The sequence below is a fragment of the Microcystis sp. LE19-131.1A genome, assembly GCF_027532015.1.
Lineage (GTDB): Bacteria > Cyanobacteriota > Cyanobacteriia > Cyanobacteriales > Microcystaceae > Microcystis > Microcystis ichthyoblabe_A.
The window spans coordinates 1-57,671 of sequence record NZ_JAPZSS010000034.1 but is presented as its reverse complement, the minus strand read 5'-3'; the positions used below and the strand labels follow the sequence as shown (position 1 = coordinate 57,671).

56 protein-coding genes are annotated in these 57,671 nt (G+C 41.7%); 35 read left to right on the top strand and 21 right to left on the bottom strand.

Annotation, left to right across the window (positions count from 1 at the left end):
• The first annotated feature begins 133 nt into the window (after positions 1-133).
• The 9 genes from O9323_RS03210 to O9323_RS03170 all read left to right on the top strand — a co-directional run bounded on the left by O9323_RS03210 (position 134) and on the right by O9323_RS03170 (position 8,405).
• Entirely contained in the window at positions 134-358 is a 225-nt protein-coding gene (locus O9323_RS03210) for a Calvin cycle protein CP12 (protein WP_002751352.1), read from the top strand.
• A gap of 175 nt (positions 359-533) precedes the next feature.
• Positions 534-1,127, top strand: coding sequence for a DUF3177 family protein (locus O9323_RS03205; protein ID WP_002740183.1), 594 nt, complete (start codon positions 534-536; stop codon positions 1,125-1,127).
• A 32-nt stretch (positions 1,128-1,159) separates the two neighbouring features.
• Positions 1,160-1,444 (top strand): DUF7734 family protein, encoded by a 285-nt coding sequence (locus tag O9323_RS03200; RefSeq protein ID WP_002743915.1) that lies wholly within the window; start codon positions 1,160-1,162, stop codon positions 1,442-1,444.
• Between the two features lie 229 nt (positions 1,445-1,673).
• On the top strand, positions 1,674-2,684 hold the full coding sequence (egtD, locus tag O9323_RS03195; RefSeq protein WP_002739524.1) for an L-histidine N(alpha)-methyltransferase: 1,011 nt from the start codon (positions 1,674-1,676) through the stop codon (positions 2,682-2,684).
• A 40-nt stretch (positions 2,685-2,724) separates the two neighbouring features.
• Complete coding sequence (gene ovoA, locus O9323_RS03190; protein WP_288124678.1) at positions 2,725-4,080, top strand: 5-histidylcysteine sulfoxide synthase; 1,356 nt, start codon at positions 2,725-2,727, stop codon at positions 4,078-4,080.
• A 231-nt stretch (positions 4,081-4,311) separates the two neighbouring features.
• Positions 4,312-4,746: a VOC family protein gene (locus O9323_RS03185; RefSeq protein ID WP_002740177.1), complete on the top strand. Its 435-nt coding sequence runs from the start codon at positions 4,312-4,314 to the stop codon at positions 4,744-4,746.
• A gap of 135 nt (positions 4,747-4,881) precedes the next feature.
• Positions 4,882-6,660: a S8 family peptidase gene (locus O9323_RS03180; protein WP_288124677.1), complete on the top strand. Its 1,779-nt coding sequence runs from the start codon at positions 4,882-4,884 to the stop codon at positions 6,658-6,660.
• Positions 6,661-6,911: 251 nt separating this feature from the next.
• Positions 6,912-7,460 (top strand): response regulator, encoded by a 549-nt coding sequence (locus O9323_RS03175; protein ID WP_002793002.1) that lies wholly within the window; start codon positions 6,912-6,914, stop codon positions 7,458-7,460.
• A gap of 165 nt (positions 7,461-7,625) precedes the next feature.
• Entirely contained in the window at positions 7,626-8,405 is a 780-nt protein-coding gene (locus tag O9323_RS03170) for a DUF1350 family protein (protein WP_002739518.1), read from the top strand.
• On the opposite strand, the gene O9323_RS03165 is transcribed toward O9323_RS03170, so the two are convergent.
• The 5 genes from O9323_RS03165 to O9323_RS03145 all read right to left on the bottom strand — a co-directional run bounded on the left by O9323_RS03165 (position 8,402) and on the right by O9323_RS03145 (position 12,756).
• On the bottom strand, positions 8,402-9,115 hold the full coding sequence (locus O9323_RS03165; RefSeq protein ID WP_002751342.1) for a Uma2 family endonuclease: 714 nt from the start codon (positions 9,113-9,115) through the stop codon (positions 8,402-8,404). The genes O9323_RS03170 and O9323_RS03165 overlap by 4 nt on opposite strands.
• Positions 9,116-9,153: 38 nt before the next feature.
• Positions 9,154-10,407: an FIST signal transduction protein gene (locus tag O9323_RS03160; protein WP_002751340.1), complete on the bottom strand. Its 1,254-nt coding sequence runs from the start codon at positions 10,405-10,407 to the stop codon at positions 9,154-9,156.
• Positions 10,408-10,451: 44 nt separating this feature from the next.
• On the bottom strand, positions 10,452-11,675 hold the full coding sequence (locus tag O9323_RS03155; RefSeq protein ID WP_002751338.1) for an RNA-guided endonuclease InsQ/TnpB family protein: 1,224 nt from the start codon (positions 11,673-11,675) through the stop codon (positions 10,452-10,454).
• A gap of 127 nt (positions 11,676-11,802) precedes the next feature.
• Complete coding sequence (locus O9323_RS03150) at positions 11,803-12,057, bottom strand: SemiSWEET transporter (RefSeq protein WP_002743903.1); 255 nt, start codon at positions 12,055-12,057, stop codon at positions 11,803-11,805.
• A 198-nt stretch (positions 12,058-12,255) separates the two neighbouring features.
• Positions 12,256-12,756, bottom strand: coding sequence for a L,D-transpeptidase (locus O9323_RS03145; protein WP_002751336.1), 501 nt, complete (start codon positions 12,754-12,756; stop codon positions 12,256-12,258).
• A 292-nt stretch (positions 12,757-13,048) separates the two neighbouring features.
• On the opposite strand from O9323_RS03145, the gene O9323_RS03140 reads away from it, so the two are divergent.
• The 5 genes from O9323_RS03140 to O9323_RS03120 all read left to right on the top strand — a co-directional run bounded on the left by O9323_RS03140 (position 13,049) and on the right by O9323_RS03120 (position 18,218).
• Positions 13,049-14,335, top strand: coding sequence for an RNA-guided endonuclease InsQ/TnpB family protein (locus tag O9323_RS03140; protein WP_002751334.1), 1,287 nt, complete (start codon positions 13,049-13,051; stop codon positions 14,333-14,335).
• A 52-nt stretch (positions 14,336-14,387) separates the two neighbouring features.
• Positions 14,388-15,263 (top strand): ABC transporter ATP-binding protein, encoded by an 876-nt coding sequence (locus O9323_RS03135; RefSeq protein WP_002740012.1) that lies wholly within the window; start codon positions 14,388-14,390, stop codon positions 15,261-15,263.
• A 370-nt stretch (positions 15,264-15,633) separates the two neighbouring features.
• On the top strand, positions 15,634-16,437 hold the full coding sequence (locus O9323_RS03130; RefSeq protein ID WP_002751332.1) for an ABC transporter permease: 804 nt from the start codon (positions 15,634-15,636) through the stop codon (positions 16,435-16,437).
• Positions 16,438-17,193 (top strand): ABC transporter ATP-binding protein, encoded by a 756-nt coding sequence (locus O9323_RS03125; RefSeq protein WP_002751330.1) that lies wholly within the window; start codon positions 16,438-16,440, stop codon positions 17,191-17,193.
• 593 nt (positions 17,194-17,786) lie between these two features.
• A complete protein-coding gene (locus tag O9323_RS03120) occupies positions 17,787-18,218 on the top strand; it encodes a DUF4278 domain-containing protein (RefSeq protein ID WP_002751328.1) in 432 nt (143 codons plus the stop codon).
• A 313-nt stretch (positions 18,219-18,531) separates the two neighbouring features.
• Here the strand turns inward: O9323_RS03120 and O9323_RS03115 are convergent, their stop codons facing one another.
• The 4 genes from O9323_RS03115 to hisIE all read right to left on the bottom strand — a co-directional run bounded on the left by O9323_RS03115 (position 18,532) and on the right by hisIE (position 22,848).
• On the bottom strand, positions 18,532-20,025 hold the full coding sequence (locus O9323_RS03115; protein WP_130757566.1) for a thymidylate synthase: 1,494 nt from the start codon (positions 20,023-20,025) through the stop codon (positions 18,532-18,534).
• 4 nt (positions 20,026-20,029) lie between these two features.
• Entirely contained in the window at positions 20,030-20,653 is a 624-nt protein-coding gene (gene tmk, locus O9323_RS03110) for a dTMP kinase (RefSeq protein ID WP_002751324.1), read from the bottom strand.
• Between the two features lie 27 nt (positions 20,654-20,680).
• Positions 20,681-22,066, bottom strand: coding sequence for a dihydrolipoyl dehydrogenase family protein (locus O9323_RS03105; protein WP_288124676.1), 1,386 nt, complete (start codon positions 22,064-22,066; stop codon positions 20,681-20,683).
• 146 nt (positions 22,067-22,212) lie between these two features.
• Positions 22,213-22,848, bottom strand: a complete 636-nt coding sequence (gene hisIE, locus O9323_RS03100; RefSeq protein ID WP_002751320.1) for a bifunctional phosphoribosyl-AMP cyclohydrolase/phosphoribosyl-ATP diphosphatase HisIE — start codon at positions 22,846-22,848, stop codon at positions 22,213-22,215.
• Between the two features lie 781 nt (positions 22,849-23,629).
• On the opposite strand from hisIE, the gene O9323_RS03095 reads away from it, so the two are divergent.
• The 5 genes from O9323_RS03095 to O9323_RS03075 all read left to right on the top strand — a co-directional run bounded on the left by O9323_RS03095 (position 23,630) and on the right by O9323_RS03075 (position 27,677).
• Positions 23,630-24,241 carry an IS607 family transposase gene (locus O9323_RS03095; RefSeq protein WP_002739943.1) on the top strand — a complete coding sequence of 204 codons (612 nt, stop codon included), beginning with the start codon at positions 23,630-23,632 and terminating at the stop codon, positions 24,239-24,241.
• 137 nt (positions 24,242-24,378) lie between these two features.
• Positions 24,379-25,395, top strand: a complete 1,017-nt coding sequence (locus tag O9323_RS03090) for a thiamine phosphate synthase (protein ID WP_002776638.1) — start codon at positions 24,379-24,381, stop codon at positions 25,393-25,395.
• A gap of 135 nt (positions 25,396-25,530) precedes the next feature.
• Entirely contained in the window at positions 25,531-25,740 is a 210-nt protein-coding gene (gene thiS, locus O9323_RS03085) for a sulfur carrier protein ThiS (protein ID WP_002751314.1), read from the top strand.
• Between the two features lie 33 nt (positions 25,741-25,773).
• Positions 25,774-26,910 (top strand): anhydro-N-acetylmuramic acid kinase, encoded by a 1,137-nt coding sequence (locus tag O9323_RS03080; RefSeq protein WP_288124675.1) that lies wholly within the window; start codon positions 25,774-25,776, stop codon positions 26,908-26,910.
• Entirely contained in the window at positions 26,907-27,677 is a 771-nt protein-coding gene (locus tag O9323_RS03075) for a peroxiredoxin-like family protein (protein ID WP_002751310.1), read from the top strand. The genes O9323_RS03080 and O9323_RS03075 overlap by 4 nt, the downstream gene beginning before the upstream one ends.
• Positions 27,678-27,772: 95 nt before the next feature.
• Here O9323_RS03075 and O9323_RS03070 read toward each other — a convergent pair whose 3' ends face one another.
• Positions 27,773-28,717, bottom strand: coding sequence for a PhzF family phenazine biosynthesis protein (locus tag O9323_RS03070; RefSeq protein WP_016516095.1), 945 nt, complete (start codon positions 28,715-28,717; stop codon positions 27,773-27,775).
• A gap of 294 nt (positions 28,718-29,011) precedes the next feature.
• The gene (locus O9323_RS03065; protein WP_002793021.1) at positions 29,012-29,485 is read right to left on the bottom strand and encodes a hypothetical protein; all 474 of its coding nucleotides are present in this window, start codon (positions 29,483-29,485) and stop codon (positions 29,012-29,014) included.
• 61 nt (positions 29,486-29,546) lie between these two features.
• On the opposite strand from O9323_RS03065, the gene O9323_RS03060 reads away from it, so the two are divergent.
• The 5 genes from O9323_RS03060 to O9323_RS03040 all read left to right on the top strand — a co-directional run bounded on the left by O9323_RS03060 (position 29,547) and on the right by O9323_RS03040 (position 36,331).
• Positions 29,547-30,869: an aminopeptidase P N-terminal domain-containing protein gene (locus tag O9323_RS03060; RefSeq protein ID WP_288124674.1), complete on the top strand. Its 1,323-nt coding sequence runs from the start codon at positions 29,547-29,549 to the stop codon at positions 30,867-30,869.
• 108 nt (positions 30,870-30,977) lie between these two features.
• Complete coding sequence (locus tag O9323_RS03055) at positions 30,978-31,544, top strand: Uma2 family endonuclease (protein WP_288124673.1); 567 nt, start codon at positions 30,978-30,980, stop codon at positions 31,542-31,544.
• Between the two features lie 20 nt (positions 31,545-31,564).
• Positions 31,565-32,131, top strand: a complete 567-nt coding sequence (locus O9323_RS03050) for a Uma2 family endonuclease (RefSeq protein ID WP_288124672.1) — start codon at positions 31,565-31,567, stop codon at positions 32,129-32,131.
• Between the two features lie 14 nt (positions 32,132-32,145).
• Entirely contained in the window at positions 32,146-34,164 is a 2,019-nt protein-coding gene (gene ligA, locus O9323_RS03045; protein WP_288124671.1) for an NAD-dependent DNA ligase LigA, read from the top strand.
• Positions 34,165-34,453: 289 nt separating this feature from the next.
• On the top strand, positions 34,454-36,331 hold the full coding sequence (locus O9323_RS03040) for a pentapeptide repeat-containing protein (protein WP_288124670.1): 1,878 nt from the start codon (positions 34,454-34,456) through the stop codon (positions 36,329-36,331).
• An 86-nt stretch (positions 36,332-36,417) separates the two neighbouring features.
• Here O9323_RS03040 and O9323_RS03035 read toward each other — a convergent pair whose 3' ends face one another.
• A complete protein-coding gene (locus O9323_RS03035; protein WP_288124669.1) occupies positions 36,418-37,257 on the bottom strand; it encodes a DUF2442 domain-containing protein in 840 nt (279 codons plus the stop codon).
• A 2-nt stretch (positions 37,258-37,259) separates the two neighbouring features.
• Entirely contained in the window at positions 37,260-37,532 is a 273-nt protein-coding gene (locus O9323_RS03030) for a DUF4160 domain-containing protein (protein ID WP_223210775.1), read from the bottom strand.
• A 166-nt stretch (positions 37,533-37,698) separates the two neighbouring features.
• On the opposite strand from O9323_RS03030, the gene sppA reads away from it, so the two are divergent.
• Both sppA and aroH read left to right on the top strand, forming a co-directional pair.
• Positions 37,699-38,520: a signal peptide peptidase SppA gene (gene sppA, locus O9323_RS03025; RefSeq protein WP_002739893.1), complete on the top strand. Its 822-nt coding sequence runs from the start codon at positions 37,699-37,701 to the stop codon at positions 38,518-38,520.
• 68 nt (positions 38,521-38,588) lie between these two features.
• Positions 38,589-38,990, top strand: coding sequence for a chorismate mutase (gene aroH / locus O9323_RS03020; protein ID WP_043998359.1), 402 nt, complete (start codon positions 38,589-38,591; stop codon positions 38,988-38,990).
• A gap of 16 nt (positions 38,991-39,006) precedes the next feature.
• Here aroH and O9323_RS03015 read toward each other — a convergent pair whose 3' ends face one another.
• Positions 39,007-39,900, bottom strand: a complete 894-nt coding sequence (locus O9323_RS03015; RefSeq protein WP_002751289.1) for an alpha/beta fold hydrolase — start codon at positions 39,898-39,900, stop codon at positions 39,007-39,009.
• Between the two features lie 58 nt (positions 39,901-39,958).
• On the opposite strand from O9323_RS03015, the gene O9323_RS03010 reads away from it, so the two are divergent.
• Complete coding sequence (locus tag O9323_RS03010) at positions 39,959-40,807, top strand: alpha/beta fold hydrolase (RefSeq protein ID WP_288124668.1); 849 nt, start codon at positions 39,959-39,961, stop codon at positions 40,805-40,807.
• Between the two features lie 254 nt (positions 40,808-41,061).
• Here the strand turns inward: O9323_RS03010 and O9323_RS03005 are convergent, their stop codons facing one another.
• The 3 genes from O9323_RS03005 to O9323_RS02995 form a co-directional block, all read right to left on the bottom strand.
• On the bottom strand, positions 41,062-42,237 hold the full coding sequence (locus O9323_RS03005) for a lipid-A-disaccharide synthase-related protein (RefSeq protein ID WP_002740126.1): 1,176 nt from the start codon (positions 42,235-42,237) through the stop codon (positions 41,062-41,064).
• A 16-nt stretch (positions 42,238-42,253) separates the two neighbouring features.
• Positions 42,254-42,757 (bottom strand): cobalamin biosynthesis protein, encoded by a 504-nt coding sequence (locus O9323_RS03000; RefSeq protein ID WP_036386357.1) that lies wholly within the window; start codon positions 42,755-42,757, stop codon positions 42,254-42,256.
• A 340-nt stretch (positions 42,758-43,097) separates the two neighbouring features.
• Positions 43,098-44,582 carry a polysaccharide deacetylase family protein gene (locus tag O9323_RS02995; RefSeq protein WP_288124667.1) on the bottom strand — a complete coding sequence of 495 codons (1,485 nt, stop codon included), beginning with the start codon at positions 44,580-44,582 and terminating at the stop codon, positions 43,098-43,100.
• Between the two features lie 268 nt (positions 44,583-44,850).
• Between O9323_RS02995 and O9323_RS02990 the strand changes: the two genes are divergently transcribed.
• From O9323_RS02990 to O9323_RS02970, 5 genes are all read left to right on the top strand, one after another.
• A complete protein-coding gene (locus O9323_RS02990) occupies positions 44,851-46,158 on the top strand; it encodes a hemolysin family protein (protein WP_024968674.1) in 1,308 nt (435 codons plus the stop codon).
• Between the two features lie 325 nt (positions 46,159-46,483).
• Positions 46,484-47,272, top strand: a complete 789-nt coding sequence (locus O9323_RS02985; RefSeq protein WP_288124666.1) for an ABC transporter permease — start codon at positions 46,484-46,486, stop codon at positions 47,270-47,272.
• 180 nt (positions 47,273-47,452) lie between these two features.
• Positions 47,453-48,037 (top strand): pseudouridine synthase, encoded by a 585-nt coding sequence (locus O9323_RS02980; protein ID WP_002751273.1) that lies wholly within the window; start codon positions 47,453-47,455, stop codon positions 48,035-48,037.
• Positions 48,038-48,141: 104 nt separating this feature from the next.
• Entirely contained in the window at positions 48,142-49,530 is a 1,389-nt protein-coding gene (locus O9323_RS02975) for an AAA family ATPase (protein ID WP_193977517.1), read from the top strand.
• Positions 49,530-50,096 (top strand): hypothetical protein, encoded by a 567-nt coding sequence (locus O9323_RS02970; RefSeq protein ID WP_149106423.1) that lies wholly within the window; start codon positions 49,530-49,532, stop codon positions 50,094-50,096. The genes O9323_RS02975 and O9323_RS02970 overlap by 1 nt, the downstream gene beginning before the upstream one ends.
• A gap of 74 nt (positions 50,097-50,170) precedes the next feature.
• Here the strand turns inward: O9323_RS02970 and O9323_RS02965 are convergent, their stop codons facing one another.
• Positions 50,171-50,599, bottom strand: a complete 429-nt coding sequence (locus tag O9323_RS02965; RefSeq protein WP_002743840.1) for a Tery_1686 family protein — start codon at positions 50,597-50,599, stop codon at positions 50,171-50,173.
• Positions 50,600-50,797: 198 nt separating this feature from the next.
• On the opposite strand from O9323_RS02965, the gene O9323_RS02960 reads away from it, so the two are divergent.
• Positions 50,798-52,099 carry a hypothetical protein gene (locus tag O9323_RS02960; RefSeq protein WP_288124665.1) on the top strand — a complete coding sequence of 434 codons (1,302 nt, stop codon included), beginning with the start codon at positions 50,798-50,800 and terminating at the stop codon, positions 52,097-52,099.
• Between the two features lie 168 nt (positions 52,100-52,267).
• Here the strand turns inward: O9323_RS02960 and O9323_RS02955 are convergent, their stop codons facing one another.
• Positions 52,268-53,743 (bottom strand): YifB family Mg chelatase-like AAA ATPase, encoded by a 1,476-nt coding sequence (locus tag O9323_RS02955; RefSeq protein WP_373276167.1) that lies wholly within the window; start codon positions 53,741-53,743, stop codon positions 52,268-52,270.
• Between the two features lie 232 nt (positions 53,744-53,975).
• On the opposite strand from O9323_RS02955, the gene O9323_RS02950 reads away from it, so the two are divergent.
• On the top strand, positions 53,976-54,317 hold the full coding sequence (locus O9323_RS02950; RefSeq protein WP_149106421.1) for a histidine triad nucleotide-binding protein: 342 nt from the start codon (positions 53,976-53,978) through the stop codon (positions 54,315-54,317).
• Positions 54,318-54,400: 83 nt separating this feature from the next.
• A complete protein-coding gene (locus O9323_RS02945; protein WP_288124664.1) occupies positions 54,401-54,922 on the top strand; it encodes a retropepsin-like aspartic protease family protein in 522 nt (173 codons plus the stop codon).
• A gap of 301 nt (positions 54,923-55,223) precedes the next feature.
• Here the strand turns inward: O9323_RS02945 and hppD are convergent, their stop codons facing one another.
• Positions 55,224-56,309: a 4-hydroxyphenylpyruvate dioxygenase gene (hppD, locus tag O9323_RS02940; RefSeq protein ID WP_002751258.1), complete on the bottom strand. Its 1,086-nt coding sequence runs from the start codon at positions 56,307-56,309 to the stop codon at positions 55,224-55,226.
• Between the two features lie 204 nt (positions 56,310-56,513).
• Complete coding sequence (locus O9323_RS02935; protein WP_002751257.1) at positions 56,514-57,218, bottom strand: SDR family oxidoreductase; 705 nt, start codon at positions 57,216-57,218, stop codon at positions 56,514-56,516.
• Positions 57,219-57,671 lie beyond the last annotated feature (453 nt).

Below are 57,671 nucleotides of genomic sequence, written 5' to 3'. Positions count from 1 at the left end.
AAATTCCCCAACAATTGCGCTAGGATCGGCTTCATAGCACAGGAAGGGCGATCGAGTGGGATAACCGATCCTGTGGTTTGAGAAGGTGACTGTATAATTGTTAGAGTGTCAATAGATCAATTCCAGAGGAATCATGAGCAATATCCAAGATAAAATTCAAGAAGAGCTAGAAAACGCCAGAGCCGTCTGTAGTACGGAAGGTGCCGCCTCTGGCGAATGCGCCGCCGCTTGGGATGCGGTGGAAGAATTACAAGCAGAAGCAGCTCACCAACGTCAAGACCACCCCCAAAAAACCTACTTCGAACAGTATTGTGATGATAATCCCGATGCGGCCGAGTGTCGCGTTTATGACGATTAATGGAGTCGGGCAGCGGTTTTTTCTCTCCTCACAGTAGAATCCTAGCTTTAGGGCGATCTCAACTATAAAGAGATCGCCCCTCGTTTTCTTGTTTGTTGGTCAAGCTGTGGCCGATTTTAGCTGCTGCGTCCGAAGACAGTAAAATGTTGACAGTGTAATTATGTCTGAATAGTTTATGAATCAACTTTGGTTTCGTCCTCTCGTTTGGATAGATTATCGTTTAGCCGTCCTATTTACGGTGATTATTCCGGCAATTTTGTTGATTTGGTCTTTATTTGCAAAAATCGAATCATTACAGAAATTGTTGATTATCTATTGGCGAGTGGCTAGTCTTTTATTAATTACTGTATATTTAATGATTGCTTCCTGGCCGATTGGTTTTGTCACCAGTTTTTTAGCTAAGATTTTAATCCCGATTTCCCTCTGGTTTTGGGTGGATATTAACGATGAAATTAAAGATTTACCCGCTAGTCCGATTAAATTTGTCACCACTGCTTGGCGTTGGGCAGTAACTATCTATTCTCCTCTGGGCGCGATTTCTACCTTACCTTTTCTCTCCTGTGCTATGTCAGGGGAATTGCTAAATTCTCCCTATTGTCAGGTTTGGCAGGAAGCACCCTGGCAGTTTCGCGAGATTTTTCATTCAGAAGCTACCGCTAATGTTTTGGGCTTTTTTGGTTTGGTTGGTCTCTCTTTTTATACTCTCTATTTTGCCCATTTTCTTCTTATTCGCCTTGGCAAACAGGGACGTTCAGCTTTACAACAGTAAGTCTTTAGCTATCGATAATTAGCCATTTTTCTATGAATATTGGTCAACAACTCGAACAATACACCCTCAAAAATCCCCAAGAGGTTTTATTAGTGACTATTGCTGTGGATGGGGAGGAGGAAGAAATCTCTATTTTTAAGGGTTTTTCTAGTTCTCTTACTCGCAGCACCCCCTACGATCCCGATATTCCGATCATTCCTGAAACGGCGACAATTATTAAGATAGATCGTCTTGCTAGTCCTTATCATCCCCTTAATCCTCGCTATATCCAAGAAAATCTTAGCTTAGAGGAAATGCAATTTTTACTGATTAATTGAACGGGTAATTTTGCTTGGATAATATCAGCACCCATCTCGATGGATTTAACAGCTTTTATTTACCTTCCACAAACCTTGTCTAGATAGACAAGAGGTAAATTTTGCGGCGTTTTATGGTAAAATTACCGGGGAACGATAATCTCTGCCAGCATTCAAGCTGTCAAAGTGGATTTCGTCCCCGGCATCGATCGAGAACAATCAAAAAACTGGAGAATAATCTGGAGAATCTATGCAGCTTAAACCATCTAAACAAGAACTATTACAAATTGAGTATTTAGCCACCGCTGCCACCGGTAAAAATATAGCTAAAGATCAGGGAAAAGATGTGATTGAAGGATTAACTAAAACCCCCAAAAGTTTACCATCTAAATATTTTTATGATCGGCAAGGTTCCCAACTTTTTGAAGAAATCTGTCAATTGCCAGAATACTATCCCACTAGGACAGAAGCGGCTATTCTCCAAGAATATGCTCAAGAAATTGTCGCCTATACAGGTCCCTGCGAATTGATAGAATTAGGTAGTGGTAGTTCCACTAAAACTCGTCTGTTATTGGACGCTTATTATCGGCAACAAAAATCCTCTAAATATGTACCTATCGATGTTAGTGAAACTATTCTCCAAGCTAGTGCCATAGAATTACAAAAAGAATATCCTAATTTACCCATTCAGGGGTTAATTGGAACCTATGAACAGGCCTTAGCTTATTATCAAAATGCTTCCGATAATACTAGAATGATTTTTTTCTTGGGAAGTTCAATCGGTAATTTCTCTGCGGCTGAATGTGATAAATTTTTAGGAAAAATTGGCACTGTCTTAAAAGCTGGAGATTATTTTTTATTGGGGATTGATCTCCAAAAACCGTCGGCAATATTAGAAGCCGCTTATAATGATGCTCAAGGGGTGACGGCCGCTTTTAATTTAAATATGCTTTCCCATTTAAATTGGCGTTTTCAAGCTGATTTTAACCTTGATTTATTTAGTCATCAAGCTATCTATAATCAAGATAAATCTCAAATTGAAATGTATTTAATTTGTCAAAAAACTCACCCTGTTCATCTCAAAAAACTCGATTTAACAGTTAATTTTCAAGCATCGGAGAGTATTTTAACAGAAATCTCGCGTAAATTCAACCTAGAAACTATGCAAAAAGACCTAGAATCAAAGGGATTAAACCCGCTCAAGGTTTTCACCGATCCTGAAAATTTATTTGGGTTAATTCTCTGTCAGTTATCCCTGTAATTAACGAAAACATTATCATCAGTAATAGAGGCACAAAAACATGGAAAAGATTCAAGCACAGGCTCCTATCTCTCTAAGTAACTGTAGTCGAGAAAATATACTGGACTATTTTGAAAATGCTTGGCAATTAGAAGATATGCTGTTAAAAAGCATCATCAAAGAAGAAGCTTTTTATTGTAACCCTGATGATTTAAGAAATCCCCTCATCTTTTATTTAGGTCATGCTGCCGCTTTTTATCTGAATAAATTGCAGATGGTTAACCTATTAAAAAAAAGCCCTAATCCTGACTATGAATTATTGTTTGGAGTGGGAGTAGATCCAGCAACTCCTGAAGAATTAAACTCTGCTATCGCTCAGATTCAGTGGCCTAGGGTGGATAAAGTTTGGGAATATCGGCAACAAGTCTATGAAATTGTGGTCGAAATAATTAAAAATATCCCCCTCAATCTTCCTATTCATCCGCAGCATTCTCTCTGGTCATTAATGATGGGAATCGAGCATCAGCGTGTTCACTTTGAAACATCTTCAATGTTACTCAGACAACTGCCGTTAGATTGTCTGCAACGTCCTTCCGGTTGGCATTATGCCCCTTCTTTTGGTCAAGCTTATCCTAATCAAATGGTGGAGGTTTCTGGGGGAATAGTAGAAATTGGTAAACCCCAGGATTCTCCTGTTTATGGTTGGGATAATGAGTATGGTTATCGTCAAGTTCAAGTTAACAATTTTCTGGTGAGTAAATATATGATTACCAACGGAGAATTTAAAGAATTTGTCCATAATGGTGGCTACGAAAATCCCAGTTATTGGGATGAGGAAGCTTGGCAATGGAAAAATCATTATCGAGTCAAATATCCTAAATTTTGGCTGGTAGATGAGGGAGGAAATTATCAATATCGATCCATGTTTGATGCTCTCGATTTACCTCTTGATTGGCCAGTAGAAGTTAACTATTATGAAGCGATCGCCTACTGTCGTTTTCAAGGTCAAGGAATACGTTTAATGACGGAAGCTGAGTGGAATTTAGCCACCTATGGCAGTCAAAAAAATCGATGTTATACCCTAGAAAACGATAACTTTGATGACTATAACCTCAATTTAAAATTCTGTTCTCCCACTCCCGTAGGAATGTTAAAAAATACGGGCAATAACTCAGAAATTTATGACTTACGCGGTAACGTCTGGGAATGGCTAGAAGATGATTTTAATCCCTTAACTGACTTTCAACCCCATTACCTCTATGCTGACAATTCCACTCCTTTCTTTAATAGTCAACATAAAATGATGTTAGGAGGAGCTTGGGTGACTAACGGCACAGAAATCCTACCCTACTATCGCAATTGGTTTCGCCGGAATTTTTATCAACACGCTGGTTTTAGAATCGCACAAAGTCTTTAGGTGGGGTGTGGGGTGTGGGGTTTTACCCATTTTCAGGGGGTCAATTACCTAATTTTCAGGGAAAAAGTGCCTAATTTTCTCCCCCGATTACTGCAAAAGCCAGCACTTTTTGATATCTTGAGATTTATCGGGCCAATTCTAGGTAATTGCCAATTAAAAAAAAATTCCCGGAAGGGTCGCCCCTCGATCGCTACAATAGAACCTAGTAGAATGCGGATAAACTCGATCGCCATGAATCAACCTGCAATTTTTCATCTCGCTATTCCGATTACCGATGTGTCCACAGCTAAAAGCTTTTACTGTGATGGTTTAGGTTGTTTAGCAGGAAGGGAAACCGAGAAAGCGATAATCTTAAATTTCTATGGTCATCAGGTAGTCGCTCACGTCACCGAAATGCCTCTTACTCCCCAAAATAGCATTTATCCTCGCCATTTTGGTCTAATTCTGCCGGATGCCAGGGATTGGGACAATCTTCTCGAAAAAGCACGAGTCAATCAACTAAAATTTTATCTAGAACCAAAAACTCGCTTTAATGGGGAGATAACCGAACATAAAACCTTTTTTCTAGAGGATCCTTTCTATAATCTCCTCGAATTTAAACATTATCGCCACTACGAAGCTATTTTTGCCAGTCGGCAATTAACAGCGATCGGCGATCGAGCTTAAAATAAACAACAGGTGACTTTTTTGTAACTGGTTAGTCCTATCTTTAACTGCGACAAAAATAGGGGAACTTCCCTCGGATTCTCTCATCGAAACTAAAAAAACCTTGGCTGGCAATGATCAATTCTTAGGAAATCTATGAAAAAACTCTTATTGTTAACCCTATTTATTATCGGTCTAGGATTTGCGCTCTTTCACTTTACTGGATTAGCAAATCGGGGCGAATATCAATCAATTTTAATCGACTTTAAGGACGATATACCGGTCAACGTCCTCGATGAGCAGTTAAATACTGTCAATAAAAAAGCGGGAAAAACCACCAGTTTAAATAGTATTTTTTCCATCGATGAACATCTTTACATTATCGATGGAGATAGCAAACTCCTGAAAACTCTCCGCAATTCCGAGCTAAAAAAATACACCGAATCGATCGAACCAGATTATATATATCATGCTTTTATCGCCCCCAATGACCCCGACTATAGCAAACAGTGGAACCTGCGGGGAATTAACATCGAACGCGCTTGGGAAGAAAATCACGGTGAGGGGATCACTGTCGCCGTTATTGATACAGGTGTATCAAAAGTCCCCGATCTGCGAGAAACCGAGTTTGTCGAAGGCTACGACTTCGTCAATGATCGCAGCAATGCCGAGGACGATAACGGTCACGGAACCCATGTAGCGGGAACAATTGCCCAATCGACCAATAATAACTACGGGGTAGCCGGCATCGCCTACAAAGCCAAAATTATGCCCCTCAAGGTGCTTTCCGGGACGGGTGGGGGAACCGTGGGCGATATTGCCGAAGCGATCCGTTTTGCTGTCGATAATAAAGCCGATGTCATCAATATGAGTTTAGGGGGTGGAGGCGAAACCCAAGTAATGAAAGAGGCGATCGAATATGCCTATAGTAAAGGTGTGGTAATCGTCGCCGCTGCCGGTAATGCCGATGATAATTCCGCCGCCTATCCTGCCCGTTTTCCCCACGTTATCGGCGTTTCTGCGGTAGATGCCTCCGGAAATAAGGCCCCCTATTCTAATTTCGGGGCTGGAATCGATATTGCTGCCCCCGGCGGCTCCGATACGGGTAAAATTATCCAAGAAACCATCGATCCCGCTAAGGGGGGGGAACCGGCGTTCCTCGGTTTTCAGGGAACCAGCATGGCAGCCCCTCACGTTGCCGGGGTGGTAGCTTTAATCAAGGCTGCGGGAATTAAAGAACCCAATGCAGTTTTAGAGGTTTTGCAACAGTCAGCCCGTAAGATCAATGATGATCCCTTTAATCATTTTGGGGCCGGACAATTAGACGCGGGCAGTGCCGTACAATTGGCCCTGAAAGGACAGATTACTTTCCAAGATTTTTGGCGTTGGTTGCGCGATAACGGTTATCTCAATCCCCGTTTCTGGATTGATGGCGGTGCGGTGGCGGTTTTGCCCAAAATGGCTATGGTTTTGGGTTCTTATCTCCTCGCTTGGTGGCTGAGAAATTATTTTCCCTTCCCCTGGAACGGATTTTTGAATGCTGGTCTAATTTTTGGCAGTTCTGGCTTATTTTTCCTCAGAGGTCTTTATATCTTCGATTTACCCCAATGGCCTTTCCGAGTGATGGGGAGTTCTCTTTCCGACCTAGGAGGCGTTATTCAGGGAAGTTCTGCCCTTAATCCGCTTTTTGCCAGTGTTATCCTGCCCTTTGTCCTGATTGCTCTGCTTTTGGGTCATCCCCAGGCAAAATGGTTAGCGGTGGGGGTATCTTTAGCCATGGCGGTGAGTTTAGGTATCAGTGCCGTTATCGATCCTACTCTGGTCTGGTTAGGTTCTGGTAGGATCGCTCAGGCATTTTTGGGCATAAATGCGCTTTTATGTCTCGGTTTAGGTTATTTAGCCCTGAAAAGTGCTACTTCCTCCCGATACGCTTAAACAGGGGTTACAATGGGACAACAAAGGTGATTTACCGTTCAAAACCTTTTTGGTTTTGGTATCTTCCTTTTGTTTTGCATTGAGTTCTCCTACAACAGCAGCCTCGGACATTAACCGAGGTTTTTTTCTTTATGGTGTATCTTAGTTTCTAAGGGTTTTTTGGGAATTCTCAATGCCTATGCCGAAAGTTTTCGCCAATATCCCCTCGAATCATCGAGTTTATCCATTGTCTCTTTTCTCAGGTGTCTATCGTGTCAAATCATAAAATTCTCGTTATCGATGACAGTAAAGTGATTAGGATGCGCGTTCGCGATATGTTACCGGAGGGTAACTTTGAATTCCTCGAAGCTAAAGACGGATTAGAGGGCTATAATCTCATTCGTACCGAAAACCCAAATTTGATTATTTTGGACTTCCTTCTCCCAAAAATGAGCGGTTGGGAGGTGTTTCAGCAAATCCAAAGCGAAGATAATCTCAAAAGTATTCCCCTAGTGTTAATGTCAGGAAGGAAAGAGGAGGTAGTAGAGAAAATACCCGAACCTTTCCAATATTTTGCCTTTATTGAAAAGCCTTTCGACCAAAAACAATTGCTACAGGCGATTAAAGAAGCGATGGCCAAGGCAAAACAGTATTCTGCCAAACCAACAGTTTCTAACCCGAAACTAGAGGAACTCTCCGGGGATTATAGCACTGATATTCAGAATCTCCATGGCCAAATTGCCCAAATGCAAACAGAAATGGAAACTATCAAAAAACAAATGTCTCAATTAGTGGCTTTTATTAAGAAAAAACTAGCCTAGAACTATTCATCCCGATCTTTGATGATTTGGGTAAGCAGTTATCCTTATCCGGTGTCGCTAATCTCTGGCTAATCTCCTATCCCTTTTCAACAGGATTTAGTATAATAGGAAGTGGTATTTATTTAGTGAGTGACTAAGAAGTTATTAATTCACTGATAACTAATTATGAATTGGCAAGAAATAGCAGGTAATTGGGTTTTTCTCCCCCGTCGTCCCCGGGGTATCATTCACTTTTTAGGTGGGGCATTTGTGGCGGCGGCACCGAATATTACCTATCGTTGGTTATTAGAAAGTCTTGGGAATTCAGGATACGCTATTGTCGCTACTCCCTTTGTTAATACCCTCGATCACAAATCGATCGCCCGCACAGTTTTAAACCGTTTTGATAATATTATTGAACGTCTGCGCTGGAATCATAGTCTGCGCCAAGGTTATCTCCCCATCTACGGATTGGGTCACAGTATGGGGTGTAAACTACATTTATTAATCGGTAGTCTCTACGAAGTGGAACGGGAGGGAAATATCCTCATTTCCTTTAATAATTATCCGATTCGTCGGGCTATTCCCTTCATCGAACCTTTGCAAATTGACACCACTTTTAACCTCGAATTTACCCCTTCCCCCGAAGAAACAAACGAGTTAATTTTCCAGGATTATGCCATTCGTCGCAATCTTTTAATCCGTTTTCAAGACGACACGATCGATCAATCTCTGGTATTAAATCCCCTGCTAAAAAAACGCTTTAATGATTTAATTGCCCTGCGAACTCTCCCGGGTAATCATCTCACTCCCTTGGGTCAAGATGTCAGTTGGCAAACCGGAGAAGTATTTACTCCCCTCGACGCGATCGGCCAATGGTTAAAACAGGGACTTGCCCGGGATAATTCCCGTCTCAAAGATGAGATTCTCCACTGGTTAAATCCCGTCCTTCCCGCCCCTCGTTAGCTTTCCTCCAGATTAATCCCCATTGCCCGTAATTGCGCCTCTATGCGGGCTAATTTTGCCTCAGCTTCCCGGGCCCGTTGTCGTTCCTGTTGGGCTTGCTGTTCGGCAGTCCTAGCCCTTTGTTCGGCTAATTCCGCTTTTTGCTTGATTTCTAGGGTGGTCAAAAACCGGGAGCCATCGGGATAAAAAATAGCTAACTGGGGACTCTCCAGTTGAAAACGAATCTGTAGAAGCGGACTCTGCCAATTATCAATCCCGGCAATCATCTCCAATTGATCACCCCTGCGCCACCAACCCTGTAGATAATTAGCATCGGGATCGTAGAGATAATATTCTTCTACGCCAAAACGCTGATAAAATTGCCATTTTCGGCGCATTTCCGCTTTAGTGTTGCCCGGAGAGAGAATTTCAAAGACTACCTGCGGCGCAATCTGGTTTTCTAACCATTGCTTATAGGAACCTCGATCGCCCTTGGGTCTGCCAAACACCACCATAGCATCCGGCGCTTGACAGATTTTATTATCCCCCTCGACCGGATACCACAACAGATCGCCGGCGATAAACACATTGTCATTGTCTGCGAATAAACATTCGAGATTTTCCTTAATCGTCACAATCCAGCGAAACTGTTTGGTATTATCGGCCATCGGTTTACCATCACTATCGGCATAGATAATCTCCGACTCAGAGAAAGATTGGGCTTTTACCATCGTTCTACTCCCTAGCGTACTAACTATTTAGTATAACATTAAATTCCCTGACGAAAGAGGGCAAAGGCCGAGGTATAACCGTGTAAAAAAGTGCGACCGGCCACCGGCCCGATTTCTCCATTGCCAAAGAAACCGGCGAGGGGAACATTGGCGAAATAACGCTGAAAAAGACCCGAATCAAAGTCCGGTTTTTCGTAGAGATTTTCCCCGCGACCGAGACAGGAAAAGATTAAAGCCCCTAGTACCTCTGAACTATTAGGTCTTTCTTGGGGAAAAGCTTGCAAAAGTAATTCTAAATCTAGGGCGGAAGTGTCGGCATCGCGCAGGTGAAATTGTACCCGCTGCCCCGGACGAACTCGATCGCCAATTGCGATCGCACCTTGACGAGGATCTACTCCCAAAACACTGCGAATTAAGAAATCCCCGGCCCGCAACTGCATTTTAAACTCATCCCTAGCAATACCGATAAAAAGGGAGTTTTGCACTAATTCCCGGTCTTTTTCCCTTAAGGAGGGGATTAAATCCCGCAGTAGATTTAAAGGTGGTTGCGGAGTCCCATCGGCCCCTTTACCGGTCATGGAGATGATAATATTGCGTTCTCCCTCACTCACCTGATAAATCGGTCCGATGGGACGACAACCCTGGGCGACGATAGTTTCGACGATAATATTGCCAGAAAGGGCGATTCCTACGGTTCCCTGACGATAGAGATAGCTATTACGCGGTTTTTGTTGATCGTGGTAGAATAGACCCCCAGAACGTTCGATCATGCCACCACTGACTAAACCGCCGATTTTGGCCGAACTGGGGTAGGCAAAATCCAAACCCTCTAACAGGTCATTGATGCGACTGGAAAAAGGATCGGCTAAAAGGATAAATTGGGGATTTTTGGCCGCTTCTACCCCTAATAATTCTGTCCAACTAGAGGGGGAACTGTCGAGATCTGGCATTTCCGCCGCTTCGATATAGAAAGGCTGTATTTCCACATTAGGCAAATGGGCGACGGTGAGACTTAAAGCCGGACTCGCTTCGATTTCTCGCGCTTTTTCCCTCTCACCCATGCCGACAATCCCCGCCCCACCGCAGCCGATCAGGACAGGAACAGGGAGTTTATCTAAGATTAAGGGAACTAAACGGGGATAGTCGCTGGCATAGGCAGAAGAAATAAAAATTATGGCTAGATCTGCCGATCCAACTAACTTATCTTGCACTTTTTCCACTACTTCCGTCACCGCCGCTTCTAGGGAGGGACGGGTTGATAGGGCATTAATCCACTCGATGCGATCGCTCATATTTCTTGACCCCAAATTTGGTCTAAATGTTGACGCTCCCCGCTCTAAAGAGACGGGGATTCTTCGTTCATTGAGTCTCCGTTAGCAAGCAGGATTTCTCCAACCAACCAAGAGGGAATCTCTCCCGAAGCGTTTAAAGTTTGCGTGCGCCCCACGCTACTTAATCCCTTTTGCAAGATGTTTAAAGCGGCGTTTCTGTCTCGACAATCTGTATATCCACAATGAGGACAAACATGGGTTCGAGTAGATAGCGACTTTTGGACTTTTTGTCCACAATTAGAACAATTTTGAGACGTATTATGAGGTGAGACAGCGATAGTTAACTTGCAGTATTTGTCCCCAAAATACTCTAGCCATTGCCTAAAAACAGACCATCCTGCATCAGTTATCGACTTAGCTAAATGACGATTCTTAACCATGCCTTTGATATTCAAGTCTTCATACGCGATTAAGTCGTTAGACTTAACTAAACGGAGTGCCACACTCTTGACAAACTCTTCTCGTTGCCTACTTACTCTTAAATGTTTCCGAGCATATCGCTTTCTAGCTTTGTGATAATTACGAGATTGTTTTTTATCCTTACGGTATTTCTTCGACTTTTTCCTGTTTAATCGGTTTAGTTGTTTTTCAGCTTTTCGATAGTAGTTCGGACAATCAATTTGATGGCCTTCGCTATCTACTAAGAAAAACTTTAATCCAACATCAATCCCAGTGGCTTTCTGGGAGGGTGTTAAAGGCTTAACCGTGTCTCTGGGGTCTAATTTAAGGCAAAACTGCACATAATAACCATCGGCACGATTAAGGATTCTTACCCGTTTAATCTGGTCTGGTTGATAGTAATTAATATCTCTAGAGCCAATCAGTTTAAGAGTGCCAATACCTTTTTTGTCTGTAAAGGTAATATGACGTTTATCTTTTGATAGCTTCCATCCAGACACTTTATACTCAACAGAACGGGAATGTTTTTTAAACTTAGGGTAGCCTTTCTTTCCTTTAACTTTATTTTGGCAATTATCGTAAAACCGAGTAATTGCCCGCAAGGTTCTTTCTACGGCAGTCTGGCAAGCATGGGAGTTTAAATCATCAACAAATTTAAACTCTTTCCTTAATGCTGTGTTGTACCGAAATAACTCTGTTTTGCCAACACCCCGATTATCCATCCAATAACGCAGGACTTTATTCCGAACAAATTGGGTTGTCCGTATTGCCTCATTAATGGCTTCTATCTGATTAGGTTTTGGCTTAACTTTGTATTCTAGTACAAACATTTTGACAATGCTAGACTGGGTGTCAATATCTTAACACAAAATTCTTTAAGTTGACACGGCCCCCTGCCAACCGCCTGCTGCCTTCGTTGACGTGAGCCAATAGGGCTGCAAGGGATTGCCAGTTGTTTTAATCATATTTAATCTTAAAATAGAGAATTGTCCCCGCTAAGATAAAAGTAACAAAATTAGCGACAATAATCGGTTTACTGCTCATATAAATCCCGTAGATAAGCCAAAGAAAAACCCCCAGACAAAAGCAAATAAACATAGTGAGGGACAAGTCCTTAGCCGAACGATAACGCCAAGTTTTAATCACTTGGGGTAAAAAGGAGACAGTGGTTAATATTCCCGCCACGATCCCGATTAGTTCAATAATATTCACCGCTTATCCTCTTGGCTTAGTTTCTCTCATTTTAAACTGTTGACTATCTAAATTACTCCTGACTTGAAAGAGGGTGTGGGGTGTAGGGTGTAGGGAAGGAAACCTCTTTCATCTGTGGGGGTGAAAATTTTTTCATCGGGACTGACCACCGACGACCGACTCCTAACCTGACCAAGAAACTTTTTCAGCAGACCCTACTTATTGAGCGATTACTATCACCGAAGTGCCGATTTTTACCTTTTCAAATAAAGCTTTTATATCTTGATCGCGCATCCTGACGCAACCGTGGGAGACGGCCCGGCCGATGAGATTTTCTTGGGGTGTACCGTGAAAACCGATAAAATTCGCGCCATCAGTCCAAAATCCAATCCAACGGGCCCCTAAGGGGTTGTTTTTTCCCGATGGCACCAGTTGACCGGTGAAAGGATGTTCCCAGACTGGTTCCCGCACCATCTGAATCACCCTAAATTGTCCCGTCGGGGTTTCCCAACCCGGACGACCGATCGCCACTCGGTAAGAAGCGATTATTTTCTGTCCTTGGTAAACAAAAACTCGTCTTTTTTTTAAATTCAGCAGCAAACGGGTTTCCGTTCGAGTTACCGTGGTTGCGGGAAGGGAATTGACGGGACTAATGGGGGGATTGAGGAAAAATTCCCCTATTCCTAGACATAAACACAGAATTGGCAGAAAAACTCGCATCTGATAGCAGCAAAGTCAAGATTTTTTATCCGTATTCTAATCTGATTGTGAAGATGTCAAACCACAGTCGATAGGACGACTCCGAGGAGGAAGGATAAAATCCCAGTCGAGTTGGGCTAATTCGGTTACCTCAAATGTCGGATGAATGCCCCCGCTAAATTTTTCGACAAGACATCAACCTTTGCGGGGGATGAAATCCGACCAGGATATTGACTGCGAAGCACGATTTTAATTCTACCATTTGTAGGTAAACTGTGTTATACTTAACTTATCCAGGGTCGAGGATTAATCGATGCTAGTCGTAGAAGCCAAGTTAAAAAACGGGACACCAGAACAATACCAAAGACTAGATGAAGCAATTAGGACATCTCAGTTTGTGCGTAACTCTTGTGTTCGTTATTGGATGGACAATCAAGGGACAACCCGCAATGATCTCCAAAAACTTTGTGCTTTACTAGCAGACAACAAAGAGACCCCTTGGGTTAATAAATTAAACTCTCAAGCTCGTCAATCTGCTGCTGATAGAGCCTGGCAATCAATTAATCGGTTTTACCATAATTGTCATGCTAAGATACTTGGAAAAAAGGGTTTTCCTCGGTTCAAAAAGCATAGCCGTTCTGTTGAATACAAACTAACAGGCTACCAACTATCTGATGATAGACGTAAAATCAAGTTCACTGATGGTTTTAAAGCAGGAGAATTTGATTTATGGTGTAGTCAAAAGACATTAGTTTATTATTCAGAACAACAGATTAAACGGGTAAGAGTTGTTAGACGTGCTGACGGTTATTATTGTCAGTTTCTCGTGGATGTAGAACGGCAAGAATACCATAAACCAACGGGACAAATAACAGGAATTGACTTAGGGTTAAAAGAGTTTTATACCGACGCTCAAGGTAATACTGTAGAGAATCCACGTTATTTAAGCAAGTCAGAAAAACGACTTAAAAAAGCACAAAGGAGATTATCAAAACGATTTCGTCAAGGAAAGAAACAGTCTAAAAACTATCACAAGCAACGGATAAAAGTAGCTAGGCTTCACCTGAAAGTATCAAGACAACGTAAAGACAAAGCAATTAAAGACGCTTTGGCGTTAGTCCAGTCTAATGATCTGGTAGTCTATGAGGCTTTAAAGGTAAGAAACTTAGTAAAAAACCGTAAGCTGTCTAAGTCGATTTCTGATGCTTCTTGGTATCAATTCACTGAATGGTTGAATTATTTTGCCAAGATTTATCGGATTGTTTGTATTGCTGTTCCTCCCCATTTCACTTCTCAAGATTGTTCAGTTTGTGGGACGAGAGTTCAAAAAACATTAAGCACTAGAACTCATCAATGTCCTAACTGTAAAACAGTCTTAGATAGGGATCATAATGCAGCAATAAATATTCTTAAAAAAGGGTTACAATACTTGGGAAATTATCTCAACGGTACTGTTGGGCAAACAGAAACCGACCCAAACGCCTTGGGAGAGTCCGACCTCTGGATTTTCAGTGGAGACATTGAGAATCTAAGTTGTCTCGTCGAGCAAGGAATTTCCGATAGTGATAGGTCAAGAATCCCCCGTCACAGCGTAGCTTGACGGTGGGAGTATGTCAAACTAATCCATAGCTAGAATATTAACTTTTGTAACTATGACCGCCGCTATTGCTCTCGATCGCGTTTCTAAAATCTATAATAATCTCCCGGTAGTTAACGAGCTTTCCTTTGCTATCGAAAAAGGGGAAATCTTTGGTTTACTCGGTCCCAACGGTGCGGGAAAATCGACGACAATCCGCATGATTATCACTCTAACCGAAGCAAGTCAAGGAGAAATCGAAGTGGCGGGGTATGATGTGAAAAAATACCGCGATCAGGTGAAGAAAAATATTGGGGTAGTCTTACAACAGATTAGCGTTGATGGGGAATTAACCGTCTGGGAAAATATGGAATTTCACGGCCGGATGCACCATATCCCCAATCCCCAGAGACAGGAATTAATTGATCGCTATTTAGATTATGTCAGTTTAAGCGATCGAAAATCTGCCCTGGCCAAAACTCTTTCCGGTGGGATGAAACGACGTTTACAGATTGCTCGCGCTCTTCTTCACGAACCAAAAATCCTCTTTCTCGATGAACCAACTGTCGGTTTAGACCCCCAAAATCGTCGTCGTTTGTGGGAAGTAATTCGCGATTTAAACCAGCAAGGAATGACAATTTTGTTAACCACTCACTACATGGAAGAAGTGGAATTTCTCTGTCAGGATAACGCCGCAGGAAAACCGGGCAGAATTGGCATTATGGATGCGGGCAAATTAATCGAATTAGGAACTCTAACGGATTTTCGTAGTAAGTATGGCGAGGGTTTAGTTATCAAACAAGTTGGCGATAAAATCGATTATAAATTCTTCCCCACCGTGGCTGATGCTAATGCCTATCTCGACACTTTGAGCGATAAAACTGGAGTAATGTGTCGCCCTTCCAACCTCGAAGATATCTTTGTGGAACTGACGGGACATCAATTAGATTAAATTCTTAGTTTGTCCCTTAGGAAATTGTTAAGTTATCGGTTTTTGACTCCAGTTTTTCTGAGATTAGCTCTGTTTAAATCGGCATTTCTTGGCTTTGATCTGGTGTCAATTTTATGGGCCAACCTGCTAGAGTCTAGGTCAATTAGCTGAGGCTGTCCCTAAAAACCGAATTCAACCCTAAAAAAAGAGGCTTTTAGCAATTTTTAAGCTTTTTGAGCCAGATAAATCGACCAAGAAGGGAACTTTTTCCGGAGAGGGAGAGTCGTCGGGGACTGGATAAAAACTAGAGTACTCCCTCGATCGATAGACAAAATTGACGGTAATCGTTTAGAATAAGGCACTGAATACTGACGAGATGACAATTATCCCTATGACCGATCTCCAAGCAAAAACTAGATGGTCAACAGCGCGGCGATATTACGAATTGCTTAGTGTTTTAGTGGAACGTAATCTCAAGGGACGCTATCGGGGTTCTTTTCTGGGGGTTTACTGGTCTTTGTTAAATCCCGCGATTATGACGGCACTATACACGGCAATTTTCGGCACGGTTTTCGCCTCTTATTTTGATAATTCTCTAGTTAACTATGTCCTAGCGGCTTTCACTGGTTTAGTCGTAATAAATTTCTTTAATGCTTCCACTAACCAAGCTTTACCTAGTATTGTTGGTAATGGCAGTATTTTAAATAAAATTCGTCTGCCAGTTAGCATTTTTCCCGTTTCCATGGTAGTGGCAAATATTTTTCAATTTGCTATTAGTATCTTTCCCCTTTTGGCTATAGTAACTCTCTGGAAGTCTCAAAGTTTAATTAATGTAATTGCTCTGATTTTTCCCGTGATCGGTCTTTCTCTGGTTTGCACGGGAGTGGGTTTCTTTGTTAGTACCCTCTACGTTTTCTTCAGAGACTTACCCTATTTTTACGAAATTGTTTGTTTTGTCGCTTGGATTAGCAGCCCGATTTTCTATCCCCCGGAAATTATTCCTCCCTCCGTACAACCATTCCTGCTATTAAACCCATTATTACCGGTAATTGAAAGTATTCGCCAATTGTCCCTTTCCCCCGGATTACCGGATTTTGGTTTGATTTTTCAATCTCTACTCGGTGGGATCATTATCTTAGGAATTGGTTGGACTTGCTTCCGACTATGGCGACATTTATTTATGGATTTATTATAAATGACAGAAGTAATTCGACTCGATCAAGTGTCTCTCGAAAGACGCACTCAAGAAGAATTTTCCTACGATCTAAAAAGGACAATCTTCTCTCTTCTTGAAGGTAAATATCGTCAACCTGCCAAAAAATTAGTTCTAGATGATATAGATTTAGTAATTAATTCTGGAGCAAAATTAGGTATCATTGGAGCTAATGGCGCAGGAAAATCTACTCTCCTAAAAGTTATTTGTGGTATTCTGGAACCGACAAAGGGACAGGTGAGAGTCAGGGGACAAATTGCTTCTTTAATTGAATTAGGAGCGGGTTTTGATCCAGATTTACCAGTAAAAGATAATATTATTCTCTATGGGGTAATGCTGGGATTTTCTCGTCAGGAAATGAAGGAAAAAACCAAAGATATCCTTGACTTTGCTGAGTTAGAAGAATATATGGGAGCGCCGGTGAAATCTCTTTCTTCTGGGATGGTGGCTCGTTTAGGATTTGCGATCGCAACAGAGGTTCACCCCGATATTCTTATTCTTGATGAAGTCCTTTCCGTCGGGGATGAAAGTTTTAAAAATAAGTGTAAACGACGTTTAAAAAAATTCTGGAATTCCAATGCTACTATTTTAGTAGTTTCCCACGATTTGACTTTAATTCAAGAGTCCTGTGACCAAGTAATTTGGCTGAATAAAGGCCAGTTGCAATCTCAGGGTACATCGGAAGATGTAATTAAGTTTTATTTGGATTCCGTGCATCAAAATGAAGTTAATTTTTAATTAAGTAGGTAATCTCAATTAATTTATCTACGTTTGGCTCTCTTGGGTTTGGTGGGTAAAATGTATTATAGGATACATTCCTGCTGGCAATCAACTGGAACGAACCACAAAGACACAAAGAACACAAAGATTGATCGCTTCTAGATAATCTAAACTTATCACACAAAGAATAAGAGAGCCTACGTTTTACTTAGTCGAAAACGCTGTCACAAAATAAAAAACCTCGGTGTCCAGCCGAGGTAGCGCTAAGTTATGTAGGAGAACTCAAGCAAATCTGTCAATGGGGTAAACCCAAACCCCGAAAACTTTTTTAAGCTAGTAGGCCAAGTTTTTTGCCGTTGTCTCGGACTCAAGGAATCATCTTCTGTCCTATACTCTTCGAGACAATCTAAACCGGCTTGCTGTCTTGGCTGTTTTGCTTTAACTTTTAGTTCATGTAAATAAATGTAACAATATTTTTACGAATTGTAAAGAAGGATTGACAAAATAAAACTTATAGGATGTATAAGCTAAGTTAATATTTTTCGCCGATCGAAGCTAGGGAGGTAATATATAGGGAGATTGGTTCACTAGCATGACAAGGTGTACCCAGAATGTCCTATTTGTTTTTGTTGCCACTATTCACCGCTGCTCTGGCTGCCTATTTCTGGCAGAAGTCCAGCGATGAAATTGCTTATCTCGCCAGTGCCGCCACGGTAATTAGTTTAGTGTTGAGTCTGGTTTTAGCTCCTTGGCAGATTCAGCTATTAATTCTCTTGACAGTTGTGATTGTCGTCACCTTTTTATGGCAAGGACGAGAAGAGCAGAAGAATATCCCCGTCCCCACTCCAGAAACCGCCGGCGAGAAAAAGTACCGTGGGGCCGCCTATATGGAGCCAACAGTCGCCGAGGCTCCTGTCAAGGAGCGAGGGGGTAAATATCGCGGTGCGGAGGTTAAAATCACCAATAATACCACGGTGGCTAACCCAATTCGCTCCTCATCTCTCAAATATCGCGGTGCTGGTTCGGCAAACAAGGACCAGTAAGTGAGTTATCAGTTATCAGTTATCAGCTTCTGAAGGCAAAAGGCAAAAGGCAAAAGGCAAAAGGCAAAAGAAAGAATCTGGCAATTCTCTTACCTAAAAAGAAGGTTAGAAACTAAGCACATCAAAGCTTTTGGCTTAACCAATTAGGTCTTAGATTCGGTCGAGTTATCAGATTTGAGTTTTAAGTTCACTGATTGGGTGCATCTTATATTTGTGATTTTGGTGAGCAGCAGAAGTTATTAAAAGAGGGCGAATGCAATTCGCCCCTACAATAATATTATTGAGATGCCCCCACTTCCTACTTCCCACTTATCTACTGGTCTTGAATATAAGGCTGATTATTCTTGAGACAGTTGTATGCCTTTTGTAACTCGATTCCCAGATAACCGATATGTTCGGGAATAATTGCGGGATTGGTAGCGGCAAACTCGCGGATTAATTTCAGGGGATTTTTGCCTTGATAACAGGCGACAATTTCCCCACTGCCGGGGGTAGTTTGTTGGACGAGAATTTGTTCTTTTTCCACGGAAATCAAAAAGTTACCACTAGGGTCAAAAAAATCGCGCTGATTGACAATTTTATCGTACTGGGTGGCGATTAATCGTTCGACATTCTCCCAAGTATCATCGTATATATGGGCCGATTGACTAATAGTAATTAATGGACCCATTGATAAATTGTATTCGGAGCGCTTGCTAATCTCATCCCTAATATGTTGCTGTAAAGCACGCAATCCCATGGCATTTGCTGGCCAAGCGGCAAACATATCATTACTTCTAAATATTGCGGTGAGAGATAATTCATTTTCTACCACTCGCACCCAAATATGATTTAAACAGGGACTACCTCCCTTTTCGTGGTCTTTCACATCCCAGAGGGACATAACTGCACTGGCTGCGTCAATTTCTGAGATTAATTTATTGATAACCTGTGCAATTTGGTCTCGGCCAAACCAAGAGCGCAATCTTTGACCATAGGTGTATTTAACTCCTTCTGTACAGGGAGAATCATCGAGAATTTGTCCGATATATTCGGTGAGAAAAGGTCTATCTATAGGCAAATAATTAGGTTCGGGAAAGTAAAAGTCTGGGGGTTCATCGGTGACAACGGCCATTAGGTCAATTAATTCTTGCCATTTACCATCATATCCTGTGGGTCTAATTGTGCCGGTGGTTTTAATCTTTTGGAGAATTTTTACCCAGGTTTCGGCAATAGTTTTTCCTTCAATGCGATGACCGTATCTTGTCCCAGGTAGCAGAGAAGGAAGATTTTCTAAGAGGGGAAAGATTAAGGGTTCTCCCCAAGTTGGTAAGGGAGATTGTTCTGCATAACTTTTGACGATTTCAATCGCTTCTGGGATGGATTTAACCGGTTGATATTGAATTGATTGACGTAATTTTTCGAGAGTTTCTCGGTCAATTTCCTTGTCAATATATCCCGTGATAGGAGAATTAATTAGCCAACATTCTCTACCTGTGTCACTTTTTCCTAACTGGAATCCTTGACTAAAAAAATCTAGCAAACACTGACAGCTACCAGAGTTCTTATCTTCCTTAGTTGCGTTGAGAATAACTAAATATCTAACGTGGGGATTTGCGATTAAGTTTCTCAGCAGGGGACTAATTCCTCTGGTGGGACTATAAAGATTGCCAATTACTGCGTATTGGTCGGGATTTAAATGTTTAGCAAGGGACTGTTTTACTGTCCATCCCGTGATAATTGCCGTTTGTCCGTGACCGCAGATTAATTGATTAGGTTTATAGTGGGGTTGGTAGATGAATTTAGGGGTGGTTTCTGTACTGAGCATGGATTTAAATTAATTGTTCAAGATAATTAATAATATTTCGGTGAAGGTGTTCTATTGTATCATTGCCATCCAGTTGTAAATAATTATCTTTATATTCTTTAAATATCTCGATAAACATCTGACGAACTTTCATTAATTTTTCTTGTTTTTCGTACACTTCTGTGATGGCTCTGTTTTTAATTCTCGCTAGAGAAATATCGGGAATAACATCGATATAAATAACTATATCTGGATTGGGAAAATGTTGATTTAACTGCCGAACAAAAGCAAATTCTTCAGGATTATTGCAATTGTAGGCCAGGGAAGAAAAATAATAACGAGTAGTGATAACGTGGGTTTGTTCTTGGTGAATAAGTTTAAAAACGCCATCGTGATCATTATATAAGTGATAATGGCGATCAGCTGCAAATAAATAAGCCATTTGTCGGTCAAATTGATTTTGATCTTGGATAGAAATAAGATTAGTTTGCATTATTTCTCGAATCAAACGACCGATGACTCCCTCGGAAGGTTCCGGACTTAAAACTGCTTTTTCCCCTCGCTTGAAAAAATATTCTTGTAGGAGTTTTGCTTGGGTACTTGTTCCAGATCCGTCAATACCTTCAAAGACAATAAATTTCGGTTTCATAATTTAATCTTCTTTTTTTATATCTAATTATCTGAATAATTTTTTTAGCCAAGTTAACCAAGATTTTTTGGGGGGGATTAACTGCGTCATTTCTCCGAGCATCTCTCCCATACTTCCCCAAATATAAATATTTTTATTGAGGGATTGTATGGTTAAATTTTCTTGTAAAGCTAAACTGATGATACCGATCATTTCTGCTGCCTGATTACCGACTATTTGCGCTCCCAGTATTTTACCATCTTGTCGGTAGATTAATTGACAAAATCCGGTGGTTTCTCCCCAGATTTGCTGTGCCACTATATTTTTGATGGGATAGTTAATCATCTTTACCTCCTCACCATAGCTCTCCCGGGCTGCTTTTCCAGTTAAACCCACCCAAGCAATAGCCGGATCAAAAGCAATAAATGAGGGAATTTGATCGGGATTAAAGTTAAATTTTTCTCCCGTGAGCAGATGCTTGACTAACCCAAAAGTAGCCCGGTGATTTAAAGTAGGATCGGGATAATTATTTCTGAGCAAATTTAGGGCATAAATGCGGGAATTATCGGTTTGTAATTGCTGATTAACCTTGATTAATCCTTGTTCTAGTTTAACTCCCACCCCAGCCAAATTTAATCCCTGTTCATCGACTTGATAATTACCAGCAAAAATGATATCATCAACTTCGATAACACGATTGCCTAATTGTAGCCATTTTTGACCCTCGATCGCTTTCACTTGACTAGGACAATAGCCGGGTAAAATCTTAATTCCTTCCGCTTCTAAAATGGCAGTAACTAAATGGCAGATTTCCCGATCAATATCCGGCAGTAGATAATTATTCTCGATAATTAAGCTAATTTCTTTCCCCAAACGTCGGAGAATTTGCGCTAAACTCACAGCCATGCTGCTGTTACCAATAATCGCTAAATGTTGTCCCAACTTGTCTAAATTTGGCTCTTGCCAAAGGGTTTGAGCGGTAAAATAATTAACCTCATCTAAGCCGAAAATTTTCGGGACTTGCAGATAAAAACCTGGGGCGATAAGATAGTGTTTAGCCAACAATTGCCGACCGTTAACCACGAATCCTAAATGGGGCAGCCGGACAAATTCCCCCCCACCTAGGATCACATCTATTCCTTCCGTGGCTAATCTTGCCAAAGAATGATGTTTATTAATAGTTTTATCCACTTCCTCTAACCATTGCCGCAACCGTTGCCATTGGGGATAAATGGCCGTTTCTTGCCAATGATTGAGCAGTTTATAGAGATTGATAATTTGGCTGTATCCCTTGCTAAAAATGTCCTCAGATGCCTCTAAATTGTCACTAGAAGGCTGTTGCACTAAAGCCACCCTTTTTTTGAGGTGAACAGCCAACAAAGCCGCTTCTATCCCCGCAGGAGTGGCACCGATAATTACTAAGTCGTAAACCACAAATATAAAGTAGGAATCAGGAGTCAGTATTCAGGAGTCAGGAGACAGTATTCAGGAGTCAGGAATCAGGAGACGGTATTCAGGAGTCCGAAACTTAACACTTAAAACTCAAATCTGATAACTGATAACTGATAACTGATAACTGATTACCGGCGCCGGTCTTGCAATTTTTTATAGACATCTCGCAGGGGAACTTGATGATAGGCGAGAGCGACGAGAGTATGATAAAAAAGATCGGCCACTTCTGCAGCAATAGCATCGCCATCATTATCTTTGCAGGCCATGACCACTTCTGCCGATTCTTCGCCGATTTTCTTGAGAATTTTGTTATCTCCCCCGGCCAAAAGTTTACAGGTGTAGGATTCCGGATGAGGATCGTCTCTGCGATCGCAAATTACCTTAAACAATTCCGAGAGGGTGTCGGCCGCTGGCGGTGATTTTTGCCAATTTACTTGATGAAAACAGCTTCTTTCGCCGGTATGACAGGCGATATCACCGATTTGCTCAATAGTCAGCAAGATAGCATCACTATCGCAATCGTAGCGAATTTGACGCACTTTTTGGATATGGCCCGAGGTGGCTCCTTTGTGCCATAATTCTTGACGAGAACGACTCCAATACCACGCTTCCCCGGTGGTGAGGGTTTTTTCGAGGGATTCCCGATTCATCCAGGCCATCATTAACACTGTAGCATCAAGATAGTCTTGAGCGATCGCTGGTACTAAACCCTGGGAATTATAAGCGATCGCGTCGAGGGGAATAGCGGAGAGTAAAGAGGACATCAGTTTTTTGCGGTCAAGAATTATGGTGGGACAAATTGCCCAAAGCTTAATTATATAGCCTTAACGTTGGGCAATTTCCACAGTGCGATCATTACTAAAGGAATCCACCACAATAATATGATCTATACCCAAGCTTTTTGGTGAAAGCTGGATAAATAAACAGGCTCTAGTTTTAAAAAATATCTCAAACTGTTATAAAACTTAATCAAGAGAGGGATCATATACAAAACTTAACATTGTTTAACGTCAAAACTTCAGTTCAAAGCCAATCAATTCCCTAACCAGGCAGCTGCGTTAAAATGGGGATAAGGTTAAGAATACAACTAATCCCTACAGCAGAGTCTTTTGGATTGGCACCTATAACAAGTTATCCCGTGCGATGATCGGGGAAACTCAGGTTTTAGGAGAACAAAGAATTTTTTTCCAAATCTCTGTGGAAAGATGTATCATAAATCTTCTTCAATCAGCATTGGGAGCTAATCACAGTATGAAAGTGGACAAACACCTGTCTTAAGTTAGACAATTCTACCCTCAGGAATTTCTTTGATTTAAAACCGAGTCCTGTCGATAGAGTTATGTATATAGTAATTTCAATTAAGCTTGAGAATATCAATACCAGATTTCCTAAGAGTTTTGTCGGTCTAGACTATATTAAACCTATCTGAAATGACTATTATTCCTACTCGAGGTAATCACAGGGTGAAGGTGGACAACTACACTGTCTCAGGTTGAACGATTCTCCTACAATAAATTTTTCTAATTTAAAACCAAGTTACTATGTATGGATAACCTAATCACGATTAGAGAAGCCTCGGGCTTGCTCGGAGTTAGCATTAAAACCCTCCGGCGCTGGGAACAACAGGGGAAAATTTCCTCAATTCGTACCCCTGGTGGTCATCGGCGCTACCGACGGCAAGATATATTACAATCTGTTCAATCAACCCCATTTATCATTGGCTATGCTCGTGTTAACCGACCTGAACAAAAACAACAACTAGAGGATCAGATAAAAGCCTTAGAAGACTTTTGTCATCAGCAGGGTCAACCCTTTGAAATTCTCAGCGATATCGGCAACGGAGTCAGTCACAATCGCCCTAATCTTATGCGTCTAGTAGAGATGATGTGTAACGGTGGGTTGGAATGTCTAGTTTTAACCCATCCAGAAAGTGTTGGCCGCTTTTGTCATGATTTTATTTTGGGTTTGTGCAGTTTCTTTAAAATCCAAGTCATTCTCCTCAATCAACCCCAGAAATCCATTGCAGCTGAGGATTTAGTGGACGATCTGCAAGCCCTCGTCACCATCTGTTACAATCGTCTCTACCCGCTACATAACCCGGATCATCGGCAATTGGTGGAATACCTAGGGGCGCTTAAGAATCTCCCCTCGGCTTAAAATTATCCTTGGACTGGGTTTCTCCTCCCTCTTTGTTGCCTGTCTGATGCCGACTCGGCTATTCCCCGAACAAGGGCCAAGAATAGTAATATTTTAGCTGACGACTAACGGCTATCATAACTCTACATTGACGGCAAATGAAACTAGAAACCACGGCGATTAAACGGATTCTCGATGCTAACCTTGACCGCGCTAGAGAAGGACTGCGAATTATCGAAGAATGGTGTCGTTTTGGCTTAGATAATCCCAATTTAGCCCAAGAATGTAAAGAAATGCGCCATCAGTTGGCTAGTTGGCACTCGATCGATCTTAAACGACATCGGGACACAGCCGGCGATATCGGCAGGGATTTAAGCCATCCCAGGGAAGAAATCCGGGAGACTGTCGAGGGACTGCTGCAGGCAAATCTCGCTCGCGTACAGGAGGCTTTTAGGGTTTTAGAAGAATACGGTAAACTCTATGATCTAGAGCTAGGGATAGCCTGTAAACAGCTGCGCTATCGGGTTTATCAGCTAGAGAGTAAACTATTAATCTCGCCACCTCTGGAAAAACTAAAAGCATCTCCCCTCTATCTAGTCACTTCTCCCGCCGAAAATCTGTTAGAAATCGTCGAATTAGCCCTAAAAGCAGGTTTAAAATTGGTGCAGTACCGCCATAAAACCGCCGCTGATACGATTCGTTTAGAAGAAGCTGCTAAACTGTGTGAGTTATGCCACCGTTACGATGCTTTATTTATTATGAACGATCGCGTCGATATTGCTCAGGCCGTTCATGCTGATGGTGTTCATCTCGGTCAACAGGATCTACCGATTTCCCTAGCGCGGCAATTTCTCGGCCCGACGGCAATTATCGGCCGGTCCACCACTAATCCCCAAGAGATGGCCAAAGCAATCCAAGAAAAGGCCGATTATGTGGGAGTTGGTCCAGTTTATGCCACCCCCACCAAAGCGGGAAAAACCCCCGCAGGATTGGAATACGTCCGTTATGCGCGGGAAAATTGCCCTTTACCCTGGTTTGCGATCGGTGGTATTGATAGTAATAACATTAAAGAGGTTTTAGAGGCAGGAGCGCAACAGGTAGCTGTAGTCCGGGCCATCATGGAAGCGCAGCACCCCGATGTGGTGACACAAGAATTATTAACCCAATTAAAGTAGGGTGTGGGGTGTGGGGTGTAGGGTGTAGGGTGTGGGGTGTAGGGTGTGGGGAGAAAAAAGCTGTCTCCTGTCTCCTGAATACTGTCTCCTGTCTCGACTAGGAAATTAATTTTGCACGACTACTTATCCAAATCCATGTCAGAAATAACCTTGCAAATTAACGGCAAAACTCAAACCTGTTTACCCGCAACTAAACTACCGCAAATGCTAGAAAATTTGGGCATGAATCCTCGGTTAGTTGCAGTGGAATATAACGGGGAAATCCTCCATCGTCAGTATTGGGAAAACACGGAAATCAAGGAGGGGGATAAATTAGAAATTGTTACTATTGTCGGAGGGGGATAAAATAATCAACAATCGACAGTTGAGGGAAAAAACTTGTTAGTTATCGGTTTAATGAGTGGCACATCGGTGGATGGTATCGATACCGCTTTAGTGGAGATTAGCGGTACAGTGGAATCTCCACAGGTGCAGTTATTAGCAGGGGAAACCTATCCCTATTCCCCCCGATTACGCGAGACAATTTTGCAAGTCTGTGGGGGAGAAAAGCTATCTATTGAAGCTTTAGCCAGCTTAGATGATAACATCGCCGCAGAATTCGCCCAAGCCGCCTTAAATATCCAAAAAGAAGCCCCAAAAGCCCAATTAATCGGCAGTCACGGTCAAACCGTTTTTCATCGACCCCCCCAAAATGATCGCCTCGGTTACACGGTACAATTAGGACGGGGAGCAGCGATCGCAAAAATCACCAGTATTCCCACCATTAGTAATTTTCGCGCTGCCGATATCGCCCAAGCTGGTCACGGTGCGCCCCTAGTGCCGAAAATTGACGCTTATCTGCTTTCTCACCCCACCAAAGCCCGCTGCGTCCAAAATATCGGCGGTATTGGCAATTTAACCTATCTACCCCCCCGACAAACGGAAAATTGGCAGCAAAAAATTTTCGGTTGGGATACCGGCCCCGGCAATGTCCTCATCGATTTGGCCGTACAATTTTTGAGCCAAGGCCAACAAACCTACGACCATAACGGTCAATGGTCGGCCCAGGGTCAACCCTGCTCCGAATTAGTTCATAAATGGCTACAGGAGCCTTATTTTCAACAATATCCCCCTAAATCCACCGGTAGAGAGTTATTTAGTCCCGCCTATCTAGCCCAATTGCGCCGGGATGCCCAAGCTTATTCCCTCAGTGATGCCGATTGGTTGGCCAGTTTAACCGATTTAACCGCCATTTCGATCGCCCACAGCTATCAAACCTTTTTGCCAGAAATGCCCGCAGAAGTGCTGCTCTGCGGTGGTGGCGCTCGTAATGCCTACCTGCGCCAACGACTCCTAGCACATTTGGGGTCAAATGTCAAGCTTTTGACCACTGATGAGGTAGGATTAAATAGCGATTTTAAAGAAGCGATCGCTTTTGCCCTTTTGGCCTATTGGCGCTGGCACAATTTCCCCAGTAATTTACCGAAAGTCACGGGAGCAAAAGAGGAGGTTTTATTAGGAGAAATTTATCTATGAGCAGTATATATGAAATATTTTCAACAATTCAACGCCAAAGAGTCAGCGATGGGCAAATAGTGCCAATTTTAAGCGATTGTGCCGACTATAAACGTCTTTTAATTCTTGTTTGGCCGCAATTGGGAGATTTTGACAGTCTCGAATACGCTTGGTGGTTAGAAAAAGAGGCAGCCCTTTGGCAAAATGCCGGGATTACCATTCGTGCCATCGGTATCGGCGATCGCAATTCGGGCTTAAAATTCGCTGAATATACGAAATTTCGGCAAGATTGGCTGTTTGTTGACCCGAAAGCTGAATTACACGATTTATTAGGACTGTATCGCGGTTTATCGTTAAAATTACCGAGATTTTCCCCCGGACAAAATGCCTGGTTAAATCTAATTTTGATGTGTGCGGGTGTGGGTAGTCCGGGGACTCTGGCCGAAGTGCTGCGGGGTTATCGTGGCGATCGCAAAGCCCCCCAATTAATTGCCGAGGAGGAAACAATACAAGCGCGGCCTTTACCAGCTTTCCGGGGTTCCCTATTCAATCTTGCTGGGGGTCAAGGTTTTCAGCGACCTTTTGAATTAGCCACCCTGAGACTGCGTAATATGACTCAAGTTTTGGGCAATTGGTCAACCTATGTCCCCGATAGTAGTTATCTCACCCAACGGGGAGGGACTTTTTTGTTTGATAGTCAAGGAAAGTTACTCTATGAGCATCGAGATGGAGGTATCTTGGGATTTGCTGAGAATATGAGTTATCCCCTCGCTTTTTTGCGGGATTAAGCTTTTTTCTTCTCTATATAGAGAGTTTCGATTAAATAATACCAGTCCAAAATTTTAATCCTTTCCTGTTTCTCACCGATTTCAGGGAATAATAATCACAATAACCCTTTTGTAGGGCTTTTTGTTTCCCCATCGGGAATTATCATCTTACCTTGGCAGACTAGAACTGATGCACCACCCACAGAAACTTCCGTAATTTTACGGTTGTTTTTCTGAAACTTTAATTGTAAACTGCTGGGTCTGCCCATTTCCACCCCCTGGATTATCGTCCATTGATTCATCCCTTCCCTAGAAGATTCTAACCCCCCTAGATAGCCCGCTAAAGCGGCCACAGCCGAACCAGTGGCGGGATCTTCCATAACTCCTAAACCGGGGGCAAACATTCGGCCATAGAGACGAGATAGGGGAGATTCTGGGTCAAAACAGCAGACAAAAAGGGAATTAGCGGGGGATTGACCTAATAATGATGACCAAAGAGTTAGATTTAGTTTTATTTTCCCTAAAATATCTCGATTTTTGACGGGGATGAATAAAAAAGGGAGACCACAGGAAAAAGCGCGGGGGGGATAACCGGGTAAGAAATCGGCAACGCGTAGGGAAAGAATCGCCGCTAAATCATCGAGAGCATAAGTATCCGTCACTAATTCTGGCAATTGTGCCACTTTTAACTCACTATAGACCGGTTTTTCCCCCTCCATGATAATTTTCACCGGTACTAAACCGACTCCTTCCTCCAGATAAATCGTGGTTTCTTGGTAGGGGGGAATAGCGCCGATTAGGGCTAAAATATAGGCTGTGCCGACGGTAGGATGACCAGCAAAGGGTAATTCGGTACTGGGGGTGAAAATCCGGACTTTTTTAGTGCCTTGGGGCGTTTCTGGCGCAAAAACGAAGACTGTCTCCGAGAAGTTAAATTCGGCGGCGATTTTTTGCATCTGGGTGCGGGTTAATCCAGACGCTTCCGGAAAAACCGCCAGGGGATTACCGCCAAAAATGCGATCGCTAAAAACATCGGCGGTATAGTAGGAATAGGTAGGCACGCGGGGGATAGGGCAACAGTTATCGGAGAATTTTTTGATCTTACACCTATCTTCACCCCTGACCGCCCCCCAGTTGTCTGTCTAGGGATAGATAATCCTTGTCAGTTCTGTTAGTCTTTATTAAGCAATAATTAAAATACAGAGTTTTTCATGAAGATAAGGTATGTCTTGAATCGTCTCGGAGTCTCCTATGGGAGAAACCACAAAGACACAAAGGACACAAAGATTGATCGCTCCTATATAAGTTAAACTCATAACACAAAGAATAAGAGAGCCTAACTGCCATAGGCTCTACTACTTATCCGCTTCTAATCTGGCTAATAAACTGACTAACTTATCTCTGACGGAATTGTGAGTGTATTCGTCTTCAGGGTGGGGTTTTTGATGGGGTTTTTGAAAATAGGGACGTTCCCCGTATAATTGTCCCCATTTCACATCGACTCGGTGTACTAATTCATAGAGTAATTCTTGATTGTCTAAAATTTCTTCTAGGATTAACTGTAAAGCTTGAACGGGATTATCTAAATTTTGACTGACTTTGGTTAATTCTTCATCGACAATAAGCTGTAAAATTATCTGCAAAGCTCCCGAAGAATCCCCTAAATTAGCGGCAATAAATTGTTTAATCTCTGTGGTAACTTGCACTAATTTGGGGACAGGAGATTCTCCTTTGAGGAAATCCGCCCCCTCTTGAGCGATAAAATCTGCTAGGGTAAACTCGCGCCTTTCGATGATATCTTGGGAAAAATCCAGTTCTTCAGGGGTCATAAATTAAAAATATTAGCGATAATAGACTCTAGGACTTATTGTGACATTTTTAGGAATATCTATGGGCATCGATCGCAGAGAGTTTCAGCAGCGTCGTCAGCAGGTAATGGAAAAAATCGGCAATGGAACGGCAATTTTTCGCAGTGCGCCCATGGTGGTCATGCACAATGACGTAGAATACACCTATCGTCAGGATAGTGACTTTTTTTACCTGACAGGATTTAATGAACCGGAGGCGGTGGCGGTTTTAGCACCCCATCACCCCGAACATCAGTTTATCCTGTTCGTGCAGCCAAAAGACCCGGAAAAAGAAACCTGGACAGGCTATCTCCACGGTGTGGAAGGAGCAAAGGAAATTTTTGCTGCTGATGAGGCCTATTCTATCGAAGAATTGGACGAAAAATTACCCCAATATCTCGAAAAAGCCGAACGAATTTATTATCATCTCGGCCGGGACAAAACTTTTAATACAAATGTTCTAAAGCACTGGCAAAAATTAATCGCCACTTTTCCCCGTCGCGGCACTGGACCGACTGCTTTAGAGGATACTAATTTTATTCTCCATCCTTTGCGCTTACTGAAAACCGAGGCCGAATTGGACAATATTCGCCAAGCAACTGCTATTTCAGCACAGGCACATAATCGGGCCAGAGAATTTACCAAAGTTGGTCACTACGAGTATCAAATTCAAGCGGAAATTGAGCATACTTTTCGCCTGGAAGGGGGTATGGGTCCCGCTTATCCTTCTATTGTTGCTAGTGGTGCTAATGCCTGTATTCTGCACTATATCAACAATAATCGCCAAGTACAAGAAAATGAGCTTTTATTAATTGATGCTGGTTGTGCCTACAATTACTATAACGGTGATATTACCCGCACTTTTCCCGTTAATGGTAAATTTACCCCCGAACAAAAAATTATCTATGAAATTGTTCTGGAAGCTCAACTAAAGGCGATTGAAGTGGTAAAAACTGGTAATCCTTATAATCTTTTTCATGACACGGCCGTGAGGACAATTGTGGAGGGATTAGTGGATTTAGGGCTATTGGTCGGCGACATTGATGAGATAATTAAAGAGGAAAAATATAAGCCTTTTTATATGCACAGAACTGGCCATTGGTTAGGATTAGATGTCCATGATGCGGGAGGTTATAAGGTTAACGAAGAAACTTGGCAAACTTTGCAGCCTGGTCATGTTTTAACCGTGGAACCCGGTATTTATATCGCCCCCGATATTAAACCTGCTGAAGGACAGCCGGAAGTGCCAGAAAAATGGCGGGGTATCGGTATCCGTATCGAAGATGATGTGTTAGTTACTGCCACAGGAAATGAGGTTTTAACTGCAACGGTTCCCAAAAAAGTTGAGGATATCGAATCTAAGTAAAAAGCTAGGTGTTAAAAATTGTCAGATTCCCCCTAACTTATTAAGGGGGTATCAAAGGCAAAATTTATCTTCAAAGGAGATTCAATTAAGTTTTTTCTAGAGATTATCATGATTGCTACCAAAGAAAAATTATATACCTTTGCAGAATATTTGAATTATCAGGACTGCACGGATAATAAATACGAATTATTTAACGGAGAATTAATTTCTATGCCTCCTGCTAGTGGCTTTCATGCTTTGATACTTAGATACATATTTAATGTGTTAGAAAGGGAAATAGAGAGGCTACAATTAGACTGGCAAGTTATGCCTGCTACGGTGGGAATTCGCACCGATAAAGCTAAATCGAGAATCCCAGACTTAATGATTTTAACTGCTGAACAATGTCAAGAGATTAGAAATATGAACACAGCAGTGATTGAATTTCCCTCCCTCTTAGTTGTAGAAATTGTTAGTCCTGGTAATGCCGATGATGACTACCGTTATAAACGTTCAGAATACGCAGTGAGAGGCATTCCTGAATACTGGATTATCGATCCTATTGCCCTAAGAATATCGGTTTTAAACCTAATTTCTGGATTTTATGAACTGGCAGAATTTAACAACGAAGATAGGATAATATCGGTGACATTTCCCGATTTACAATTAACTCCTCAAATGGTCTTTGCACAGTAAAATCTTAGCTGGAGACTTTTATGATTGCTACCCGACAAAAAATATATAGCTTTGCAGAATATTTAAATTATCAGGACTCCACAGATAATAAGTACGAATTATTTAACGGAGAATTAATTTCCATGCCTCCCGCTAGTGGCTTTCATGCCTTAATTCTTGCCTTTATTTATGATTATTTAATGGCAGAAATTAAAAGATTAAATCTAACTTGGAAAGTTATGCCCGCTACCGTAGGAATTCGCACCGATAAAGCTAAATCGAGAATCCCAGACTTAATGATTTTAACTGCTGAACAATGTCAAGAGATTAGAAATATGACCACAGCAGTGATTGAATTTCCTCCCCTCTTAGTTGTAGAAATTGTTAGCCCCAATAATGCCGATGATGACTACCGTTATAAGCGTTCAGAATATGCGGTAAGAGGCATTCCTGAATACTGGATTATCGATCCTATTGCCCTAAAAATATCGGTTTTAACCCTGATTTCTGGATTTTATGAACTGGCAGAATTTCACAACGAAGATAGAATAATATCGGTAACATTTTCCGATTTACAATTAACTCCTCAAATGGTCTTTGCCCAGTAGCATTATTAACGATTATGACTATCCCCTTAGAAATCCAACAACGTTGCCAACAACTAAAAACAGAACTACAAAGAGCCAGTTATGCTTATTATGTTCTTGATGATCCTTTTATACCCGATAGCGTTTATGATCAACTTTATCGGGAATTAGAAGACCTAGAAAAGCGTTATCCTCAATTAATCACCCCCGATAGTCCCACCCAAAGAGTCGGGGATAAAATCTCTAGTCAATTCGTTTCTGTTCGTCATAATATTCCCCTGTATAGTCTCGAAAATGCCTTTAATCTCGAAGAATTAAATAAATGGGGCAACCGTTGGCAAAGATATGTAAATGAAACCCAAGACACGGAATATGTGTGTGAATTAAAAATCGATGGTTCCGCATTAGCTTTAACCTACGAAAACGGCTTTTTCGTCAGAGGTGTTACTAGAGGGGATGGAGTCACTGGCGAAGATATTACCCCCAATGTGCGGACAATTCGCTCTATTCCTTTACGCTTAAATATAGATAATCCTCCGGCAATTGTGGAAGTGCGCGGTGAAGCTTTTTTACCCCTCGATACCTTTGATAAAATCAATCAAGAAAGAGAAGAAAAGGGTGAATCTCTCTTTGCTAATCCCCGCAATGCGGCAGCAGGAACCCTACGACAATTAGATCCGAAAATAGTTGATAAAAGACGCTTACAATTTTTTGCCTATACCCTGCATTTAGACGATAAACATATCAATACTCAATGGCAATCCTTAGATAGATTAGAAAGCATGGGATTTCTGGTTAATCCCCACCGTCAACTTTGTCCATCCCTGCAAGAAGTGGCGCAATACTATCAAGATTGGCAAGAAAAACGTCATCAATTAGCCTACATGACCGATGGTGTCGTAGTCAAAATCAACGATTTACAGCGACAAAATCGGTTAGGATTCACTCAAAAATTCCCCAGGTGGGCCATCGCTTTAAAATATCCTGCCGAAGAAGTCCCCACGGTAGTTAAAGATATTATCGTCAATGTGGGACGCACCGGCGCAGTCACACCCATGGCGGTGATGGAACCGGTACAGGTAGCAGGAACCACCGTACAAAGGGCTACTTTACATAATAGCGATCGAGTGGCCGAATTAGATATCCGAGTCGGTGACACGGTAATTATCCGCAAAGCGGGGGAAATTATCCCGGAAGTGGTGAGAATCCTGCCAGAATTGCGGCCTAGCCACACCTTACCCTTCCAGATGCCCACTAATTGCCCTGAATGTCAATCTCCCCTAGTCCGTCCGGTGGGGGAAGCGGTGACACGCTGTGTTAATAGTTCCTGTCCGGCGATTTTGCGGGGAAGTGTAGTACATTGGGCCAGTCGCGACGCTCTCGATATCCGGGGATTAGGGGAAAAAGTGGTAATTTTGCTGATTGAACAGGGATTAGTTACCGCTATTTCTGACCTCTACAGCCTCGAAAAAACGGAAATTGCCAAATTAGACCGAATGGGCGAGAAATCCGCCTTAAATTTGATTACAGCTATGGCTCAGAGCAAAAATCAAAGCTGGTCGAGGGTACTTTATGGGCTAGGAATTCGCTATGTGGGCAGCGTTAACGCCAAAATTCTCGCCGAAAGTTTTCGGACTGTGGAGGAGTTAGCTAACGCCAGCGTGACTAATTTAGCTTCTGTCTATGGTATCGGTGAAGAAATCGCTCAATCAGTCTATGATTGGTTTAGAATCGCCGCTAATCGGGATTTAGTCGCTAAATTACAGGCAGCTGGTTTACAATTTGCCGCAGCAGCAAAAACCACCACCACTAAAGCGACTTTAGCAGGGAAAACCTTTGTCATTACTGGCACTTTACCAACTCTCAAACGGGAGGAAGCGAAAGAATTAATCGAAAAAGCCGGGGGGAAAGTGACGGGTTCTGTCAGCAAAAAAACTGATTATTTAGTGCTAGGAGAAGCGGCGGGTTCTAAGCTAGAAAAAGCCCTAGAATTGGGCATTATTCAGCTAACCGAAGCACAATTACTCGAATTAATCGAAGTCGGAAAAGTCTAGTAAAATCTGGATTATTTCATTAACATAAAAGACAAGTGCATCCTTAAAAAAGATCAACCAAACTGGGCGATAAACCTGATTTAATCCAGAAACAAACTCATCAGATAAACAGTCAATTTTTAAGGACGAGAAAAGTAACATTATATTAAGTAAATGTCTCTGGTTAAGGACTTTCTGCTATTCTGAGGAATAGGTATATAGTGCTAGTCCTCACGGATATTCAAACTCTCTCTAACTTTTTATAAAAAAACATAAATAACAGGGTGTTATACTAATGATAACTTCAGAGTTGGCTTCTTTAATTATCGGCATTGAAGAAAATGTACGGCCAGAAAGCGAATATTATGGCAAGCTAGTCGAATGGCGAGAAAAATATCAAACATGGCATTATGGAATTAGCTTATCGAACACGCATTTCTTTAGTTTAGGAACTCTAGAAAAACAAGAACTGCAACTCCTAAAACGCCACGATATTCGTGATTTTGACCTGAGAATTCTTCCTGATGTTAAATCACCCTTTGAAAGCGACGAAGTAATAGAACGACTTAAATATGCCTTAAGATGGTTAGATGATTTACCAGAAAACTCATCTCAGAAAACAATTACGGGTAGGAGTTTAGCTTTCCAGATATTGACAGGCAATCCAGATTATGAATATTCTGGAGATACAAAACTAATTCCCCCCGACCTAAGTTATGAGGATTATTTAAAGCAAGTTTCACCGAAGCTTCAACATAGCAAACTTGGAGATTTTTTGGGCAATCGAAAAAATTGGCCGTACATATTCTTGTTTTTGTTTGCCTTTTTAATAGTTGTTGCGATTGGTCTAATAAATGATGGTTATGGGTTCGTCCCTGATATGCCCTGGCTAAGATGGATGCTTTTCTTATTATTATTCCTACTTATTATAGCCAATGTAGCGATAGTATCGAACTGGATAGCAAATTTTAAATGGTCGGGATTTCAGAAAAAAAGTTTTTGGGATTGGCTACAATTATTGATAGTACCTCTAATGTTAGCCCTGGGTGCTTTCTATCTGAATTCTGCAGCCGAATTTAGAGATAATCAAATTGCACAAGAGCAGAAACATCAGGAGATTTTGACGGATTATTTTTCCAAAATGCAAGGTTTAATTGTAGAGACAAAAAAAAGCAAACAAACACCTGGTTCTAAAGAATCAAATTCAAAGGAAAGGTTACTGCTAGAATTTAGACCGACCGCTCAAGCTTTAACTCTCTCTGTTCTAGAACAATTAGATGGCAAACGTAAAGGAAAAGTTATCACTTATTTAGCTGAATCACAGCTAATTACTGTTGATAATAACAGTCCATCTACTGAGCCAGAAATTAACTTATATGGAGCCAATCTCAAAGGTATGGTATTAAATGATGTTGATCAAGTTGAGACGGTGGATAAAAAGCCATTAGGAGTAGTAATTGATAAAGCGGACATAACGAACTCTAATATTAAAAACGTAAAATTATTTGAGGGTTCACAACTACGAGAATCTGATTTTAGTCAAGCGAATCTAACAGATGTTTATTTCACTGGTGCTGATATGCAGGGTGCAAAATTTATCAAGAGTCAAATGACTAATGTAGATTTATCTAATACGAATTTAACGAGTGCAAATTTTGATAATGTCGAGACAACAGAGATAATAATTTCACCAGACACTAAACTTGATAATGCTTGTGCTACCAAAGGAGAAATTGTTTTAAACACTATACCTTTTAAGACAACTATTAAGAAATGCGAGAAAGGACTTGAGAATCGAGGCATTCAAGAAGCACAAGGGGAAATGGAGCAACCACCAACACCAAGACGATTGCCACCTGGCCAAGTATCTTCCCAAACTCCATCCCATGGTGTTATTTATGGTTCAGATCGAGGCATTCAAGAGGCACAATGGGAAATAGAACAACTACCAAGACGATTGCCACAATATCGAGGCAAAAATAAGCTATTTAAACGAAAAGGATTTTATGTGAGTGTCATCTTATTCCCAACCAAGCAAGATGCTAATAACGCTCTACCAATAATAGAGAATGAATATAAAAGAGGCTCATTTGTCAGATCTCTTAGCGATTGGTGTCCCAATTGGAAAAACCCGGAAAAGAAAGAAAAGATAGAAAGTGGCATACCCTACTTTGACTGCGGAATATGAGAAGTTCTTGTCAGAAAAACTAGGGTGATCGAGGAATGATCGCCCTACATTTGTTTTGATGTTTACTTTATAAATAAGCTCTAAGACTAGAGCAAATCTACTGAAGTATTATCGATTAACCCAGCAACAGCATCAAGATAATCATTAAGTTCCATTTTGTGAGCTTGGGCAAATAAATTAAGGGTTTCTACCTTTGTTCCTTCTCCCTGTTCAATGCGTCTCACTTGACGCTCGGATACTCCTATAATATCTGATTGTCGCAGTTGATGCTGTTTGCGTAAAGAGGCAATCGCTCGACCAAAAATCTGATCATGTTTTAATTTAATCGCTGCAAACTTTTGTTTTGCTTTTGGTTCAATCACACTCAAAAAAGCCTCTATATCAAGATGAATGTCCACAACTGGCCAATGAATATAACTACCATCTTCTGCTATAATAAACTTCTCTCTTTCTTCTAGAGGAATACGCTGTAAAGCTGGCATAGATGCAAAGGGAATTTCTAGCTCATTGAGATCACAGCGACTGATTAATAAACTTTCCCCAATAACTAAAGCTGTGGCGATTAAATGCTCTTGCGCTCCCCAACTCCAAGCATTAATCACCCTTGTCGGTAAAATAAAATCTCGATAAACGAGGGTATTTCGCAGGGTGCGTAAATTGGCCCGTTTAAATAGTTGCGGCAACCAGATAGAATCAATGTCTGCTCGGATAAAAAGACCTCGCAGATGATGTTTATCATTAGCATTTCTGGCAATATCTGACACGGCTTTTAAACCAGTCAAAGAAGTACAAATAAAGATGTTTTTTAAGGAATCAATATTCTTTAAATCTGGTAAGGAAAGAATCTGCACAGATTGAGACTCTGGCAAGAAATTATAAATTTCTTTATCCTCAATTATAACAGTAATTTCTGGCTTATTTAACATGATTAATTCTCCCGGGTACAGACCTTTGCCTCCCATTCAATTAGGAGCGCAGAACGATTGGCCAAAACGTGGTCGAGTATTTGCTTTTTTTCCTTACTAGATATTTTGGCATTGGCGGGCCATTTCACCTGAAAATTTAGACCATTTTCTTGATTACAAAGTAAGAAAAAAACTCTAATTTCCCATTGGCCCGGTTTACGAACATGAAAATGAGGTGGCAAATGATCGTGAGAATTGAAAAACAGATCTAAGCCATCTAAATTAAAGGATTCCACCTTGCCCAAATCTTCACCTCGCCTACCTCAACTCTGGTCACTTAATGCCATTATACACTTAACCAGACATTTTGTCCTTAAATTCTGAAATATAATGTCTGCTTAACCTAGAACGATCAAAGCGTTAGATTAGAGAGAGTCCTTTTTTTAGAGATATTTAAACCTGATGGTCTGGCCTTTTAAACCGAAAACCCGCAAACAAATCGCTCGAATAGAAATTACAGGTGCAATTGCCTCCGATACCCGCAAAAGGGTCTTAAAAGCCCTAGAAATCGTCAAAGAAAGGCAATATCCCGCCCTACTTCTCCGCATTGACTCCCCCGGGGGAACCGTGGGGGATTCCCAAGAAATTTATGAAGCATTGAAGCGGTTACAAAAAACCACGAAAATAATCGCTAGTTTTGGCAATATTTCCGCCTCTGGCGGCGTTTATATCGGTATGGGGGCTAATTATATTATGGCTAACCCCGGCACGATTACCGGCTCGATCGGTGTTATCCTGAGAGGGAACAATCTAGAAAGATTGTTAGATAAGGTGGGAGTTTCGTTTAAAGTGATTAAATCGGGCCCTTATAAAGATATTCTCTCCTTCGATCGAGAATTAACTGATGAAGAAGAAAGAATTCTTCAGGATATGATCGATACCAGTTATCAGCAATTTCTGCAAACCGTCGCCGGAGCGAGAAATTTAGATGTCAATCAGGTGAAAAGTTTTGCCGATGGGCGCATTTTTACCGGTCAACAGGCGTTAGAATTAGGAGTCGTTGATCGCTTAGGAACCGAGGAAGATGCCCGACTTTGGGCGCTAGAATTGGCAGGATTACCCCCAGATAAAACTAAATGTCAGACTATCGAAGAACCGAAACCCCTGCTCAGTCGTCTGACGGGCAATCGTTCCCAAATACCCCTAGGATTACAAAAAACCCTACAGCGTCTAGAATTTGAATTAGAAGTTAACGGACAACTATTGTGGTTATACCGACCCTGATGACCAGATTAAAGTCGAGAAAAAGGGCGCGTTAACCCCTAAAATTGACTCATCAGGATTATCGGAGGATAACAATCGTGCAGTGGAAGGTTCGAGCCATTCGGGGAGCAACGACGGTAACGGTTAATACTATTGAAGCTATACGAGAAGCAGTGACAGAACTCCTCGAAGCGATCGAAATTCACAATAGTCTCGATCCCGATGATATTGTTAGTATTATCTTTACGGCAACTCAGGATTTAGACGCGATTTTCCCCGCTGCTATCGCTCGCGAACGTCCCGACTGGCAAAATGTCCCCCTCCTCGATGTGCAACAGATGCAGGTCGCTAGTAGTCTAGAAAAGTGTATTCGCGTAATTCTCCACGTTAATACTCCCAAACTACAAGGGGAAATGCAGCACGTCTATCTCCGGGGGGCGAAAAATCTTCGCCCCGATTGGCAGATTTCTCCAGTAACTATTAATCGCTAAAATCTTCCATAACTGACTAAATCCCCATTTCCGACAGCCAACTCAAAATTAATTGATTAACTTTTTCGGGATGTTCATCGTGGGGACAGTGACCGGCTTTGGCAATCGGATAAAATTGGGTATTATTGCCCATTTTAGCTCTTTCTTGGTAAATTACCGAACCAGCGATCGGTGTCCAAGGGTCATCCTCTCCCCAGAGTACCAATAAAGGGCGATCAATTGGCGGTAATAATTCCTGGGGAGAAGGTCCAGGGGGTGCTGTCAACACCGATGCGAACACTCCCCACGCACCCGCATCACAGGAGGGTTGATAGAGAATTTCGACTAATTCCTCGGTAATCGCAGTATGGTCGCGATAAACCTGTTTTAAGGTGTTCCGGATGCGATTTTTCTGTCTTACCTGTTCAAAAATAAACTTTCCTGTCACCGGAGAACTAACTAAACCGGTAAAGGCAGCCATGATTAAACGCAAGGGGAAATTTAATTCTTCGGGACGATGGTTTAATCCTCCCGCACAGTTGATAATTACTCCTGCGGCAGTGATTTCGGGAGATTCTGCCATCAGCATTAAGGCAATCAGTCCCCCGATGGAATTACCGACAAATACCGTCGGTTTTGCGATTTTTTCCCGCCAAAAGTCTTGTATTTGCCGCTGCCAAAGGTTGAGACTATAATCTAAAGCGGGCTTATCCGCACCCCCAAATCCCAAGAGATCTAGGGCATAGACTTGATAGCCATTTTCCGCTAAAACGGGGATATTTTTGCGCCAATGACCGATAGATGCCCCAAAACCGTGAATTAATACTAGGGGTTGTCCTTCTCCCCGCACAGTGTAGGGGATGGTGTGACCTTGCCATGTCCAAGACAATTGCTCTAAGCTAGTGGCAGTGAGGGGCGATTGTAGTGCCATTGTATGAAGTTTTATTAAGTGATATTTAAATTATAGAGTAAAAATCAGTCGAGAATTTATGCCACAACGCCAGACTTTTACCAATAACTCGATGGAAATTTCCTATTTACAATGGAGCGATCGAGGTATGCCTCTACTATTATTGCACGGCATGGCGGATCATGCTCTGGTTTGGTCAAGTTTGGGCGATTATTTACGCTCAAATTATCAAGTTATTGCCCCAGATTTGCGGGGACATGGGGAAAGCGGTAAACCAACAACCGGTTATCACTTTCAGGATTATATCGGCGATTTAAGGGCTTTAATTAATCATTTAGGTTGGACGCAAGCACATATTTTAGGTCATTCTTGGAGTGCTAAAATAGCGGCGATTTGGGCAACTCAACAGCCAGAAGTATTTAAGAGTTTAATTTTAGTCGATCCCTTTTTTATCGATAAAATGCCTAGTTGGATTAGGATAACTTTTCCAATTCTCTATCAAGTTTTGCCCTTTTTAAAGATTACTCGTTCCTTTGATAGTTATCAGAGCATACAAGCGATCGCTCGTCAATTAAAACAATATAAAGGTTGGTCAAATTTACAGCAAGAGGTGTTTAAAAATGCCATTGAACAAAAAGCGGATGGCAGTTGGAGCAGTAAATTTACTTTATCGGCACGCGGGGAAATTTTTGAGGATGTCATGGGGTTTGCTGGATTAACTAAAGCTTTAGATATTCCCAGTTTATTGATCCTTCCCCAACAGGGATTAAATCGCACTGCTTGGCAAATTCAATCCTATAAAAAGTATTTAACTTCTCTAGAGATTAAAAAGATACCGGGTAATCATTGGGCATTTTTAGGGGAACCTGAAATTTTTAATCAAGCGGTGGCTGAGTTTTTATCTGTTCGGGAAAATGACGATGTTTAATTAAAAGGTAATTGAGCTAATTTTAAGCTGGATTACGCTGCCCTAAGTAGGTAGGTATTAAAAACTTTCAGATTCCCCCCTTATCAAGGGGGGATTAAGGGGTAATCGGCACCCCCCTTATCAAGGGGGGATTAAGGGGGGATCGGCGCCCTCTTATTAAGGGGAGATTAAGGGGTAATCGGCACCCCCCTTATCAAGGGGGGTAGGGGGGATCGAACCTAAAATCCATTTTTAATTTAATTATAACTAGCTACTTAACACCCTAATTTCATATAAATTTCTTCGGCAATATTCCTGCTACCTCCAGACTCTCCCACTCTAATTTTACCGTTCTCTAAACATCTGTGTAAATACTGAGAATCTGCCAAAATATCGACAATTTTAACCGCAGCATTTTTAAATAAATTCACCTCCGTGGGTTTCTTTCCAATAGTTATCACCGATTCCCCTAATAAGCGCATTTGTGCCTCAGCAAAAGGGTAGGTAAATTGGGGTCCAAATCCGGGTATTTGTAGGACAGGTTTTCCTAATCCCACCGCTTGTTCTACTGCTGTCCCCGCCATGGCTAAACAAGCGTCACAATGGTGTAGAATATCGGCAAAAGCATCACGATAACAGCACAATAAAGCCCCATTTTTCTCTAGTTTTCCCGCTCCTAAATAATGCCATCCCTCTTGTTTAGCCAAATTTTCTAAGTCGGTTTCTCTGATGCTAGGAATGATAGCAGCCCGAAACTGCATCGGTTTAATTTTAACTATTTCCTCACAGACTTGTAACTGTAAAGCTAAATTACTCAAAGCTTCAGGTAAACGACTCCCCGCTAATAAAGCAATCATGGGAATTTGACTATCTAATTCCAAATCTTTACCCGTTGGTGTTAAGACATCCATAATCGGATAGCCAGCAAAAATCGCTTTTTTAATACCCCGATTTTGTAGGTCTGTTGCTGTATATTTATCTCTGGTAAAAACCCTTAAACACTTGTCTGATCTTAAACATAATTCTGTCAGTAAAGGTAATTTAATTGTACCTTCGTAATAACTGGAAGTAGAAACAATAAAAGCCACAAAAGGACGACCAGTTAAACGAGCGATCGCAATCGGCACAATATCCCCCACTGCTATCAATAAATCACAATTCTTGCTAACTTTAAAAGCTGCCTGAATTTGTTTAATAGTTAGACCGATTAATCCCGCGCCAATATCTTTAATCCAATTAAAAGGATTAGTATAAATAATTCCCCCCGATGGCATAGTGGCAGTGGGGGCAATAATTGGTACTGGCAATTTTTGATAAGCTTTTCCCTCTCCCACTAAAGGCAAAGCAGCTATAGATAATTGGGGCTGAATTTTTTGTAATTCCCCCACAATTAAACTAGCATTTAAATCCTCGCCATGACCATTACTAAGAAATAAAACCTGTTTAAGCATTGATTTGTTAGCCTCTCTATTCCCTTGCTGCCAAAGAAACCGCCACCGTTACCGATTTTGCTTCTATTTGCTTGCTGACTAGCAAAATCTCGCCCATTTTTAAAGCGGCAGCCTCAGCAACGCTAGGAGTTCCCCCTTGCTTGTTGACAATGGCTGAGGGATTGGGGACATTAATATCTCTCAACTCCTCGGCAGTAAAGGTTTTTAGGGGCAATCCTTTCTCCTGACAGTAGGTAATTAAACCCCGTTCATCAGCTTTGATGTCAAGGGTGGCGATACCAGCAATAGCGGCTAAAGAGAGGTGATAACGCTTAAAAACATCCCTAATTGCCCTATCTATGACCGCTTTCTCCGTGCCACGGATGCAACCTATGCCTAGCCATAATACTCGTCCATGGCACTGCACTTTTACCCCGGAAGAATCGGGGGAAAAACGACGTTGACTAAAACCTGTCCACAGGGGACCGAACCCAATTAAATCGATTGCGGGTGGGTGGAAAGCAGGGGAAGCGCCAGTCATCATCGGTGTTGCCTCTAATTGTTGCGGGATTAGGGTTGCCAACGGGGAGAATCACCTTGGGGCTGTTTGGTAAGCTAAAAAACATTTAATACTAAATCCAGTTATTAAAAACTGATTATTTATTCTCCGTTTTGCCCTTTGCATGAGTAGAAAACGGGTTTCTCGGAGAAACCAGTTTTCTGTGCGTTACTCAACGGATTTAGTATAAGAGAGGGTTCGTAAATTAATGTAAGGAAGATGGATTGTTTCTCGCCGCTCCCCGATACCTTTTAAACAGGATTTAGTTTAATACATTTGTACTACTAGGGCGCAGATTCTGCGCCCTAGATAGCTTACTATCCTAGCGGGTTAAGGCCGCGCCTCTTGCGTATAAAGTGCGGGCATAATCGGTCCAAGTACCCTGGCCCCAATAACGGAAACAACTGGTTTGCACGAGCAAATTATAAAGCAGTGCCTCCAGATAATCCGGCCGTCGGGTGAAGCTAGGATCCGCTTGTACTAAAGGATCATATTTCTCGTGGAATTGAGCGCTTAATTGGTTCATCGGTTCGAGGACATTTTCGTAACCGCGCACCCAACTGAGATCATTTGTCCAAGATGCCCCATCCATGCTAAAACGGTGGTCGGTCTGTTTTAAATCAGCGATCGCCTGTTCTACCGCTTCTGGGGTAGCGGCATCCGGATTAACTCGCTGCCAGATTTTATGCTGGTGTACGGCTTGAATTGGGGGATAATCTTGGGGATTAACGCCAGCAGCCTCGATTAACTCCAGATATTCCGTACCGTTAAATCCTGCCACACTGGAACCCCCCTGCATTTCCCGCCAAGGATTGGGAAAATCGCGAGGAAATTCATTCATCATCACGCCACCATTTTCACCGTCGGCAATCTGGGAACCTAGGGAAGGAACCCAAACGCCGCCGATTTGCTGTTTACTGCGGCATTTGGCCTCGTGGTAGGGTTGCATTTGGGCAACTAATTTCGTGTCGGAACCCTGGGTTTTAATCAAAGCAGTAATCGCAATCACTTCCCCGCGAGAATTACGGGCCACCAGGCGATTAGGAATATATTTTTGTTCCTGACTCAATCCCGAACCGTCGAGATTTTCCACCGAGTGTTCCTGTACCAATAACCAACGATAGCCGCATTCTTTCAGAGCTTTAATATACTCGTAGAGGGTATCGGGATGGTTAGGAAGGTGCATTTCCGGGGGAGAGAACCCTTTGACTCGTTTTAGAGCATCCACGCCAAAAATCGAGGCAAAATAGGTTTGCCATGCTTGCATCTGTAATTTTAGATCGGGAATCGGTGTGGAAGGAGCCACCGCATGACTCCACATTGTCCCCAACCATTCCACATAGGGTTGATATTGACTGTTACAGGTGATTAATTTGAGTTTATCGAGGATATCCTGCCGTCCCATCTGTACCAAACCCCAGAGGAGATTGCCGGAATAATCGAGCATAATCCGGGGATTACAGCCTTCCGCCACCAATTCCGGGATAAAATCACCCATGCGACTGTAACACCAGGCAAAAACGCTGGCATTATGATTATCGCCATCCCCAAGATTTTCGAACATATGCTGGAGATTGCAGATTAATTCCCCGTTAACACCCGCCGGGATAGTGGGTTGGTGCATATGCAAGGCACAGGCAAAACCAGCCTTAATATTGTCTAATTTGAGATTTGTTGTCGGTAAAAAGATCGGATCATCGTGATTAACAATCGCTGCGATTTCCTGTTCCCAACCGCAAATAGTTGGTAGTCCGGGGCGTATTTCCGTGATAGGGTTCGATTTCGATGATACGGGTGTAGCGATCATAATTTTTCAGGCGAATAGATTGAGAGAGTTTGTCCCCACTCTCCCAGGGACAACTTTTTTTTACTGGCAACAGGTCACTCCTGACTGTTCACTGCTAACTGAGCTAAGAGTGCGGACTTGATCCTATCCCATTTATACTGGGAGTAACCCCCTCCAGACACAAGCCTTCGTAACTCGTTAAAAATCAAGATGATTCTTTACTGAACTTAACCGATCCTCGCACTATGATACAAACAACTATCCGCCCTTTTACCTGTAACCTTTAACCATGTTCTCGGCGACTACCGAAATTCTTGTTATCTTCTTCCTCATCCTCCTCAATGGAGTCTTTGCCCTCTCGGAAATTGCCATTGTCTCGGCCCGCAAAGTCCGTTTGGAACAATTAGCCAGAGATGATCGACGGGCGGCGGTGGCCTTAAAATTGGCCAATGATCCCAATCAAATTTTATCGACGGTGCAGATTGGCATTACCCTAGTGGGTATCTTTGCTGGGGCCTACGGAGGGGCTAATTTATCGGTCAGTGTGGCGCAATTATTGGCGCAAGTTCCTGTTTTAGCCCCCTATAGTCAAGCTTTGGGATTAGGATTAGTGGTGTTAATTATTACCTATCTATCCCTAGTGGTGGGGGAATTAGTGCCGAAACGGTTGGGTTTAAGTAATCCTGAAAAAATCGCTATCCTCGTTGCTAGTCCTCTCGATAGGTTATCAAAAATTGTTTCGCCCGTTGTCCATCTTTTGAGTAAATCGACTAATCTGATTCTCGGTTTGTTGGGGATTAGCGGTAATAATAATGATTCCCCAATTACGGAAGAAGAATTGAAAATTATGCTTAAACAGGGAACCGAAGCGGGAACCTTTGAGGAAGCAGAACAGGATATGGTGGAAAGGGTGTTAGGATTGAGCGATCGCCGAGTAAGTCAGATTATGACCACGCGTCCGGATGTTGTTTGGTTAGATTTGGAAGATAGTGCCGAAATTAATCGCCAGAAGCTAATTGAGAGCAATCATACCCGTTTTCCTGTGTGTCAGGGCAGTTTAGATGAGGTTTTGGGGGTAATTGAAGTCACAGACTTATTGGCCGATTGTTTAACCGGTGAAAGTTTCGACCTAACGAAGGATTTACAGCAGCCGCTTTTTGTGCCGGAAAGCACTAGGGGTTTAAAAGTTTTAGAATTAGTGCAGCAAAGTGGTCATCATATTGCCTTGGTAGTGGATGAGTACGGGGTGATTCAAGGATTGGTGACGCGCCAGGATATTTTAGAGGCAATTGTCGGCGATTTACCCCAATTAGATAATATTGAAGATGCACAGATCGTGCAGCGGGAAGATGGTTCTTGGTTGATTGATGGCACAGTGGCGATCGAAGATTTTAAAGAATTATTTGAAATCAGTGAATTACCGGGGGAAAAACAGGGCAATTATCACACTTTAGGGGGTTTTATTATTACCCATCTTGGTAGGATTCCGGGGGCTGCCGATCATTTTGAATGGCAAAGGTTGCGTTTGGAAGTGGTGGATATGGACGGTAATCGCGTCGATAAGGTGTTAGTAACGCTCTTGTTGGATGATTTGTAAGTAAGTAGCTGGTTATATAGCGTTTCCTAAGCTGGTGAGGTACGCCTATTTTTCTTCCCTTTTGCCTAAAACCCATAACTTTTGTACCTCAGCAGACGGAAAAACGCTATATAACACCTAACAGCTGATGAGATGCACCCGAAGGGACTATTTTTGCAAGCTTGAGCGGTCAAGTCATTAGCCAATTTTGCCACAAACCCCTAAGTAGCATCATGCTCAACGGATTTAGGATGATTATTTTTCTAGTCCGAAAAGCTCGCTCTTGAAAAAGGGGACAATTGTTAATTATTATTAAAAGTATATTTACTAATTAACCAAAATACCAGTGAAACTAGCTCAAGCTCAGACGATATTAACAGACACTTTAACCGTATTTTGGGGAGAATGGCTAGATTTACGGGCGAGAGTCCTTCAGATCGCCGCCACCGGTCTAGTTTCTCCCCTAATCTATATTATCGGTTTCGGGTTGGGGTTGGGAAGCGCCCTCGATCGCTCGATGAAACCCTCGATCGGCGATTCTTATCTAGAATTTATTTTACCTGGAATGGTGGCCCTGTCCTCAATGGCGATCAGTTTCGGGGGAACCACCTTTTCCATCTGTGGCGATCGCTTATTTAGTAAAACCTTCGAGGAATTATTATTACTTCCCGTCCATCCTCTCTCATTATTTTTAGGTAAAGTTTTTGCGGGAATTTTGCGCGGTGTAATGACTTCTGCATCGGTGATTCTCATTGCTATCTTATTTACAGGAAAATTTGCCAGTTTTCTCAATCCCCTCTTTTTATTAGTTTTAATCTTAAATTGTGCCGTCTTTGCCGGTTTAGGGGCAATTGTTGGATTGCGAGTTACATCCCTCGAAAGTGTCAGTCTGTATAATAACTTTTTAATCGTGCCGATGTCTTTTTTAGGAGCAACTTTTTTCGATCCCCAAACCTTACCCTGGCCATTAAAAATTATTGTTTATTCCTTACCCCTCACCTATGCTAGTCTGGGATTAAGAGCCGCAGCCTACGATATTAATCAATTTCCTTGGTTCGCTATCCCCATTTTGTTAATCGTCGCTCTTCTTCTCTCGATTGTCGGCGCTTATCAATTCTCCCATCAACGGGATTAAATCAGTAATCAGTTATCAGTTATCAGTTATCAGTTAAGTACCCAGGCAAAATTAATTAAACATATCTAACTACCTCTTGCCTTTTGCCTCTTGCCTTTTGCCTATCTTCACTAGGAAATTTATTTTACACGACTACTTATCTCCTGACTCCTGACTCCTATCTCCTGACTCCTTTTTCCCTTGAATAAATATATCCTTTTTTATAAACCCTACGATGTATTATGTCAGTTTACTGATGAAAATGGGCGCTCGACTTTAAAAGATTATATTCCCATCCCGAATATCTATTCTGTCGGTCGTTTAGATAGGGATAGCGAGGGATTATTATTACTCACAGATAACGGTCAATTACAGCATCGTTTAGGTCATCGTCAATTTGCTCATCCGCGCACCTATTGGGTACAAGTCGAAAGAATTCCAGACCTAAACGCTTTAGAAAAATTGCGTCAAGGTCTTCCTATTCAGGATTATCGCACTCGACCGGCAATAGTTAATTTACTAGATTTTGAACCAGATTTACCCCCCAGAGAGCCACCGATTCGTTATCGAAAATCTGTCCCCACCGCTTGGTTAGAAATTACCTTAACTGAGGGAAGAAATCGTCAGGTAAGAAGGATGACGGCAGCCGTTGGTTATCCCACTTTAAGATTAATTAGAACAGCCATTACTATTGATAAAAACAATAAATTATGCTTAACAGGATTACAACCTGGTCAATGGCGAGAAGTAACTGAAAAAGAGAGAAAAGCCTTAGAAAGGTTATAATTTCTGTAAGTAACCTTGATAACCAAAGTTGAATGTATAGTTTGGGACTTGATCAAATTACCCACAATTATCTATAATCGTGAATATTAAACCGAAAGACAAATATGAAAGTTAAAATTAAAAATCTTGGCATTTTAAAACAGGCAGAATTCAGTCTAGGCGACCTCACAATTATCTGTGGTCGTAATAATACAGGTAAAACTTATGCTACCTATGCTTTATTCGGTTTTTTAGACACTTGGCGAAGACTATTAACGGGGCCAAGATTTGGCCTCAAAGAAAAAATTGAGCAACTACTTTCTGATGGTGTAATTAGTCTCGATCTACAGGAGTATGTTCCACAGTGTGAAAGTATTCTTACTACAGGTTGTCAAAGATATATTCAACAAATACCTGAAGTTTTTGCGGCTAACGAGGAGAGGTTTAAAAATGTTGATTTTCAGATAGAATTAAATTTTGACAATATTCAATTTCAAGATAAGTATGAAAAGAAAATTAGTACAGCAACATGGGAAATTATCTCGATTAGCAAACATGAAAATGAGCCTTATTTATCCATTACATTATTAACAGAAACAGAAAAAATAAATCTGCCAGTGCATTTTCTTGAGGATATCATTTACGACAGCATCCAAGATATAATTTTCTCTCAGTTTTTTCCTAGGCCATTTATTGCCAGTGCAGAAAGAACAGGAGCGGCAATTTTTCGCAAAGAGTTAAATTTTGCTCGTAATCGTTTACTGGAAGAAATTAGCAAAAATAGCAATTTTGATCCTAGGGAACTGTTATTTAATGTTTCTCAGGATTATGCGCTACCGGTCAAAAAAAATGTAGATTTTACTAGACAAATAGAAACAATTGTCAAAAAAACTAGCTTTATTGCCGAAAATCATCCCAGTATTTTAGAAGATTTTGCCGATATTATTGGTGGTCAATATATGATTACTAGCAATGATGAACTTTATTACATTCCTAAAGGAAAAAAACTTAGACTATCGATGGATGAAAGTTCTAGTGCTGTACGTTCTCTTTTAGACATTGGCTTTTATTTAAGACACGAAGCTCGAATCGGAGATTTGTTGATAGTAGATGAACCTGAATTAAATCTCCATCCAGAAAATCAACGCCGTATCGCTAAACTTTTCGCTCGACTGATCAACATTGGTATTAAAGTTTTTATCACTACTCACAGTGATTATATTATCAAAGAAATAAACACATTAATTATGCTCAACCATGATCAACCACACCTGAAACAAATTGCCGCAGAAGAAGGCTATAGACAAGAGGAATTATTATCGGCTAATCAAGTTAAAGTCTATATTGCTGAAGAAGATTCAAAGATGTTAAAAGGACAAAAAAGAAAAACTAAATTCCACACTTTAAACCCCGCTAAAATTGATCACGAAATGGGTATTGAAGCGCGTAGTTTTGATACTACTATCGAAAACATGAATCGTATTCAAACGGCTATTATTTGGGGTGAGGAGTAATGTCTGATATTGCTATCCTCAAAGAAATGATTAGGGATTGTGCGATAGTAGAGTTGGAATACAAAAAAGAGTACAAACGAGATAGTTATTTACTGAAACTGACAGAAAATCAAGATAACTATTCGTTTGTGATTAGTGGAATGCCTAAACCCGATCGAGGTATTGTGATTAAGCTAGATGAGTTTTTTGATGTCCGCACAATTTTTACTGGTAGTAAAGGTGAGTGTAAGCGTGCAGACTTTATAATTATTGCTAATACCAATTCTGAAAAAGTTATCCTTTGTTTGGAAATGAAGAAAAGCAGAGATTCTAATTCATCGATAATTAAACAATTAAAAGGAGCCAAATGCTTTGTCTCCTATTGTCGTGAAATCGGACGCTTATTTTGGAATCAACCCGATTTTCTTCAGGACTATCAATATCGCTTTGTTAGTATTAAAAATATCAGTATGTCTAAAACAACCACGAGCAGCCGTAAACCTTCTCAAAAAAGTGAGATTCACGATCAACCAGAAAAAATGTTAAAAATTTCCGCTCAAGCGAAGCACTTTCAAGAATTAATTTAGTCCTATAGCTTCTCATTATGACCGATTTAATCTCGATCGAATAACGATCTTTTGCCGAGAGTGCCGAAAGAGCCTTATCGATGCTCATTTTTAAAAACTTCAAACACCTGCCGGCTGAAATATTTTAACTTATCAGCCACCTTAGGAGAGGGTTGATAATTGCCGACTAATTGCCAATTTTCCACCGTAGATAGTCGCCAAGCGGTTCCTTGATGGTTAAAAGCCTGCATTTCTAAGCCAATCAAACGCTGATGCTGATCCTCGCTATCGAGATGAAAACGAATTTGTACCAGAATACTGCGCCCTTGAATTCTGGGACTCCAACCGGGAAAATGGAAAGCGATATCGATCGAGTCGGGATCCGTTAACTCCCTTGTGTGGGGATCATTGCGCCAAGGTTTCAGATCTGCCTTTGCATCGGGGAATTGTTGTTTAAACAGGTTGACGAGTGTGGCGATCTTCGCCGTTAATTCTAATCCTTTTGCCTGTTCCGACGCATTCATGCTCACCTCTGATAATTGCTTATAAAGTAACTATTTATACAGTTTAGCCCTGCTTTTTGCGACTATTGGGACAATTATAACGATATTTTCTCGATCGAGTCCAAAATGCCGCACCTGTCAATCCAGATAGCCGCTGCCAAAAAGACAAAATCAAAACTACACTAGAAAATAGGATAATCGAGAGGAACAGTATTTTCTATGAATCCCCAAGAGTCTCTATTACAATCGATCGAAAAATTAGGCTATCGGGTTACGGTGGGTGATGTGGCGGCAAAATCGGGTTTAGAGATTAACGCTGCACAACAGGGATTATTAGCTTTAGCTGCGGAAGCGGGGGGACATTTACAGGTAGCAGATACGGGGGAGATTATCTATCTTTTCCCCGAAAATTTTCGGTCGATTCTTCTGAATAAATATTGGCAATTGCATTTAAAAGCTTTCGGGAGTAAAATCTGGAAAGTAGTTTTTTATGTTATTCGCATTTCCTTCGGCATTGTTTTAATTATTTCGATTTTAATCCTGTTGCTGGCTATCCTAGCGATCCTGATCGGCTTAATGTTTAAAGATAGTGACTCGGATAACAATTCGGGAAATAATAACATTAATATTAACTTCTTTCCCACGGACTTTTTCTGGATTTTTTATCCCGATTTTGGTAATAACTACTACGAAAGAAGAGATCGGGAAGTTAAGGCAGACAAACCCCCTAGTAAGATGAATTTTCTCGAGGCAGTTTTTTCTTTTCTTTTTGGCGATGGCGATCCTAATTTTAATTTAGAGGAGAGACGCTGGCAAATTATCGGTAAAGTAATTCAAAATAATCGTGGCTCGATTATCGCTCCACAAATTGCCCCCTATCTCGATAGTATTACCCCCAGTCATGAGGAGACAGAAGATTATATACTACCAGTTTTAACTCGCTTTAATGGATTGCCGCAAGTGTCTGATCGAGGCGATATTATCTATTATTTTCCTGATCTACAGGTGACAACCAAAGAGAGAAAACTACAAACAGTTTCCCCCTATCTAAAGGAAAAACGCTGGAAGTTTAGCGAAGCAGATAGCGGTCAAATTATCCTAGCTTTAGGTTTAGGGGTGGTTAACTTTATCCTCGCTTTAGTTTTAGGATCTTTGCTCAACAGTGATAGTGTGGATTTGAGCGGTTCTCTGGGGTCAATAGTCACAGGAATCTACGGTTTTCTCCTCAGTTATGCCGGTGCTTTTTTGGGGATTCCCCTCGGTCGTTATTTCTTTTTACAGTGGAGAAATGAGCGGGTTAATCAACGCAATCAACAGCGAGAAAAAAGAGCAGACCTATTAGCACAAAATAATCCTGAATTAGAGCAAAAACTGGACTACTCTCGTCAATTTGCTGACCAAAAAGTGATTACAGATGCTGATATTAGTTATTCTACCGATCAAGACTATCTCGAACAAGAGATCGAGCGCTCCGATAAAATCGATCGAGAATGGCAAAAACGCTTAGAATCGCCCGATTAATCGCTTTTGCGGTGTGGGAAGTCATTCTGTTATTCTGACTTCCCCGACCGACTCCTAACCCCACCAACAAACTTTTTCAGAACGTAGGTTGGGTTGAAGCATGAAACCCAACGCCCGCATGGGTTACGCTACCGCTAACCCATCCTACAAATAATTGTGCCTCCCTACTCAACTTAAACGATCGAGAGTGCGATACTGAATTGCTTCGGCAACGTGGGAACTTTTCAGCATTTCACTATCTCCTAAATCGGCAATGGTGCGGGCAACTTTGAGAATGCGATCCATTGCTCGGGCCGATAAACCCAATTTTCGGATTGCCCCTTCTAAAATATGGCGACTGCTCTGATCAAGAGCGCAAAAACGCCGCAAATGCTCGGAATTCATCTCCGCATTAGAGCGAATCCCCGTATTCTGAAAGCGATCGCTGGCCTTTTGCCGGGCCCTTTGTACCCGTTGCCGCACTTGCTCAGAAGCTTCTCCCCGACTCTCTTGGGTCATTTCTTCCGGTTTCAGGCGATTTACCGTCACTTGTAGGTCAATACGGTCTAAAAGCGGCCCCGATAATTTCGCCCAATATTGTTCCCGTTGTCGCGGGGAACAGCTGCAGGGTTGCACCGAATCGCCGTAATAACCACAGGGACAGGGATTGGTACTGGCCACCAAGGTAAAACGGGCCGGAAAAGCGACGGAAAGACGAGTGCGAGAAATGCTCACATAACCATCCTCTAGGGGTTGTCGGAGATATTCCAAGACACTGCGCTTAAATTCCGTTAATTCGTCCAAAAATAAAATACCACGGTGGGAAAGGGAGATTTCCCCCGGTCGGGGATAAGTGCCACCTCCCACTAGCGCCGCTCCGGAAGCGGAGTGATGGGGACTGCGAAAAGGACGCTCGCGCACCAGGGAACCTCGATCTTTCAGTAATCCAGCGACGGAATGAATCTGGGAGACTTCTAGGGATTCGGCAAAGGTAAGCTGGGGCAGAATTCCGGGTAAACGTCGCGCTAACATGGTTTTACCGCTACCCGGTGGCCCGACAAAAATTAGGTTATGACCTCCAGCTGCGGCAATTTCCAGGGCCCGACGGCCAATTGCTTGACCTTTAACATCCTTGAGATCGGGGAGATTTACCCGCGATCGCCCGAACTCCTCGGCAGCGTTAAAAGTCATCGGTGAATGGCGATCGGGTTCATTTAAGAAATTTACCACTTCCGATAGATGCCGAAACCCATACACTTGTACTCCTTTGACCACGGCCGCTTCTTTGGCATTATCGGCGGGAACCACTAAACCCTTAATCCCCATTTTTTCGGCAGCGGCAGCAATGGGTAAAACCCCCGCCACGGGACGCAAACTACCATCGAGGGATAATTCACCTAAAAAGAGAAAATCCCCCAATAAATCGGCTTCTACCTGTTCGGAAGCCCCTAAAATGCCGATACTAATCGGTAAATCATAAATTGGACCCTCTTTGCGGATATCGGCGGGACTTAAATTGATGACAATTTTGCGGATGGGAAAGGCAAATCCGGCATTTTTTAGGGAAGCTTTTACCCTTTCTTTCGACTCCTGCACGGCGGTATCGGGTAAACCCACCACGGCAATTCCGGGTAATCCCCCCGATACATCCACCTCTACCCCGATTTTAATGGCATCGATGCCGATAATTGCCGCACTCCAAACCCTTGCTAACATTTTGGCTCAAGTAAAAATAAAGTGAGTTCTTAGGAAAATAAAACAGGATGTTCGGCTAGTTTTCCGCATAAAAATGCTTTTATTTGGGAATTTAACCTGAAAATCAGCCTATTTCTCGGGATAACCTAACCAGAAAAGCTGAGAGCTTAATGGTATAGTTGAAAAAAAAAGCAATTTGTCTATGAGCGAGACTATTTTTAGCAAAATTATCCGGAAAGAAATTCCCGCCTCGATCGTCTATGAAGATGATCTGGTTCTCGCTTTTCGAGATGTTAATCCCCAAGCACCCACCCATATCCTCATTATCCCCAAAAAACCGATTCCGAAACTAGAGGAAGCCAGCGAAAGCGATCAAGATTTATTGGGACATTTGTTACTAACTGTTAAAAAGGTGGCCTCCGAAGCTAAATTAAGTCAAGGTTATCGAGTAGTGATCAATAATGGGGAACATGGAGGTCAAACCGTCGATCATCTTCATGTCCATCTTTTGGGCGATCGCCCAATGGACTGGCCTCCGGGTTAAACCCTCTTATTTTCCCGCATTTTTGGGGAATTATAGAGCTAGAAGCGTTTTTTTCCTGAGTCGGTCTTCTCGATGTTAAACCCATGAATAGGTCTCTTTCTGCGATCGCTTTGTCCAGCACCCTGCTCTTATTTCCCTTCACCCCCACGACTCTCGCTCAATCGGAATGCTTTCTCCAAAGAGCAGATGGACAACACATAGATCTTAGCCGTCTCTGTGGCGGTTCATCTAGAAATAGGAAAAATTCCCCGCAAGTTTATCAGCTACCGATTCAACGCCGGGTTAAAGGCATTCCCACGGTGATGGTAGTTTTTAATCACCGTCACTCCTATGAAATGCTTTTTGATACAGGTGCTAGTGGCATCGTCCTCACCGATGCCATGGCGAAAGCGATGAAAGTCAAACGGGAAAGGAAAGTAATCAATAATACCGCCGGCGGTGTCGTTACTGGTTATCTTGGTCGCATTAATTTTGTTAAAGCTGGCGAGATGACTTTATATAATCAGATTGTTAATATTTCTCCCCAAATGAAAGGGTTAGGACTCTTGGGACAAACCTTTTTTGGTTCCTATGATGTCACGATCAAAAAAGATGGGCTCTTCTAGGTTCTGTGTGATAAGTTTAACTTACAATATGATTGATCAGTCTTTGTGTCCTTTGTGTCTTTGTGGTTCGTTCCACCCCCTCGCTAGGAAGAATGTATCTTAGAATACATTTTACCCACCAAACCCAAGAGAGCCAAAGATGTGATTGAATTACGTTATCGTTGATAAGTAGCTGGTTATAATTAAATTAAAAATGGATTTTAGGTTCGATCCCCCCTGCCCCCCTTGATAAGGGGGGTGCCTGAAAACTTTTAACACCTACCTACTTAGTCTCATGGGAAAAATGCTCGCTTTCCTGACTTTAATCTAAAGTTCCTCGCTGTATTTGCTCCCGTTCGATCGCTTCAAATAGGGCCTGGAAGTTGCCTTCTCCAAAACCTCTAGCGGCATGACGGCGCTCGATTAATTCAAAAAAGAAAGTCGGCTGGGAAAAAATTGGTTTAGTGAAAATTTGCAGTAAAGTCGGCTTTTCTAATAGGGAATGACTATTTTGTTCAAAATCGATGAGAATTTCCTGTTTTTTAATTTCTAACCATTCCCAATCAGCAATATTAAAATCTTTTTTTTGATAGCTAATTTGCTGATAATAACTGTTGGGAACTGATAGAAATTCTACTTTCCTTTCTTTTAATTTTTGAGTTAATCTTAAAATATTTTCTGTTTTTAAAGCAATGTGTTGAATGCCAGATTTTTGATTAATATCTAAAAATTCTTGAATTTGAGAACTGTTACTATCTGGTTCATTAATTGGTAATTTTAATTCGGTTTCGGGGTGAACAAGTACCTGGGAATAAAGACCAGAACGCTCCGTTTTAATAGTAAAAGTTTGCCTTTTTTTAAAGCCTAAATTTTCCTCATACCAATTGGCTGTTAACTCTAAATTTCCCTGAAAAACATTTAAAACTAAATGATCAATTGCCAGAATATCCTGATTATATTGTTCCTTACTATCATACTCAATCAGATTAGGATCGGCTAAAATTGGCGTGATTCCCTGTCTTTCAATTAATGTATGTTTGAGATTAGCAATGCTAGAGATTTGACAGCTTTTTATCTTCCCCCTAGAAAAAGCAGTTTCCTGAATAAAAATATCCTGTTTAATTCTCCTAGCTAAACTGTCTAAATCCTCCACTTGAAAAGCTACATCCGCCACCCCTTCAGGATATTTACCTAAAAATTCCGCCACGGGACTGAGAGAATTTAAAGGAGAAGATAAGATAAAAATAATCTGTTTAGTTTTATCTTTTTGGATGCCATTGCCGACTATTTCCGTGTGCGTATGGAGATCAACTAAACTTGCGATCGCATGAAAATCCATCACCCGCACCAACCAATCTCGCCATTTTTTGGACGATTCTACATAAAAATGAATATGATCAACAAACATAAATAAAGTCAAAAAAGTGGTTGAGTGTTAGGAATTATGAATTATGAACTATGAATTATGAAGTGGGGAATGGGGAAGTGGGAATTATGAATTATGAAGTGGGGAATGGGGAAGTGGATTAGTGGGGTATTGGGGGAATTTCAACTAAAACCCCAACACCCTAAAACCCTAAAACCCTATCTCCTGACTCCTGACTCCTGATGACTAAAAAAAGAGATGACTATCGGGTTGAATATTAATTTCCATGGGGACAGCTTGGGGTTCAGCATTCATGGCAAAATAGATAGCATCGGCGGCAGTTTGAGCGGTTAACATTTTATTGCGATCAACTTTTAAGCTCACCTGATCCCAAAAAGGAGTATCGACACCACCAAAATAGAATAAAGTCATTTTAATACCATAGCGTTTTAACTCATCGGCCAAACATTTACTAAAACCGACCACCCCGTACTTAGAAGCACAATAAGCGGCAGCCATAGCCATAGAATGCTTACCCAAAATTCCCACCACATTACAGATATGACCGGCCTTATTTTCCTTCATCACATTAGCCGCAGCCTGACAGGTATAAAAACTACCCTTCAGATTAAGGTCGAGCATTTTATCTAAATCTTCCGGCGTGATTTTATTATATTGTTTCATCACACCGGCTCCAGCCGCATTAACCAACACATCCAACCGGCCGTAATGGGAGACAATTTTTTCCATCAAAGTTTCCACCTGAGTGGGATTGGTGATATCCGTCGGCACAATTAAAGAAGGACAAGACAAATCACTCGCTAAATTAGATAAATTATCGGCATTTCTGGCTACTAATACGAGTTTATGACTATTAACAGCTAGTTTACGGGCTAAAGTGGCACCGATCCCCCCCGTAGCACCGACAATCAGGACAACTTTTTCGCTCATAATTATTTATAAATTTTTACAAATCTTATTGTAAACTGTTCCAACTGGAAAATCATCGCCAGACCCAACCCCTTGATTAATAGTTGGGGGAGTTTACGGATAGACGGGAACATAGATGCGATTGAGTGACCTGGGACTATTAGCGGGTAAATTATACTAAATTCGTTGAGTATAGGCTAATTAGGGACTTGCGCTTTGATAATGTACCTTTTGGGCGAACGCAGTTCGCCCCTACATTGTGGACAAAATCCGTTAATGTAGGGGCGCAATGCTTGCCATTGGTGTCAACTTAAGGGAAGAGGTTCCCATATTTCTGAACTTCCCCCATACATATATACCACAATAGCTGAAAACCCTTATCCATCAATGGATGCACCCCCTTAACTTATCTTAATGTACCCATGTAATTTGTAACATTTCTTAATGGACAAGAATTCTCTCCCTTTGCTAGAA

Excerpts from the sequence above, each read along its gene's own strand:
- O9323_RS03210 (WP_002751352.1), top strand. The coding sequence starts at position 134 with ATGAGCAATATCCAAGATAAAATTCAAGAAGAGCTAGAAAACGCCAGA.
- O9323_RS03205 (WP_002740183.1), top strand. The coding sequence starts at position 534 with ATGAATCAACTTTGGTTTCGTCCTCTCGTTTGGATAGATTATCGTTTA.
- O9323_RS03200 (WP_002743915.1), top strand. The coding sequence starts at position 1,160 with ATGAATATTGGTCAACAACTCGAACAATACACCCTCAAAAATCCCCAA.
- egtD (WP_002739524.1), top strand. The coding sequence starts at position 1,674 with ATGCAGCTTAAACCATCTAAACAAGAACTATTACAAATTGAGTATTTA.
- ovoA (WP_288124678.1), top strand. The coding sequence starts at position 2,725 with ATGGAAAAGATTCAAGCACAGGCTCCTATCTCTCTAAGTAACTGTAGT.
- O9323_RS03185 (WP_002740177.1), top strand. The coding sequence starts at position 4,312 with ATGAATCAACCTGCAATTTTTCATCTCGCTATTCCGATTACCGATGTG.
- O9323_RS03180 (WP_288124677.1), top strand. The coding sequence starts at position 4,882 with ATGAAAAAACTCTTATTGTTAACCCTATTTATTATCGGTCTAGGATTT.
- O9323_RS03170 (WP_002739518.1), top strand. The coding sequence starts at position 7,626 with ATGAATTGGCAAGAAATAGCAGGTAATTGGGTTTTTCTCCCCCGTCGT.
- O9323_RS03165 (WP_002751342.1), bottom strand. The coding sequence starts at position 9,115 with ATGGTAAAAGCCCAATCTTTCTCTGAGTCGGAGATTATCTATGCCGAT.
- O9323_RS03160 (WP_002751340.1), bottom strand. The coding sequence starts at position 10,407 with ATGAGCGATCGCATCGAGTGGATTAATGCCCTATCAACCCGTCCCTCC.
- O9323_RS03155 (WP_002751338.1), bottom strand. The coding sequence starts at position 11,675 with ATGTTTGTACTAGAATACAAAGTTAAGCCAAAACCTAATCAGATAGAA.
- O9323_RS03145 (WP_002751336.1), bottom strand. The coding sequence starts at position 12,756 with ATGCGAGTTTTTCTGCCAATTCTGTGTTTATGTCTAGGAATAGGGGAA.
- O9323_RS03140 (WP_002751334.1), top strand. The coding sequence starts at position 13,049 with ATGCTAGTCGTAGAAGCCAAGTTAAAAAACGGGACACCAGAACAATAC.
- O9323_RS03135 (WP_002740012.1), top strand. The coding sequence starts at position 14,388 with ATGACCGCCGCTATTGCTCTCGATCGCGTTTCTAAAATCTATAATAAT.
- O9323_RS03130 (WP_002751332.1), top strand. The coding sequence starts at position 15,634 with ATGACCGATCTCCAAGCAAAAACTAGATGGTCAACAGCGCGGCGATAT.
- O9323_RS03125 (WP_002751330.1), top strand. The coding sequence starts at position 16,438 with ATGACAGAAGTAATTCGACTCGATCAAGTGTCTCTCGAAAGACGCACT.
- O9323_RS03120 (WP_002751328.1), top strand. The coding sequence starts at position 17,787 with ATGTCCTATTTGTTTTTGTTGCCACTATTCACCGCTGCTCTGGCTGCC.
- O9323_RS03115 (WP_130757566.1), bottom strand. The coding sequence starts at position 20,025 with ATGCTCAGTACAGAAACCACCCCTAAATTCATCTACCAACCCCACTAT.
- tmk (WP_002751324.1), bottom strand. The coding sequence starts at position 20,653 with ATGAAACCGAAATTTATTGTCTTTGAAGGTATTGACGGATCTGGAACA.
- hisIE (WP_002751320.1), bottom strand. The coding sequence starts at position 22,848 with ATGTCCTCTTTACTCTCCGCTATTCCCCTCGACGCGATCGCTTATAAT.
- O9323_RS03095 (WP_002739943.1), top strand. The coding sequence starts at position 23,630 with ATGGATAACCTAATCACGATTAGAGAAGCCTCGGGCTTGCTCGGAGTT.
- O9323_RS03090 (WP_002776638.1), top strand. The coding sequence starts at position 24,379 with ATGAAACTAGAAACCACGGCGATTAAACGGATTCTCGATGCTAACCTT.
- thiS (WP_002751314.1), top strand. The coding sequence starts at position 25,531 with ATGTCAGAAATAACCTTGCAAATTAACGGCAAAACTCAAACCTGTTTA.
- O9323_RS03075 (WP_002751310.1), top strand. The coding sequence starts at position 26,907 with ATGAGCAGTATATATGAAATATTTTCAACAATTCAACGCCAAAGAGTC.
- O9323_RS03065 (WP_002793021.1), bottom strand. The coding sequence starts at position 29,485 with ATGACCCCTGAAGAACTGGATTTTTCCCAAGATATCATCGAAAGGCGC.
- O9323_RS03060 (WP_288124674.1), top strand. The coding sequence starts at position 29,547 with ATGGGCATCGATCGCAGAGAGTTTCAGCAGCGTCGTCAGCAGGTAATG.
- O9323_RS03055 (WP_288124673.1), top strand. The coding sequence starts at position 30,978 with ATGATTGCTACCAAAGAAAAATTATATACCTTTGCAGAATATTTGAAT.
- O9323_RS03050 (WP_288124672.1), top strand. The coding sequence starts at position 31,565 with ATGATTGCTACCCGACAAAAAATATATAGCTTTGCAGAATATTTAAAT.
- ligA (WP_288124671.1), top strand. The coding sequence starts at position 32,146 with ATGACTATCCCCTTAGAAATCCAACAACGTTGCCAACAACTAAAAACA.
- O9323_RS03035 (WP_288124669.1), bottom strand. The coding sequence starts at position 37,257 with ATGTTAAATAAGCCAGAAATTACTGTTATAATTGAGGATAAAGAAATT.
- sppA (WP_002739893.1), top strand. The coding sequence starts at position 37,699 with ATGGTCTGGCCTTTTAAACCGAAAACCCGCAAACAAATCGCTCGAATA.
- O9323_RS03015 (WP_002751289.1), bottom strand. The coding sequence starts at position 39,900 with ATGGCACTACAATCGCCCCTCACTGCCACTAGCTTAGAGCAATTGTCT.
- O9323_RS03010 (WP_288124668.1), top strand. The coding sequence starts at position 39,959 with ATGCCACAACGCCAGACTTTTACCAATAACTCGATGGAAATTTCCTAT.
- O9323_RS03005 (WP_002740126.1), bottom strand. The coding sequence starts at position 42,237 with ATGCTTAAACAGGTTTTATTTCTTAGTAATGGTCATGGCGAGGATTTA.
- O9323_RS03000 (WP_036386357.1), bottom strand. The coding sequence starts at position 42,757 with ATGACTGGCGCTTCCCCTGCTTTCCACCCACCCGCAATCGATTTAATT.
- O9323_RS02995 (WP_288124667.1), bottom strand. The coding sequence starts at position 44,582 with ATGATCGCTACACCCGTATCATCGAAATCGAACCCTATCACGGAAATA.
- O9323_RS02990 (WP_024968674.1), top strand. The coding sequence starts at position 44,851 with ATGTTCTCGGCGACTACCGAAATTCTTGTTATCTTCTTCCTCATCCTC.
- O9323_RS02975 (WP_193977517.1), top strand. The coding sequence starts at position 48,142 with ATGAAAGTTAAAATTAAAAATCTTGGCATTTTAAAACAGGCAGAATTC.
- O9323_RS02970 (WP_149106423.1), top strand. The coding sequence starts at position 49,530 with ATGTCTGATATTGCTATCCTCAAAGAAATGATTAGGGATTGTGCGATA.
- O9323_RS02965 (WP_002743840.1), bottom strand. The coding sequence starts at position 50,599 with ATGAATGCGTCGGAACAGGCAAAAGGATTAGAATTAACGGCGAAGATC.
- O9323_RS02960 (WP_288124665.1), top strand. The coding sequence starts at position 50,798 with ATGAATCCCCAAGAGTCTCTATTACAATCGATCGAAAAATTAGGCTAT.
- O9323_RS02950 (WP_149106421.1), top strand. The coding sequence starts at position 53,976 with ATGAGCGAGACTATTTTTAGCAAAATTATCCGGAAAGAAATTCCCGCC.
- O9323_RS02945 (WP_288124664.1), top strand. The coding sequence starts at position 54,401 with ATGAATAGGTCTCTTTCTGCGATCGCTTTGTCCAGCACCCTGCTCTTA.
- hppD (WP_002751258.1), bottom strand. The coding sequence starts at position 56,309 with ATGTTTGTTGATCATATTCATTTTTATGTAGAATCGTCCAAAAAATGG.
- O9323_RS02935 (WP_002751257.1), bottom strand. The coding sequence starts at position 57,218 with ATGAGCGAAAAAGTTGTCCTGATTGTCGGTGCTACGGGGGGGATCGGT.